This window comes from uncultured Phascolarctobacterium sp. (genome assembly GCF_937920985.1).
In the GTDB taxonomy this organism is placed as follows: Bacteria; Bacillota; Negativicutes; order Acidaminococcales; family Acidaminococcaceae; genus Phascolarctobacterium_A.
This window is the reverse complement of sequence record NZ_CALDXR010000020.1, coordinates 1-57,671: the sequence shown is the minus strand read 5'-3', so window position 1 is coordinate 57,671 and position 57,671 is coordinate 1. Positions and strand designations below refer to the sequence as shown.

Genomic DNA, 57,671 nt, shown 5'->3' with positions numbered 1-57,671 from the left:
AAACATATTCAAAAATGCAGTGCGCAGGCTTTGCCGGTTTGTTTTCAGCCCACATCATGCTGCGCGGTTCGGAGTTATCGCTGTCGATAATAATCATTTCGCCGGGCTTAACATCGCGTACCAGCTCTGCACCAACCAAGTCAAAGGCACAGGATTCGGAAGCAACGCACCAGCCGTTTTCCATCTTACCGAGCACCAGCGGACGGAAGCCGTAGGGGTCGCGTACAGCGATGATTTTATTATCAGTCAACAGCAGAATAGCAAAAGCGCCCTTAATCTGGTTAACAGCCTCTGCTACACGCTCTTCAATAGTCGGACGTGCACTGTAGGCAATCAAGGTCAATACAACCTCACTGTCAACAGTAGTATTAAATACTGCGCCTTCCTTAGCCAGGTTAGCACGCAGCTGACCGGCATTAGTCAGGTTACCGTTGTGGCTCAGTGCCAGGTTACCGCCGTCAAAATAAACCTTCAGCGGCTGAATATTATACGGCATGCTGGCACCGGTGGTGGAATAACGTACGTGGCCGATAGCAGCATAACCCTGCAAATCAGCAACGCCATCCTTGAAGACATCGGCAACCAGGCCCATGCCTTTTTTAATTTTCATACGCTCGCCGTCAGTAACAACAATACCGGTACTTTCCTGGCCACGATGCTGCAGCGCATACAGGCCCCAATAGGTGTTGAGTGCTACATCCTCATTATGGCTGAAGATACCAAAGACGCCGCACTCCTCATGCAGCTTGTCCTCGCTAAAATTTTGCTCCTCGAAAATCTGCTCCACAATTTTTCTCCTTAATTTTAGTTTTTAGTTATCAGTTATTAGTGGTCAGTTATTAGTGATTAGTGGTCAGTATCTATTCGCTATCCACTACTCACTATTCACTATTACAGGTGTAAATCCTTGAACTCCTGCGCAGGAACGCCACGCATAGAAGCCAGTTTTTCACCCTTAGCTCTTACTTCTTCACGCATTGTTGCACGATGCTCTGCCAGTTTTTCTACCAGCTCCGGATATTTTACGGAAAGAATCTGAATTGCGAACAAAGCAGCATTCTTGGAACCATTGATAGCCATCGTTGCAACAGGTACACCGGAAGGCATCTGTACAAAGCTCAGCAGTGCGTCCATACCGGCCAACGGTGTTGCGTTAATAGGAATACCGATGACAGGAACGGTAGTAAAGGCAGCGATGAAACCACCCAGATGAGCAGCTGCGCCGGCTGCGGCAATAATTACCTCTACGCCACGGTCACGGGCACCCTTAGCAAAGTTCTGTACTACGTCCGGAGTACGGTGAGCGGAAGCAACAACTACTTCAGTTTCAACACCAAACTCCTTCAGAGTTTTTTCTGCAGCCTCAAGTATAGGCCAGTCAGAATTACTACCCATGATAATTGCAACTTTCATTGAAATCTACCTCCCAAAAATTACTTGTAGAAACAACAAAACCCAAGCAGAAAGCTGTTCAGTTTCGAAATCCTGTGCAAAATCTAACCCGGGTTCTCAATCACTTAAATAATTCACTTTAATTATACCAATCCAACGCGTAAACGTCAAATAAACTGTGAACTTTTTAACAGTTTTTTAGAAAATCGTTCGGAAAAAGTTTGAGGCAAAGAAAAAAGCACCTGTCAGACATCAGACAGATGCTAAAAACTCATACTCCAAAGTGCTTATTCCATTGTTCAATGATCCTCTTTTTGTTCTGAGATACGAAAATTCGCGTGCCATCTCCCAAATCAAGGCTGCATTATCAGCAGCAAAATCTTTCAAATCTTCTATTTCAGCCTCGCTGTATCCCTCAAAAGAAGCTGTATCTAAGTCAGGCAAGGAAATCTGCAAATAGTCAAAACCGGTATCTACAGGACGTTCAAAATAAACATCAATATGCTCACCATTCTTGTCCTTGCGTATATCATTAAAAGTAACAAGTGTTCCATCAGCGAATTCTACATATGTATATTTCATTTTGCTCACCTCTTTTTATAAACATAATGCATTGGCAACTCAATAACTGAACATCTCTTTTAATTGTATCATTTCCCCACCTGCTGCGCAATAAAAAGCCTATTTATATATTTTAGAAAAAAGCACCCTCCGCCACCGCTTTCACGGCAGCAGAGGGTGCGTAAACCCCAAGCTGTTTTATTTTACGACAACGTCAATTGCCTCGTTTAGCAATACAACCTCAACCTTATCGCCATTTTTAATTTCGCCTGCAACAATCTTCTTGCCCAGGATGTTTTCAACAGTGTGGACAATCAGACGTTTCAACGGACGGGCACCGAAGGCAGGATCAAAGCCGGCCTTTGCCAGGAAAGCAATAGCCTCGTCAGTATAAGTAAGCGTCAGCTCCAGCTGCTTGTTCAGGCGGTCACCCAGCTCACGCAGTACCAGTTTAACAATTTCCTTAATCTGTTCTGCCTGCAGCGGTTTGAAGACAACGATGTCATCAACACGGTTCAGGAATTCCGGACGGAAGAAGTTCATCAGCATCTGCTGAATCTTTTCTCTGTCCATAGCGCCCTGCGCCTTCATAATCTCGTTGCTGCCAAGGTTACTGGTCATAATAATCAGGGTATTCTTAAAGTCAACAATACGGCCTTTACCATCGGTCAGACGGCCGTCGTCCAGAACCTGCAGCAATACGTTAAAGACATCTGCATGTGCCTTTTCGATTTCGTCCAGCAGGATTACGCTGTACGGATGACGGCGTACAGCCTCGGTCAGCTGACCACCTTCATCATAGCCGACGTATCCCGGAGGCGCACCGATCAGACGCGATACAGTGTGCTTCTCCATGTATTCGCTCATATCGATACGCACCATGTTGCGTTCATCATCAAAGAGCACCTCTGCCAAGGTCTTAGCCAGCTCGGTTTTGCCGACACCGGTAGGACCAAGGAAGATAAAGGAGCCAATCGGACGGTTAGGATCCTTAATACCGGCACGCGCACGGATAACAGCTTCGCTGACAGCCTTGACAGCTTCGTCCTGACCAATAACATGCTCGTGCAGGATTTCCTCCAGGTGAACCAGTTTAGCACGTTCACCGGTGCCTAAGCGGGCAACAGGAATGCCGGTCCAGGTGCTGACAACCTTCGCGATATCCTCTTCGTCAACCTCTTCCTTGAGCATAACATTGTCATTGCCGTTTTCATCCTTCTTGGACAAAGCAGCCAATTCCTTCTGCAGCTCAGGCAAACGACCGTATTTCAATTCAGCCATTTTATTCAGGTCATAGTCGCGCTCAGCCTGCTCCATCTGGTTTTTCACAGCATCAATTTCCTTCTTTACCTCACGTACGCGGGCAATAGAAGCCTTTTCTGCATCCCAGCGTTTAACAAGCTCGTCATTGTCCTTACGCAGCTTTGCCAGCTCCTCGTTCAGCTTAGCCAGACGATCCTTGGACTGAGCATCCTCCTCTTTGCCCAAAGCCTGAGCTTCGATTTCCAGCTGCAGGATACGACGTTTGCTTTCATCCAGCTCGGTCGGCAGCGAATCAATTTCGGTACGCAGACGGGCAGCAGCCTCATCTACCAGATCAATAGCCTTATCAGGTAAGAAACGGTCATTGATATAACGGTTAGAAAGCACAGCAGCAGCAACCAGGGCAGCGTCTTTAATGCGCACGCCATGATGTACCTCATAGCGTTCACGCAGGCCACGCAGGATGGAAATTGTATCTTCAACGCTCGGCTCCTTAACCATTACCGGCTGGAAACGACGCTCCAGCGCACTGTCCTTTTCAATATACTTACGGTATTCGTTCAGCGTAGTTGCACCGATGCAGCGCAGCTCGCCACGTGCCAGCATCGGCTTCAGGATGTTGCCTGCATCCATAGCGCCTTCGGCAGCACCGGCACCGACAACGGTATGCAGCTCATCAATAAACATGATAATCTGACCGGCACTTTCGCTGACAGCCTTCAATACCTTTTTCAAACGCTCTTCGAATTCACCACGGTATTTGGCACCGGCAACCAGAGCTGCCAGATCCAGAGCATACAGAGTTTTATTCTTCAAGCTTTCCGGTACATCGCCGGCAATAATACGTCTTGCCAGACCTTCGACGATGGCAGTTTTACCAACGCCAGGTTCACCGATAAGCACCGGGTTATTTTTCTTACGACGCGAAAGGATTTCAATCGTACGACGGATTTCCTCATCACGGCCGATTACCGGATCCAGCTTGCCTTCTTTAGCTTTTGCTGTCAGATCCTGGCCGTATTTTTCCAGCGTCTTTTTAGTTTCATCATTTGCTTCGCTATTTTGATACTGCATAAATGCCGCCTCAACTTTTTTCTTGTCTATACCATATTTACGGAAGAGCGATACTACATCGCTGTCACCGTCACTTGCCATAGCCGCAACCAGCTGGCCGATACCGATTTCTTCCTTACCTTGTCCCAGAATAGCCATTACTCTGGCAAAGCCGGTACCCATCATCAGCTGACGGTCCTGACCTTTTACTCCGGGGATTTTTTGTACTAAAGCCTTAGCATCCTTGCTGAAAGCATTTTCATCAATGTGCAGGCTCTGCAGCAAATATTTAAAGAAGCCGTCGCTGCCGCACAATGCTGCCAGAACATGTGCCGTTGTCAGCTCCTGGTGATAGTTCATAACTGCCTGCTGCTGAGCAGCCTCCAATATAGCCTTTACCTCTTCACTGTAGCGTTCATTCATCACGCTGCACCTCCTTCTATCAGGTTCAATAGCGGTCAATAACCGAATGGAGTTGACTCTTTTCCATTTCCGGACCACTATTCACTTTCTAATTGCTATTATATCAGTAAAAGTCAAAAAGTCAAATGATTTTCTGTGTTAATTCAGTGAAAAATTACCATCATTTTGTTGACATATTGTTAGCTTTGTGGCAATATTAATAGCATGTCGTTCTGTCGGCCAAGTACCCTTAACCCCAAAGACCATCGGCTAACCCCGGCCGTTTTGACCTTTATGCGTACTTCCACCAACAGGTCTATAATTATATTATTTGTCATGTTTTATGAGGAGGAAACAAAATGTCACCCACCAGCTTATTGCGCGGTATTGCCTTTTTGCTGCTTTTGCAATGGGTATCCACGCTCATCATCAACGCCCTCGGCGTACCCTTTCCGCCCGCTCTTTTGGGAATGCTGATTTTAACGGCACTTCTCTGCGGCAACGTTATTCCGGCAAGCTCCATCGAGGGCATCTGCGATATCCTGATTTCCAAAATGGGCATGCTGTTTTTACCGGCAGGCGTCAGCGTTATATTATATGTAGATGTTATCAAAGCTGAGCTGCTGCCCATTACCGTTACCATTATCGTCTGCAGCATTGTTGTTTTGGCTGTCACAGCCTTCTTTATCGAAGCAATGCTTAAAGGAAAGGAGAGTCAATGATGCTTTTTCCTGACGTTTTACTCAATTCACCGCTCTTCGGCATCGGTCTGACGGTTATTCTGTACGCTATCAGCGAAATCATCATCGACCGCTTCAGTCTGAATATTATTCCGCCCTTCGTTATTGCCTGCCCTCTGGTCATCGCCGTCATCGTTCTGGCGCCAGGCGTAGAGTACAAGCAGTACGAAGCAGGTGCGGAATTCATTAACTTTCTTTTAGGACCGGCAACTATCGCTCTGGCCCTGCCTTTGTACAAGAACCGTGAAATCATCATGGCTAAGGCCGGTGCTATTGTCGGCGGCGTTACACTGGCAACGCTTTCGGCTATCATAGTGGTTTACTTCTGCGGCAAGGCAATGGGTACCAGCGAGCAGGTTCTGCTTTCGCTCATCCCCAAATCCATTACCACGCCAATCGCCATTGACGTTTCCAAAACCATCGGCGGCATTCCGGCATTGACTACGGCTGCTGTTATCTTTACCGGCATGCTGGGTTCAACCTTTAATCACAAGCTGCTGCGTCTAATGGGAATCAAAAACCATTTGGCTGCCGGTCTCGCTATCGGCGCCTCCAGCCACGGCCTCGGCACCAGCGTCTGCGCCAATGTCAGCCCCGTACAGCTGGCTATCGGCGGTGTAGCGATTGCCCTTACCGGCATCAGCACCTCTATATTGGCACCGCTTTTATTGCCGATTTTAAAAAGCATCTGGTAAGCAGATAAAGCAAAAGCCCAAATTCTCACATACATTTCATGTGGGAATTCGGGCTTTTTTTGTTTTTAGAGATGCGGAATAATCCCGCGCAGCTCGGAAAAGATTACTGTCGCCTTATCTGCAGGATATACGCTGCACGGCAGCTGCCTAAGATCCTCCGTGCGCCAGCCTTTATTTTCCTCCGCCAGCTTGGTCAGCGCTTCTTCCAAATCATGCGCCAGCACAACAGCAATCGCATCGAGATAAAATTCGCTGTTGACGCAGGGCTCGTCGATCATACTGTGGCTATGATATGTTTTGTTGTGTCGCCAAACGTAAATGTTCATGCAGCATCCCTCCGTTCATGGTGATATTTGTTTAATTCTTGGGAGGGAGCGGTTTTTCCTGCTTAAAGACCCCAAAGTCGAAACAACGTAAAAAAGGACTACCACGCTAAGCATGATAGTCCTCAAATTATCTGTATATAAATTATTTGCCCAGGATTTCGTTGACGTAGTTTACCGCACTGACAGCGTTCGGTGCATAATGCTCGGCACCGATGGTATCAGCGTATTCCTGCGTGAGCACCGCACCGCCGACAACAACCTGACAGTCACATTCATTATGCAACGCAGCAATAGTTTCTTCCATTGCGCCTACTGTCGTTGTCATCAATGCAGATAAACCGACAACCTTGGCATCAGTTTTCTTAGCTGCCTCCACAACTGCTTCCACAGGCACATCCTTGCCCAAGTCAAGCACGCGATAACCGTAGTTTTCCAGCAGTACCTTAACGATGTTTTTGCCGATATCATGGATATCACCGTGGACGGTAGCAATAATCACTGTTTCTCCCTGTGTTTCACCCACGCCGACAGCCTCGCGGATAACCTCAAAGGCAGCCTTCGCCGCATCCGCGCTCATCAGAAGCTGCGGCAGGAAGAGAGTTTTCTTTTCAAAGCCATGACCGACAAAATCAAGCGCAGGAATCATATACTTGTTAATGATATCCAAAGGCTTTTCGCTTTCCAGAGCCTTGGCTGCGGCCTGACGCGCAGGTCCCTGCAGTCCTTTGACAATGGCATCGTAAAGTCCCATTTCGCTTACCGTTGTTGCTGCAGCCTTCGGTGCATCTGCATAATGCTGCACGTATTCCTTGCAGCCCTCGTCATAGCCTGCCAGCGCACGATAACCGTAATAAGCATCCATCATCGGCTTGCTCTGCGGATTGATGATGCCACAGGAAAGGCCTGCTGCCATCGCCATGCTGAAGAAGGTGCTGTTGACAGCATCACGTCCGGGCAAACCGAAGGAGATGTTGGAAACACCCATAACAGTGTTGATGCCGCGTGCCTTCATCGTGCGGATAACCTCACAGGCAATCGCCGCGTTATCGGCACCGGTGGAAATCGTCAGTGCCAGCGGGTCCACAACTATATTGCGGCTTTCAATGCCGTATTCAGCCGCGCGGGCAATAATTTTTTCAGCCACGGCAATACGTCCTGCGGCAGTTGCAGGAATACCGCTGTCATCAAGACACAGTGCAACCAGCACAGCGCCGTATTTTTTAGCCAGCGGCAGCACATGCTGCAGGCTGTCCTCCTTGCCGTTGACGGAATTGAGCATCGGCTTGCCGTTATAAAGGCGTAACGCTCTTTCCATTGCTTCGTAATTAGATGTATCAATCTGCAGCGGCGTATCGGTAATCGCCTGCAGCGCCGGCACAGCCTTTGCGGCCATTGCCGCTTCGTCAATGCCCGGCGTACCAACGTTAACGTCCAAAATCTGCGCGCCTACGCCAATCTGCTCCAGACCGAGGCGGCACACATAATCAAGGTCGCTGTTGACCAATGCTTCCTTCAAACGCTTTTTGCCTGTAGGATTGATGCGTTCGCCGATAATTATAGGACCTTCGCCCAAATGCACGGCCTTGCCGTAGGAGGATACCGCTGTCAGACGGCAATCGCGCTTACCTCCGGGTTGCAGAGTTTTGCATTTGGCAATCATCTGCGCAATATGCTCCGGCGTTGTACCGCAGCAGCCGCCGACGATGCTTGCTCCCTTGCCTGCAAGCTCGTACATCAGCTCCGCATATTCCTCCGGGCCGACATCAAAGCAAGTTTTGCCGTCACGCTGCACCGGCAGTCCGGCATTCGGATTGATAATCAGCGGCAGGCTGGTTGCCGCCAGCATCTGCGGAAATAATTTACCCACCTGCACCGGTCCCAAACCGCAGTTAAAGCCGATGGCATCTACGCCCAGTCCCTCGCACATCAGAGCGGCAGCCTCAACCGTAGCACCGGTCAACAGCTTGCCGTCCTCATCAAAGGTCATGGTCACACAAATCGGCAAATCGCTGTTTTCCTTAGATGCCAGAACCGCAGCCTTGATTTCGTAGGTATCACTCATCGTTTCGATAAGAATCAGATCCGCACCGGCAGCAGCGCCGTAATGTACCATTTCGCCGTAGGCTTCTACTGCCTTTTCAAAAGGCAAATCGCCATAAGGAGCCAACAGCTTGCCTGTCGGTCCCAAATTCAGCGCAACAAATTTATTTTCCCTGCCACCGCAGGCCTTCTTGGCAATCGCCACAGCCGCTTCGATGGTTTCCTTGCAGTCCAGGCCGGAGCCTGCCAGCTTCAACGGATTAGCGCCGAAGGTATTGGATTTTACGATATTGGAGCCTACATCAAGATAACTACGATGCACAGCCTCTACAATATCGGGGTGTGTAAAATTCCAGCTTTCGGGCAGCTCACCCGGCTGCAGACCGCGTGCCTGCAGCTGTGTGCCGGTGGCACCATCAAAGAACAGCATTTGCTTGCCTAACAATTCCTTAAAATTCATAAATCAAATCTTCTCCTCAAACTTTCTTAATATCAGTATCTCTGTAAGGACAGTTTATATTACTGCAGGTCATACATTTATTCTGCACGCAGGCAGCATCTTCCGATAAGCCGATGATTGCCGTCACCGACTTGGACGGAGCCATCATCAGTCCGTCCGTCAGCGTCAGGCCGATGCGTTTGGCGCAGTTCAGCACAGCGAACAGCTGACGCTGCTCCTCCAGCGGCCAATCTCCGTAACCAGGCGAAAAGCGCGGACGTTGCAGCAGACCGCCGGTTTCAGCCTGCGCCTGCACTTCATCGCAATAGCTTTCAATCAGCGCCGCTGCCACAGCCTGAGCCGCCGCACCTTCAGCAACGCTGATAAGCGCAAGGCGGCGGATGGCTGCGTCCACCCTGCTGCCGAGTGTTGCACCCATAAGCAGCACTGTGTCGCAGCCCTTTAAATGACGCGCCAACGCACGCGAATGAAAGCGCACGCCGCAATCCAACGTTACGCCTGCCTCATCTGCCGTTATCGCATGCTTTTGCAGGATATAACGCGCCTGCACCTCATTGCGCAGCTTCAGATAAACCGTATCCACTAAAATTTCTGCTGCCTTATCTCCCGGCTTGGCCCGCAGATAGCGCAGCGCTTCCTTTTGCTTAAATTCCATAACAACAACCTGACTTTTGCGCCATAGCGCAGGACTATTTATCTACAATCTCTCCGAGATTATTCATAATACCGGCAAAAATTTCCGGTTTGTTCATCGTATAGATATGTACATTATCAAAGCCGTTGGCAATCAGATCAATAATCTGACCGGTAGCATAGGCGATACCTGCCTGCTTCAGCGCCTCCGGCTTATCGGCAAATTTTTCTACCATCGCACGGAACTGCGGCGGCAGCTTAGTACCGCTCAGCTGGCAGATACGGATAATCTGCTTGGCATTCGTCACCGGCATAATACCCGGCACTACCGGCACATTGATGCCCGCACGCAGCAGGCGGAACATATAGTTATATAAAATCGTATTATCAAAAAACATCTGCGTCACTAAAAAGTCAACGCCGGCATCTACCTTATACTTGGTGTTTTCTATATCCTGTTCCAAAGAACCGGATTCGGGATGGCCTTCGGGATAAGCAGCACCGCCGACGCAGAAATCGCCTTGCTGCTTCACAAAACGCATCAGCTCACTGGCATGGGCAAAGCTGCCGATTTCCTCACCCTGCATATCTGCCGGGATATCGCCGCGCAGTGCCAGAATATTTTTTACGCCAAAGCCCTGCAGCTGTCCAAGTACCTCTGCCAGCTTTGCTTCATCAGCCTTTACACAAGTCAGATGAGCCAGAGCCGGCATGCCGTTATCCTCTACTTTTTTTGCCAGTGCTGCCGAATAGCCTACCGTGCTGCCGCCTGCGCCATAGGTAACGCTCATATAGGACGGCTTGCTGGCTGCAATTTTGTTGACAATCTCCAGACTGTTTTGCAGCTCTGCGCCCTGCTTAGGCGGAAACAGCTCGCACGACAGATGAATTTTACCGTTTTTTAAGATATCAATTATTTTTTCCGATGTCATAATAATCCCCCAAAATCAAAAGCATTCGTATGACATTTTAACAGTTAGCGACATCTTTGGCAAACAAAAAGCAGAAGAAATTAACTAATAGGCGATAAAACCTACCAAAATGATAAATATGTTACACACTAAAAATCCCGCAACCAAATAAGCTGCGGGAAGGAAATTCGTTGGCGGAGACGGTGGGATTCGAACCCACGTGCCGCGCAAACGGCAAACTGATTTCGAGTCAGCCGCGTTATGACCACTTCGCTACGTCTCCATTATTCTGTTGGCGCGAATATATTCGCATTAGGTTAACATTAATATTATATAAGAAAAATCTCGTCTTGGCAACTGCCTGCCGAAATTATTCCTGCGGCGCGCCGGCTTCACTCTTGCGCTTCGCCTTGTTTTCCTGACGGCGACGGCGGAAAAAGTCGCGCATCACCTGCGCGCATTCCTCCTCACAGATGCCGCTGACAACCTCCGCGCAGTGATTAAGATTAGGATTCGTAATGATATTGAAAATGGATTCCGCACCGCCGGCCTTCACATCTGGGCAGCCATAAACAACGCGGTCGACACGGCCGTTGACAATGGCACCGCTGCACATCGGGCATGGCTCAACGGTAACGTAAAGCGCACAGCCGCTCAGACGCCAGCGCCCCAGGCGCTCGCAGGCCTCGCGGATTACGATGACCTCAGCGTGCGCCGTTGCGTCATGCCACGTTTCACGCATATTGTGCGCAGCGGCGATAACTTCGCCCGTTGTCATGTCCGCCAGCACCGCGCCGATAGGAATTTCACCAAGCTCTGCGGCCTTGCGTGCTTCAGCCAGCGCCAGCTGCATATACTTTTTATCGTCCATCAGGCATCCTCCGCCGCTTCCATCAGCAGCTCCCATTTTTCCATCAGCTCGTCAATGGTCTGCTCATATTCATCATGCTCCGCTGCCATAGCTGCGCTATGCTCAGGATCGGTATGATTTGCCGGGTCGGCCATCTGCTTTTCCAAAAGGCCCATCATAGCCTCCTGCTCACGAATCTGCAGCTCTACCTTGGGCAGCAGCCGCGCAGCCTCATCAGGACTGTAACGGCGCTTTTTATCCTCCTGTTTTTTCGCTTTAGCCGGCACAGCAGCAACCTGCTGTTGCTGCTTTTTGGCCTGTGCCTCCGCATAGGCCGCAGCCTTTTCCGCTTCCTCCTGTGCCTGCGCCAAAGCAGCAGCCTTTTTCTGCTTCTCTTCAAGGTAAAAATCGTAGTTACCCTTGTAATCCTTAACCTCTAAATCCTCAATTTCCCAGATGCGGTCCGCAACCTCATTGACGAAATAACGGTCATGGCTGACTACCAGTACGGTGCCGTCAAAGGACTCCAAAGCAGCCTCTACCGCTTCGCGCGCCATAATATCCAGATGGTTCGTCGGTTCGTCAAGCACCAGACAGTTGGCGCCGTCCAGCACCAGCTTCAGCAACACCAGACGTGCCTTCTGACCACCGCTCAGCTCGCCGATTTTTTTGAACACATCATCACCGTGGAACAGCATACCGCCAAGCATCGATCGTGTATGCTCTTCCGTAAAGCCGTATTCAACAACAAAGTTTTCCAACAGCGTCTGCTCCGGGTTTAATCGCTCATAGCTCTGCGAAAAATAACCGATCTGCACTCTGCTGCCAATCTTTGCCTTGCCCTTCAGCGGTGCAATTTCACCCAAGATAGTACGCAGCAGCGTCGTCTTACCGGTACCATTGGCACCCAAAAGCGCAGCCTTTTCGCCGCGGCGCAGCGTCAGGTTAATACCCTTGGCCAATACCTTCTCGCCGTAGCCGATGGTCAGGTCCTCCATAATCAGCACTCTGTCCGCACATTCGGCAGCCGGCGGCAAACGCAGTTCAAACTCCTCGTGCTGCACCGGCGCATCAATACGCTCCAGACGGTCGAGCTTTGATTGACGGCCACGCGCCATTTTGCTCTTGATGCCAGCCTTGAAGCGACGGATATAAGCCTCCGTACGCGCAATATAATCCTGCTGTGCATTGTAGGCAGCAGTCAGTGTGCTGCTCTGAATTGCCTTCTGCTCCAGATAGCGGCTGTAATTGCCCTTAAAGGATTGCAGCTTGCCGCCTTCCATCTCCAGAATACGCATAGCAACATTATCGAGGAAGGCACGGTCATGGCTGACAACGAGCAGACCGCCCTTAAATTCCTGCAGATACTTTTCCAGCCACTGCGTCATTACAATATCCAGATGGTTTGTCGGTTCGTCCAGAATCATGAAGTCGGGATTACGCACCAGTGCCGCCGCCAGCATCAGGCGTGTCTTTTGACCGCCGCTCAGCGTTGCCGCATCATGCTGCCACCAGTCCTCGGTATAGCCAAGGCCGATAAGCACACGCTTAATGCGGTTTTCGTAATTATAACCGTCAATAAATTCGTAACGTTTAAGTACGCGGCCGTATTCCTCCAGGCAGCTGTCGAGCTTTTCGCCCTGCAGCTTGCCGGAATCAGCCTCCAGCTGTGCCAGCTTTTGGCGCAGGCTGCCGATTTCCGGGCAGGCTGTCTGCATAAACTGCCAGATAGTACCTCTGATATCGGTAAAGCCCTGCTGTACATAGCCCACGCTGATACCGGGTTCAAATTTTACCGCACCGCTGTCAACCCATTCAGGCTGCAGCAGGCAGCGCAGCAGCGTCGTCTTGCCGCTGCCGTTGACGCCGACAAGGCCAACATGCTCGCCCTGCTCCACCATAAAGCTTACATCTTTAAATATTTCATGAATGCCAAATGCTTTGGCGATTTTATCTACTACTAATTGCATAACCATTCTCCTTTTAACAACTATTATAACACCTTACGGCATTATACTCAAAAGGCTCTGTTATATTCTTATATTTTCGTGCATTACATAAAAAGAGGCTACCGCATCTGCGGCAACCTCCATATACTTTTAAGATTTATGAGCCATAGCAACCTGAGTTTTGGTCTGAACCAAGCTCTTGTGATGCTTGCGCCAACGATAGCAAAGCATCGGCACCACCAGCATCGGTACGCCGGCGTACAGCGTCTGGCGTAAATCCGGTGTCAAAGCAATTACTGCCAGACAGAAAACCTGCGACCAGATACCGAAATGCGTAACATACGGGAAGAACGGTGTTTTATACTTCAGAGTATCCTCCTTGCCTTCGGCAATCAGACGACGGCGGAAATTATATTGGCTCCAGCAAATGGAAATCCAAGCCATCGCTCCGGTAAAGCCGGATACTGCCAGCAAATAAGTATACAGTGTAGAATCGGGATTAAAGGTGTAGAAAACGATAACTGCCCAGCAAGCACATACAGAAACGATAATGGAATTCTGCGGCATACCGTTTTTATTGAGCTTGCCCAAAAACGCCGGTGCCATATCCATGCGAGCCAGTGCATGCAACGCACGAGCACCGCCGTACAGGCCGGAGTTAGCACAGGAAACACCCGCAACCAGCACTACAAAGGCAATCGCAGAGGCTAAGCCGTCAAAGCCGTATTCTGCCAAAGCAGCAGCGAACACGCTCTCCTTCAGGCTGGCCTTATCCCACGGCATAATGGACAGCAATAATGTAATAGGAATGATATATAAAGCAATGACACGCCAGGAAACATTGCGAACAGCAATAGGAATGCTTTTAGCAGGATCCTTGCATTCGCCCGCAGCCAGACCGATGATTTCTGTACCCTGGAAGTTAACCAGAATAATAACCATAGTCAGCACAATCGGCCAATATCCCTGGGGAGCAAAGCCGCCTTGGCTCAGCAGCACCTTAGCGCCTAAATAGCCCTGGTCACCGACAAGACCGCAGACTATTAAACCGGCAACGCCGCAGAAGCCCACAAGGGCAGCAATTTTGATAATGGAAAGCCAGAATTCGCTTTCGCCGAAATTATCGACATGAAAAAGGTTAATTACAGTCACCAGCAGGCCAAAAAGAATTGCCCACCACAGTTGACTGACGGCAGGTACAAAATTATTCATAATGATACCCGCAGCAATCATTTCAGACGGCACGTAAGCCATCCAGTTCAGCCAATAGGCCCAGCCAACGCCACAAGCCCAGGTTGAGGATATATTCTCACGTGCGTAGGTAACAAAGGAACCGGAAATAGGCTTAGCTACAGCCAGCTCCGCCAGGCACAGCATAACGCATAAGACGATTGCACCGCCAAAAAGATAAGAAAGGATAATAGCAGGTCCGGCCTGCTCAATCGCATATCCGGCACCTAAAAAATAACAGCTGCCGATGATGCCACCTAAAGAAATCATCTGTAAGTGTCTGTTCTTTAAACTTCTATTCATGGATTGCTCGTTCATTACCTTAATAACACAACCTTTCTTGAGCATATGTGTGGAACCTTCCGTTCCGCCAAAATTCTTGTGATATGATTTTACTACAAAAAACCGTGTTTGTATAGCAAAAAATGCACTAAAATCAGCGATTTTACAAAAAAAATCTATTTTCCTCTTTTTTCCGCTGTTTTGCATCATTTTCAAGCATACTTCTTCGCAATTCTCTACAAAAAATACTCCCCCGCCATCCCAGCAATGACAAGGGAGTAAACAAAGAAGGCTACTTTAAAGATGGTTGAAAAGACTCCAGCAATGCATGCAGATACAGCCAAGCGCACTGACGAGCAGCATGCAGATTATTGAAAGCTTGAGGCCGTTTTTCAGTAAATCATCAGGGTTCAGACCGTAGGTTACACCCACGGCACGTGTGCTCACCGGCAGAATGAAGGCGCAGTTTACAGCAACAATCGAGGTCAGGATATAAGGAATAGGATTCAGCCCCAGTTGCTGCGAAATGCTTTGTACTACCGGAATTGAGATAGAAGCCGCCGCGGTATTGCTGCTGATTTCCGTCAGGAATGTGGCAAACAGCGTCAGGCTGAACATTGTTTCCCAACCGCCGCTCAATGGCAGCAGCGTGATTACCTTAGCAATCTGTGTTGCCGCACCGGTTTTCGTAATCAGCTGGCCTAATGCCAGCCCGCCGGAAAAAAGGAAAATCATACCCCACATGATGCCCTTTTCAGCCTCACGCCATGTAAGAAGCAGCTGGCCTGTTTCGTTGCGCAGCATAAAGGTGAGCATGCCAAAGGTGAAGAAAACATAGGCAGGCTTCATCAGCGGCAGATACTGCACGTAAAGCGGACGGACGAAGGCCAGACCTGTTGCGAGAACAAAAAGCCACAGTCCTAATTTTTCACCACGGCTCATCGGACCGAGCTTATCATAGGCAGCACGGAAATATTCCTTGCCACCGTCAAGACGTTTAACAGGCAGCGGCAGATGCAGCAGATAAGCCAAAATGAGCAGCATGATAATAAACAAAAGCGGTAGAAAGCGGATAACCCAATCAACATACATGAATTCGTGTCCCGTAAGCTTTTCCAGATAGCTGATTGCAACCAGATTGGAGCTGCTGCCTAAGGGAGAGCCAAAGCCGCCGAAGCCTGCGCCCCAGACGATGGCCAACAGAATCGGCGTTGCTACGGGATTATTGGTAATCTGCTGCTGCCCTAAAAAGCGCAACATGCTTACAGCCACCGGCAACAGAATCATAACCACAACGACGTTAGGCAAAAAGATAGACAGCAGCGTCGACGCCACCAGCCAGACGCATATCTGCTCGCGCATCGATGTGCCCAGACCGCAAAGACTTTTTATCGCCAAACGTTTATCAAGATGTGTTTTTTCCCACACCAGGCTGATAAGATCACTGCCGACCAGCAGCACGACGATTTCCGAAAAGTATTTGCTGATAATACCGTCCATCGGCACCATGCCGAAGATGGCGTTCAGCGGAATCGGCAGCAGCGAGGTTACGGCGATGTTTACCGGGCGCAGCACCCACCAAAGGCCCATCCAGAAAATCGTAGCAATGGCGGCCGCTTGCTTAAATTCAATTATAGGCGCCAGCATCAGCAAGACTGCCAAGAAAAGCAATGGTCCCGATAAAACATTCAACGAACGGTGTTTTTTCATAATAACAGCTTCCTCTCCGGTTTCAATAGAAGGTTTCCTTCTATTTTTGCATTTACTTAATTCTACTCCCGTTCTATAATTAAGTAAAAGACTTTATTTTGATTATTATAATCATATTTTTTGATATTTTAAGGAGATACTGCTATGGATTTCGCTTTTTACAGAAACTTTATCACTGTTGCCGAAACAGGTAATCTCAGCGCCGCAGCTAAGCGATTGGGCATCGTACAGCCGGCGCTCAGCGCACAGATGAAGGCTATCGAAAGAAATTATGGCGTGCAGCTTTTCAAAATGCAGCGCGGTAAGCGCCACATTGAGCTGACGGAGGCAGGTGAAACCTTTTTGCAGCAGGCACGTCAGCTGTGCAATACGGAGGATGATATCAGCCTGCGTATGCAGGCCTTCGGCAGGCGTGCCGCCGGCACGCTGCGCTTCAGCGTGTCACACGTACGTACCGACTATTTCCTGCGCAGCTATCTTATTCCCTTTGCCAAAGAAAATCCCGGCATCAGCTATCAGTTTCACGATGCTACGGTAGAACAGCAACAGCAGCAGTTGGAGGCCGGCAGTATTGATTTTGCCTTTGCCAATGCGCCGTTGCCTGCGGCGCACAATTTCGCTACTATCAAGGTGCAGCGGGAGAGTTTTTATGCTTTCTATAATACCGGATTTGCGGTTCCTTGGGCAGGTAAAAGCATGCTTTCGCCGGAGGATTTGGCAGGTGTGCCCTTGTGCTGTAATTATGGCAGCTATGCGCTTTTGCGCAGTGCATTTAAGGATTATGCGGTTAAGCCTCATATCGCCTTTATTGCTACTACGGCGGAGAGTGCGCTTACCTTTGCGACGAGCGGTCTTGGGGTTGCGGTTGTCGCTGCGTTAGAGAGTGATGCTGTGCCGCAGGGGATGGTGCGACGGCAGCTTGTTGATGAGAAGCTGCATTTTGATCAGACGTTATATTGGAGTAAGGAGCATAGGTTGTCACTGGCGGCAGAGCGATTCTTGGAGTTTTTCCGAAATTTTAACTAAGCGCAAAAAAACGCCCGCGTTCTTCAGAACGCGAGCGTTAATTTTTTGCTATTATTCTTTGGGTGCTTCTTCGCCTGCATTTGCAGCAGCTTTCGGTGCATCTGCTTCGGCAGCAGGCGCTTCAGCCTTTGCATCAGCTTCGGCAACGGGAGCAGCAGCTGCTTCCTCATCCACAACAGATTGCTGTACTAATTGCAGCTTTTCCTCTGCGGTCAGGATATGACCATATTTTACCAGCTGGTTGATTTCTTCCTCTTCCAGAGTTTCCTTCTCCATCAGAGCCTTGGCAATCACATGCAGCTTGTCAATATTGTCGGACAGCAGCTTTTCGGTAGCAGCATAGGCATCTTCCATAAAGGAGCGTACCTCTTTATCAATTTCAGCTGCCACTTCTTCACTGTAATCCTTGTCGCGGGCAATGTCACGGCCCAGGAATACCTGGTCCTGACGATGACCAAAGGTTACAGGACCGATGTTTTCGCTCATGCCGTATTCGCAAATCATCTGGCGTGCCAGTTGAGTTGCACGCTGCAAATCATTGCTGGCACCGCTTGAGATTTCCTTCAGCACCAGAGCTTCGGCCACACGGCCACCCAACAGCACCTTCAGCTCATCAAGCATTTCGCTGCGGGTTGCATAATACTTATCTTCCTTCGGCAGGCTCAGGGTATAACCACCGGCACGGCCACGCGGAATGATGGTAACCTTATGTACAGGGTCAGTATGCTCAAGCAGCATACCAACGATAGTATGACCGCCTTCATGGTAAGCAGTCAGGCGTTTTTCCTTATCACTGATGACACGGCTCTTGCGCTCCGGTCCCATGATAACACGCTCGGCAGCCTCTTCCATTTCCGGCATATTGATGGCCTTCTTGTCCTTGCGGGCAGTCAGCAGCGCTGCTTCATTAACCAGGTTGGATAAATCAGCACCGGTAAAGCCGGGGGTACGCTGAGCGATTACGTCCAGATTTACATCCTGTCCTATCGGCTTACCCTTGACATGTACCTTCAGGATTTCGGTACGTCCCTTGATATCAGGACGGTCTACTACAATCTGGCGGTCGAAACGGCCGGGACGCAGCAGCGCCGGGTCCAGAATATCCGGACGGTTGGTTGCAGCAATCATAATGATGCCTTCGTTAGCACTGAAGCCGTCCATCTCAACCAGTAATTGGTTCAGAGTCTGCTCGCGCTCGTCATGGCCACCGCCAAGACCGGCGCCGCGCTGACGGCCTACGGCATCAATCTCATCGATAAATACGATGCAGGGTGCACTTTTCTTTGCCTGGTCGAACAAATCACGTACACGCGAAGCGCCGACACCAACAAACATTTCTACAAAGTCAGAACCGGAAATGCTGAAGAACGGAACTCCCGCTTCACCGGCAACTGCCTTCGCCAGCAAGGTTTTGCCTGTACCCGGAGGGCCATAGAGCAAAACACCTTTAGGAATCTTAGCTCCCAAGTCATTATACTTCTGCGGATGCTTCAGGAATTCAACAACCTCTTCCAGCTCCTGCTTGGCTTCTTCAGCACCGGCAACATCCTTAAAGGTTATCTTCAGTTTTTCCTCATCGTAGCGACGTGCACGGCTCTTGCCAAAGTTCATCACCTTGCCGCCACCGGCACCTCCCTGGTTCATCAGCATAAACCACAGGCCTACAATAATCAGCATCGGCAAAATAGAGCTGAGAATGCTCATCCACCAAGGTGGCTGCGGCGGCAGCTCTGCCTTAATGTCTACTTTCTTTGCTTCCAGCTTTTCTACCAGCTTGCTGTCATTAGGCGCAACGGTAGAAAATTCCTTGCCATCCTTTAATTTACCGCTGATAACGTTATCAACAATAGTTACCTGTTTGATTTCGTCCTGCTGTACATGCTGCATAAAGCTGGTATAGCTTATATCGGCAGGCTTAGAATTCTTTTCACCGTAAAGGTCAAACATCCAGATAATTACCATGATAATCAGCAGATAAAAAAGTACGTTCTTAAAAAATTTATTCAAGCACGTAGCCTCCTTCCACTTAGCTCATAATATTTTATTATATTATAGATAGGAAAAACTAGCAACTGTTTTATGCAATTTATAGGCTTTTATTTGCGTGCATATACGGCAGGCTTCAGGATGCCGATAAACGGCAGATTACGGTAATCACCTGCATAATCCAGACCGTAGCCTACTACAAATTCGTCAGGAATTTTAAAGCCTACGTAATCAGCCTCCAGGCCATTTACACGGCGCTCCGCCTTGTCGCACAGAGCAGCGGTTTTCAGAGTTGCGGGCTTGTAGTGACGCAGCATATCGGTGATAGAAGCAAAGGTAACGCCGCTGTCAATGATATCATCGATTACCAGCACATCTTTACCCTTAATGTCTTCGCTGACATCCAGCTTAACCTTAACGCTGCCGCTAGTGCTGGTTCCGTTGCCATAAGAAGAAGCAACCATGAAGTCTACGCGCAGCGGCATATCAATAGCGCGGGTCAGGTCGGTAGCAAACCAAGCAGCACCCTTCAGCAGAACAATGACAACCAAATCCTTGTCTGCATAATCAGCTGCAATCTGCTTACCCATTTCCTGTACGCGGGCATCAATTTCTTCTTTAGTCAGCAAAACTGTCTTAATATCGTCATGCATTTTTCCATTCTCCTTATACTTTATATAATTTTAACAAAAATAAGCTGTTTATTTCTATAGACTACGTTTATTCCCTGCGGCAGCTGGATAACCTTGCCGCCACTGCGTCGGAGCAACAAGGAATCAATGGCCTGAGTACGCTCATAGGACAGCTCCTCACCGCCCAGCTCGAAATACGCGCGCCTTAACAGCCTCAGCCTTACAGCACTGTGCAGTGCTGTAAGCTGCGTCACCGGCAGGCTGACAGCATCCTCCTGCCTGCGCGCCAGCTGCCTGTAAGCATTGTCAGCTATTTGCTCCAGACATTCCGCGTCCTGCGCCAGCAAGGCGGCAGTACGCGCCAATGACGGCACTACAGCGGGGTTAAAACTACGCTCCAGGTATGGCAAAAGCTCCAGCCGCACGCGGTTACGCGTATACGCTGTATCCGCGTTAGTGCTGTCGTAGCAAACAGCAATGCCTTCCGCACTGCAGTATTCCTCCAGCAGGCTCTTGGGCAACGCGAGCAGCGGCCTGATGATGTCACCCTGCTGCGCCCGCATCCCGGCAAGTCCCTGCAGGCCTGCGCCGCGCAACAGCCTTAAGAGCAGCGTTTCCGCCTGATCACCCTCGTGATGCGCCGTAACAATTGCTGCAGCGCCCTGCTGCGCCGCTACGCGCCTCAGCGCAGCATAACGCAGGCGGCGCGCAGCATCCTCAGTAGAAAGATGCTGCTGCGCTGCATACGCTGCAGCCTGCACATGCTCTGTAAAGCAGGGCAGTCCCCAAGCCTTGCAGGCACGCTGCACTGCCTGCATATCGCGCAGTGCCTCTTCCCCGCGCAGTCCGTGCTCGACATGGCAGACGCTGTAGCGTCCCCAGCCCTGCGCTGCCAAAGCAGCGCAGGCATGTGCCAAAGCCAGGGAATCAGCGCCGCCGCTCACCGCCAGCAGGTAGTGAGCCTCCGGCCGCAACAAATTTTTAATTGTTTTGCGCAGCTTATAGACTGCAGGCGCAATCTGCCTCATAGCATATCTCCTTCAGCAGCGGTTCAAACGTGTCATACCACATTTTTCTATGCTATAAAAGAAAAGGCACTCTCAGGAGTGCCATTTCATTAATTACCAGCTTGCTTATTTATCACGTCTGGCACCACGACCACCGCGTTTAGACTCAGTATTACGTTTTAAGTCCAGCATACGGTCATCGCTGTCTTTCAAGAATTTGGATAATTTATCCTCAAACGAAACGGGAGCCATCGGTCTTGCGCTTTGCGGGCGCATACCACCACGGCGTTCACGATTGTCGCCTTGAGGACGCATACCGTTATTGTTGCTGCGGCGCTCGCGATTATCATTCTGCGGACGCTGCGGTCTTGCCTGCGGAGCCGGCGGCGGTGTGAGCTGTTTGATAGACAAGCCGATTTTGCCGCGGTCATCTACAGATAATACCTTAACCTTAACCTTGTCGTGCTCCTTTAAAAAGTCATGCACGTCTTTTACATAAACATTAGAAACCTCAGAAATGTGAATCAGGCCAACCTTGCCCTCAGGCAGTTGGACAAATGCGCCAAAATTGGTGATACCTGTAACTTCACCCTCTACAATTGCACCTACTTCAAGTGACATCGAGAAAAAAATCCCCCTTAAAAATTCTTAATACTCTTGTATTATACTCTTTAATTTTTCATGGTGTCAATAAAAAAAGCAGAACAAAAGCAATCATTTCTTGTTCTGCCTTATTTTTTCTCATCAACTATAAACAGCGGCACCTCGTTTTTACCCACCATGTTGTAATCCTCACGGGCGAGCTTTTCAATGTAACGCGGGTCATCCAGCCGTTTACGCTCTGCCTCCAGCTCTGCCTTTTGTTTTTTCAAAGTAGCAATACGTTGCTGTGTGGCAGCCTGCTCATTTTTAATCTGGCAAATAGAATACTCCTGCTTGACAATACCGTACGCGCAGGCAAGAATCAGCAGCGTCATAAATAATGGGAATGCAATAGATTTATGTCTCACTCGACGTCTAACCATTTCTTCGCCCCCTTAACATTGAAGCTGCATCAGTATTCTGCTGCATATTTTAGAGAAAAGCCCGGCAAGGCTGCCGGGCCCACAGCACTAATACAGCTTATTTTGCGTTAACAGCATCCTTGAAAGCCTTACCAGCTTTGAAAGCAGGTACGGTTGCAGCAGGAATAACAATCTTTTCTTTGGTTGCCGGATTCTTACCTTCACGTTCTTTACGAGCACGTGCTTCAAAAGTACCAAAGCCAACTACCTGTACTTTGTCACCCTTAGCAACTACCTCTTTAACGGTTTCCAGGGTAGCGGTGATAACTTTTTCAACGTCTTTTTTGGTTAAGCCGGCTTTTTCAGCAACAGCAGCGATTAACTCAGTCTTGTTCATCAAAAATTCCTCCTTAATTATGACTTTAGTTGTTATTGCAAATGCTTGCGGAGCACGTAACTTCGTAACGTAACTCATATTTAACTAGCAATAGTATTCTACACTCTAAAGCGTTTTCCTGCAAGCCTTTTCCGAAAATATTTATAAAACAAGCGAAAAATAGCGTTATTTTAGTAACTTTATTGCAAAATCACCTTATAAAATCTGCTTGCGTTCTAACTCCTTAGCCTCATCCCAAAATTTATCCAGCTCAGCTAAAGTGAAGTCCTGCCAGCCTTTGCCACTGTCCTCCACCTGCTTTTCTACGTAATTGAAACGGGCAGCAAAGCGATTATTTGTGCCATCTAAAGCTACTTCAGGCTCAATACCGTAATGACGTGCGTAATTTACCACAGCAAAAAGCACATCGCCTAGCTCGCTCTCAGCAGCAGACTTGTCGCCTGACTGTAAGGCTTCCTGCAGCTCGCCCAGCTCTTCCTGTACCTTAGCCCATACAGATACACTATCCGGCCAGTCAAAGCCAACCTTCGCAGCCTTGCTTTGCAGCTTATAGGCACGCAGCAGCGCCGGCAGTCCTTGCGTTACGCCGTCCAAAACATGCTTGCGCTCCTGTTTTTCCTGCTTTTTGATAGCCTCCCAGTTTACCAGCACGTCATCGCTGTTGTCGACATGGGTATCACCGAAAACATGCGGATGACGGCGGATCAGCTTATCTACAACCTCGTCGATAACATCCTGCAGATCAAAGCGGCCTGCTTCCTGTGCCATGCGTGCATGGAAAACAACCTGCATGAGCACGTCGCCCAGCTCCTCACGCATGCCTGCAACATCGTCAGCGTCCACGGCCTCCAGGTATTCATAAACCTCTTCAATCATGTTGCTACGGATAGATTTATGTGTCTGCTCTCTGTCCCAGGGGCAGCCACCAGGCTCGCGCAGGGTGCGCATAACATCGGCCAACGGCTGGATGTCAAAATCATCAAAGCCTGCTTCCGGCAAAAAGTCTTCCGCATAGCCTTCTTCTTCGCCTTCGTCAGCAAAATCGTCTTCATCTTCGCCAAAAGTGATAATGCCGGGAACGTCTTCCGCAGCGTCAACCTTTTCAAATACAGTATCCTCTGCTCCCTCAGCCAGCGGCGGAACATAAGCGCTCGTGAGATGGTCGATATTAGGCTGTCTGTCCAGCTCGTACAGCTTAATCGGACGGCATTCCTCATCAGGCAGGCCCAGATTGCGCAGGAAATAAATTTCATATTCATCAGGCAGTACATCCATCAGCGCAATTTTCAAATCGCTGGCTACCATCTGGCTGTAAACCTGGGTAATCATCAGCGGATGCTGACCGGCACCGGCAATTTCCGCAAAATCCTGCGCATCAATAATCTGCAAACCGGCAATCGGGTCAATACCCAGCTCAACATAAGCCAAGTCCAAAAAGCTCATAGACGGCTTAATAACCAGCTTTACACCCTGCTCCTTGGCAGCAGTACGCATTAAAACAACGGTCTTTTCTGCAACCAGCGGGCTGCCCGGTACAGCGTAAACAACATCGCCGTTCTGTGCTGCTGCCAGCACACGTTCTACGACGCTGTTATAAACCTCCTCAAAGGAAGCAGCCTTTTCGTATAAATCGTCACATGAGGCAAATTTTACGTTTTGCTTTTCCAACTCGGCAACAGTAGGATGCACTGCTGTACGCAGGATAACCTGAGCGCAGTTTTGCAGAAATCCCATTGTCTCCAACGAAAGATGTCCCACAGCACCGGGGCCTAAGCCGACAATTGTAATTGTTCCCATGATAGTACGCCTTCTTTCTTTAATTATTTAAAAAATCGTTTTACTACCGGCAGCTGACGCAGCTCCTGTCTGTTCAGCACGCCTAAAAGTGGCAGCAATATGATATAGCATATTCCGGCAGCCAGCATGGCACTGATTGTTGCTAAAGCAGGAGATGCACCGCTAAGCAGCGCATGTACCTCTACGGCAGCAACACCCATCACTGCAGATGCAGTGATGATTTTGCCAATACTCAACCAGGAAAAGCTTATGCGGAAGTGATACAGCGCAATAATATTCAAAAGCGCTGTCACGCCAAAGTTTATATTTGTTGCCCACGCTGCACCGGCGATGCCATATTCCGCATTCGTCAGTTGGCAGACAGCTATCAGCTTCGCTACTATGCCAATGAGCATATTCACCATCGGCAGATTAGTATGTCCCACTCCCTGCAGTACACCTGTTGTCACCTGCTGCAGACCTAAAAGACAAATTGCAGGCGCAGAATGCATAATTGCAACACCGGCCTTTGCCGTACCATACAATAGTTGGCTGATAGGCTGCGCCAGTACCCACATACCTACGGAAGCAGGCACTGTTATCAGGCAGCACAGCTTCATCGCGGTTGCCGCCTTTTGCTCGATAATCTGCCATTTATTCAAAGCAAAGGCTTCGGAAACAGCAGGAACCAGGCTTGTCGCCAGCGACATCGTCGGTATCGTCGCCATCAGCAGCAATGGTTGCGCCATGCCTGCCAGATAACCAAACTGCGCCGTCGCCTGCTCCACGCTAAGCCCACTGTCAATCAAGCGACCTGGTACCAATAGCACGTCAATACTACTGGTGACCGGCACAAGGATATTAGCGCAGGATACAGGTAGCGCCAATAGCAGCAGGCGCTTAATCAGCGCGCTGCTGCGCACAAGCTCGCTAGCAGGTTTCTGCAGCTTGCCTGCATCTGCCTGCCATTGCTTGCGGTAGTAGCGGTAAAAGCAGCCCATTACTACCAGTCCTGTAAGGCTGCCCGGCACTGCGCCGAAGGCGGCGCCGGCAGCAGCGTATTCCAGACCGTAGGGCAGCAGCACATACGCCAGAACCACCATCGTCACTACGCGAATAAGCTGCTCCACAATCTGTGATACTGCAGGTGGCGTCATCAGCTGATGCCCCTGAAAATAACCACGGAAGCTGGCTAAAATCGTCGCAAAGAATATTGCCGGTGTCAGCGCGATGAGCGAATAGTAGGCACGCGCATCTGTAATCACGCCCGCCTCCACCAGCCAGCCTGCAGCCAGCACCAGGCAAAGCGCCAGTACTGCGCCAACGCAGGCCATCAGGCGCAGCGAAACGCGAAAAACCTGACGCACATTAGCATAATCCTTCTGCGCCAGAAAGCCGGCGACAATAATAGAAATTGCCACCGGAATACCAGCCGCAGAAATCGCCAGCAGCAAAAGATATACCGGATAGGCCATCTGGTAAAGACCGATACCTTCGCCGCCCAACAGACGTGAAAGCAGGATACGGTTCACCGAGCCGATAACCTTCACCATCAAACCTGCCAGCGTCAAAATCATCGCTCCACGCAAAAATTTATCACTGCTCATTTCCTGCTTTCACCTCCTCACATTAATTCTCAATTATTAATTTTCCAATACAAGCTTAGGTAAGGTCTGCTCCAGCCAGGCCAGAGGCTCCTTCTTGGACGCCCCTATCCTGTATGTCAGCTGCTGCTCCTGGCCGTTTTTCAAAGCCATCGTCTTCGGATGCTCCATCAGCAGCTTCAGAATAGCCTCTGGATTTACCTGCGCCTTTTCGCTAAACGTCAGACGAATAACACCCTGACGTACATTTACGCCACGGATTTTCAGCACGCGGCACAAGCCCTTAAGCGCTGCCAAACGCCAAAGCATTTCCACCTCCGGCGGCGGATTGCCGAAGCGATCAATAACTTCATCAAGCAAATCATCGCGCTGCGAATATTCCAGCTCGCTGAAACGACGATAAAGCTCCATTTTATAGCGCGGATCAGAAATATAGCTGTCAGGAATATAGGCCTCTGCCTGAATTTCCAGTACCGGCTCCGGCTCCGGCTCAGCTGTCCTGCCATTTTTCAAGCGCTCGATTGTTTTTTCCAGCATCTCGCAATAAGCTGCGAAGCCAATACCGGTAATGTGACCATGCTGCTGCGGACCAAGCAGATTACCGGCGCCACGGATTTCCAGGTCACGCATAGCAATCTTGAAGCCAGCGCCAAGCTCCGTAAAATCACGGATTGCCTGCAAACGCTTTTCAGCAATTTCACTCAGCGCCTTATTCGGCTGATAAACAAAATAAGCATAAGCAAGACGCGAGCTACGTCCTACGCGGCCACGCATCTGATACAGCTGCGAAAGGCCAAAGTTATCAGCACCGTCAATAATTATCGTATTGGCCAAGGGTACATCCAGGCCATTTTCCACAATAGTAGTGCACAAAAGCACATCACAGCTGCCTTCGTAGAAGGAAAGCATAGCATCTTCCAATGCGTCCTCGCTCATCTGTCCGTGAGCAATTTTGATGCTGATGCCAGGCACCAGACGGCGCAGCTTGGCAGACAACGATTCCAAAGCACTTACACGGTTGCTGATATAGTAACTCCTGCCACCGCGGCGCAGCTCGCGCTCCAGCGCTTCCTTAATCATGCCGTCATTATATTCGCTGACATAAGTTTCCACAGGCAAGCGGTCCTCCGGCGGCGATTCGATAACGCTCATATCACGGCCGTTGACCAATGCCATGTGCAGAGTACGCGGAATAGGTGTCGCCGAAAGCGACAAGACATCTATATCGAGATGCCATTTCTTGATTTTTTCCTTTTGGGCAACGCCAAAGCGCTGCTCCTCATCAATAATCAGCAGGCCGAGGCTGGTAAAATTCACATCAGGCTGCAGCAGGCGGTGCGTACCGATAAGAATATCAACCTTACCATCGGCAACCTCCTGCAGAACAGTGCGTTGCTCCTTCGGCGTACAAAAACGGTTCAGCAGACGAACCTCTACACCGAAATTGCGCACGCGCTCCTTGAACGTAAGATAATGCTGCTGTGCCAGCACAGTTGTCGGCGCCAGCACCGCCACCTGCTTGCCATCAAGCACAGCCTTAAAGGCAGCACGCAGTGCCACCTCAGTCTTACCATAACCGACATCACCGCACAGCAAACGCTCCATAGGCTGCGGCTTTTCCATATCAGCCTTGATTTCCGCAATAGCCTTCAGCTGGTCAGGCGTTTCCTCATAGGGAAACGCTGCTTCAAAGTCCTTTTGCAGCTGGCAATCAGGCGAAAAAGCGTGGCCTGGCATAATCTGCCGCTGAGCGTACAAACGCAGCAGCTCCTCAGCCAGCTCTGTAATCGCCTTCGCCGCCTTAGCTGTAGTACGCTTCCAATCTGTACCGCCCATTTTAGAAAGACGCGGTACACTGCCTTCACTGCCGACATATTTATGCAGCATGCCAACCTGCTCCACTGGAACATACAGCTTATCATCACCGGCATAGGCCAAAAGCAGATAATCACGGTGGATACCGTCAAGAACAACGTTTTCTACGCCTATATAACGACCGATGCCATGTACCTTATGAACAACATAATCGCCTGCCTTAATATCTGAAAAATACTGCAGCTGCTGCCCCTGGTTTTTGGTATGCAGACGTTTGCGCTTTTGCATGCCGAAAATATCATTTTCTGTCAGCAGCAGCCATTCTTCATCCCAAAAACGGAAGCCATGGTCCAAATCACCATAAGTAACGTTGACTACTCCCGGCTCAAAGCTCTTTTGGGCAAAATGCCCCTTCAACCCGTAGTTGTGCAGATTATCAGCAAAGCCGCGGGCCTTAACGCTGCTGGAAAGCATAATAAGTGGCGTAAGTCCCTCAGCCAGCCAGCTCTGCAAATCCTCTACCAGCAAATTAGTATTTTTATTATAGGGAGCTACTGCACGCACAGGTATATTCAACGCCGGCAGCTGCTGCAAATAGCTGTGTCCCAACGCCGATACCAGCATAACTCCATTAACAGCCAGTTGTTCTATGACCTCCTGCTTGCCAAAAAGCTCGGCAGAATGCAGCTTATTTTCCTTATCCAGCTTTTCCAGCATGCTGAAAACATGCACCGGCTCGTCAACAACTACCAGCGTATCAGCAGCACAGTATTCAAAAATATCAGCATCATAGCTGAAGCTTTCATCCACCTTCAGCGGTGCAACCTTAACGCTGCTGAGAGTCTGCAGGCTACGCTGAGTGTCAACATCAAAGCTGCGCATAGCGTCAAGCTCATTGTCAAACCATTCGATGCGTATAGGTGCGCTGGCGTTAATGGGATATACGTCCAGAATATCGCCACGCAAGCAGAACTGTCCCAAGGCATCAACCTGCTCCGTACGCTCATAACCCAAATCCAGCAACGCAGCAGCTACATTACGCTGTTCGTGCTCCTCACCCACAGCAAGCTGCAGCGCCTTACCGGACATACCGCTCGGGCGCAGCTGCTTTTGCTGCAGCGCCTCTGCTGTGATAAAGACAATACCGCGTTCCTCGCCGCTCAAAAAGCGTAGTGCGGCCGCACGACCTGCCTGCAGCTCCAGGCTCTGCGTATCAGCCTGCACACGCGGTAAGCTTACAGGATAAAGCTCCTGCATCGGCAGCTCAGGATACAAATAGTTCAGCTCGCGCCTGTAGGCACGGATTTCTTCGCGTGATGCAGTAATAAAGGCCATACTTCCCTTGCTGCCTGCAAGCTTGTCGATGGCAGCAAAAAAGACCGGCTTGCTGCTTCCAGCCAACCCGGTTAAAATACAGGCCTGTTTTTTCTTTTGATATTCGGCAGCCTGCTGTACTTCCTTAACAGCAGCAACCTTATTGACTAATAAATTTTCCATAGGCAATCTAATTGATAAATAGGGCTGTTACAAACGTAACAGCCCTATAACCGGTTTTAAAATTAAAGCTTAACAGCAAGCACCTTGCGGTCCAGGCTGTGAATAGCATCAACAAAACGTACAGTGCCGGTTTTGTAACGGGCAGAAATAGTATGGGTACGTACACCATCGCCGAAGTAACGCAGACCATTCAGCATGTTGCAGTTGGTAATAGCGGTAGCAGTAAACATGCAGTCATCGCCTTTTACCAGGTCATCCAGAGTCAGCACCTTATTAACATCGGTGATACCCATTTGCAGGCAACGTTGAGCTTGAGCTTCATCTTCAGGAACCAGGCGAGCTTGCATGTCGCCGCCCAGGCATTTAACAGCAGCAGCACCCAGAACGCCTTCCGGAGCGCCACCCTTACCAACGTACATATGCACGCCGCTGCCTTCGATACAGCATTCAACAATCGGGTTAACGTCGCCGTCAGTAATCAGGGAGATACGTGCGCCAGCCTTGCGGATTTCGTCCATCAGGCCATAATGACGCTCGCGGTCCAGCAGAACTACGTTCAGGTCGCTTACTTTACGGTCCATAGCCTTAGCAACGCGTGCCAGGTTTTCGCTAATCGGTGCATTGATATCGATGCAGCCTTTAGCACGAGGGCCAACAGCGATTTTATCCATATACATGTCAGGAGCATGCAGCAGGCAGCCACGCGGAGCAATAGCAATAACTGCGATAGCACCGTTTTGTCCTTTAGCAACCAGGTTGGTACCTTCGATTGGGTCAACAGCAATATCAACCTCAGGGCCGCCGGCACCTACTTCTTCGCCGATGTACAGCATCGGTGCTTCATCCATTTCGCCTTCGCCGATAACAACGGTACCTTTAATGTTTACGGTATCAAAGGCTGCGCGCATAGCGTCAACAGCCAGACCGTCAGCACCGTTCTTATCCCCTCTGCCTACAAGATGACCGCAGGCAATAGCTGCCGCCTCGGTTACACGTACAAATTCCAAAGAAAGCTCTCTGTTCATTCTTCACAACACTCCTTAATATAATTTCATATGGTAATAGCACTGCTTGTGCAGCGCAAGAGAATTAACTCTATGTCCAACCTTTATTATGACACGTTTATGCTGATTAATCAATCTAAATTTTATTTACAGCAACAGCATCAGGCAAACCTGCCACGGTAAAATGAAGACGATATACAGTAAAAACAGGCTGAATACTACGGTTACGCCCGCGCGAAAGGCATCTACAAGGTACACTGCCTCCAATGACCGCACCAGAAGATACAGCATCCACAGACAGCCGACGAGGAACAAGAAGCCTAACAGCGGTAAGCCGTTCAGTCCCATCCTGCCTGCCAGCAATGCACCCGGCGTGAGCAGCAGAAACGGCAGCGTTGTATATCCCAAAAGACAGATAAGCCCGACGGGGTCGCCTGCCAGCGCACCGAAGGTTTCCATAATGCCATGCAGCAAAAAGCCATAAAGCGCTAAAGCAGTTCCCGCAATCAGCACTGTCGCTATAATAATAGCAAAACGCACCTCCAGCGGCTCCTCCAGCAGCCAGCAGTTCGTCGCTACGCCAAAAAAGCTGAAGCTGAGGGTAAAGTAAAAAGCACTGCGCCAAAGAGAAGGCTGCTTAGCAATCGCAGCCATGCCTGCACCAGGCTCAAAAAGTACCTCAAATGTTTTGCGCCTCATAGCTCATCACCTCGTCATACCGCCAGCCGGAGCACTGCTTTGCTGCAGACTGCCCGTCAGCTGGTTCACAAGCTCCGCTTTAATCAGTTCCGCAATATGAGCGCTGAGCAAAAATTCCCAAGGCTGTTGTTTTTCCTTAACCTTAACTGGCGGCAAGCCGTCAGCCCCCGGCTTAATCTTGCCCAATTCACCTGCAGCAGCAAGTGCATCGTAATAATCGCCGATTTCATCTACCAGACCCAGGTTTTTAGCCTGCAGACCGGTATAAACACGGCCGTCAGCCAAGGATTTTACCTTGCTTTCTTCCATCTTGCGTCCTACGGCAACAGTTGTCACGAACTGCTCGTAGATTTCGTTGACAATGTTCTGCAAAATAGCCTGCTCCTCCGGTGTCATCGGTCTGTCGCTGCTCATGATATCCTTATACGGACCACTTTTAATCTTATTGCTGGTGATGCCGATTTTTTTGAACAGCTCCTCCGTATTCATATACGGCATATATACACCAATACTGCCGGTAAGTGTAGTAGCATTAGCATAAACCTTATCGCTGGCGCAGGCTGCAATCCAATAGGCAGCGCTGGCACCTGTATTGCCCATAGTTGCCACAATCGGCTTTTTGGTTTTCTCCTTAAAGCGCTTCAGTTCACGTCCAACCTCTTCAGCAGCCGTAGCACTGCCGCCGCCGCTATCAATACGCAGCACCAACGCCTTTACGCTGTCGTCAGCAGCTGCCTCGCGAATCTGCTTCATAATGCTGCCGCTCGTTACACCGTTAGTCTGACTGAAGATATTGTCCTTGCTGTCAGCACCGCTGATAATGGTACCGGAAATATTAATTACGGCCACGCGGTCAGGCACAGTAACGGATTTCTCATTGTTGTTATTGCCCTTGAGCAATGAAACAACAAAGCTCAGCACAGCCAAAAGCAGCACTGCGCTGATAAAAATTTTCTTAAGCATTTAGTCACTCTCCTCCCTAATAAACTTATCGTCTGACACAAGCAAGAACTCCCCTCAGGCGAATGACTTACGGCAATTGCGCCTAAGGTGCCAAAGGGGAGTATTCTTATTTTGTCACAGCTGAGGCCAAAGCAGCATAGCGACTTCACCTAGAGAAAAGCTGAAGCACCTGACATTTTAAGCTCAACCTTTATTGATGGTGCTTTACAGCTGCACCTACAAAATCTCTGAACAACGGATGTGGATTTGTCGGACGTGATTTGAATTCCGGATGGAACTGCGCACCGAGGAACCAGGGATGCTCGCTCTCAGGCAATTCCACAATCTCTACCAGGCGGCCATTAGGCAGTGTGCCGCCAAGAACTAAGCCCTTGTCCACAATTTTCTCACGGAAAGCATTATTAAACTCATAACGATGACGATGACGTTCGTAAATCAGCTCTGCATTGTAAGCCTTGCTGGTCAGCGTATCGGGATAAACCTTACACGGATACAGTCCCAGACGCATCGTACCGCCCAAATCCTCAACATCAATCTGTTCAGGCATCAGATCGATAACAGGATGTGTGCTGTTCGGATTGAACTCCGAGCTGTTGGCATCAGCCATACCGCAGACGTGACGGGCAAATTCAATTACTGCGCACTGCATGCCCAGGCAGATACCGAAGAACGGTATCTTGTGCTCACGTGCATATTGAATAGCCTTAATCTTGCCTTCAATACCGCGGTTACCGAAGCCACCCGGCACCAGAATGCCGTCAACACCGGCCATCACCTTAGCCATATCAGTGTCATCTGCTTCAATTTCTTCTGCATTTACCCAATGGATATCAAGCTCGGCTTCATTGGCAACTGCTGCATGACGCAAGGATTCCGTAATAGAAATATAAGCATCCTGCAAAGCAACATATTTGCCGACTACGGCGATAGTTACCTTCTTTTTATATTTTTTCAGAATGCGGGCCACCATATCATGCCAGCCCTGCATATCCTTCGGCTTGTCCTCCATTGCCAGCTTGCGCAGAACAATGGTATCAAGTCCCTGCTCCTCCATGAGCATCGGTACTTCGTAAATACTTCTTGCAGTAAGGTTTTGGATAACTGCGTCCGGATCTACGTCGCAGAACATAGCCATTTTCTCACGCATTTCCTTGGAAATAGGCTTTTCACTGCGGCAAACCAGGATATCCGGTGAAATACCGATACTGCGCAGCTCTTTAACGCTATGCTGAGTCGGTTTGGTTTTCAGCTCACCGGCTGCGGAAATATAAGGCACCAGCGTAACGTGAATATAAAGCACATCGTTCTTGCCGACATCCTTTTTTACCTGACGGATGGCTTCCAAAAACGGCAGGCTTTCAATATCGCCTACAGTGCCGCCAATTTCCGTAATAACGAAGTCGGCATTATCCTGTTGGCCTACGCGGAAAACACGCTCTTTGATTTCATTTGTGATATGAGGAATAACCTGTACGGTACCGCCAAGATAATCGCCACGGCGTTCTTTATTTATTACACTCTGGTAAATCTTGCCTGTGGTCGTATTGGAGTTTTTGGACAGGTTGATATCAATAAAGCGTTCGTAATGTCCCAAGTCAAGGTCAGTTTCCGCACCGTCGTCGGTTACAAAAACCTCGCCATGCTGATACGGGCTCATTGTACCCGGGTCAATATTGATATACGGGTCGAACTTTTGGATAGTAACCCTATAGCCGCGACTTTTCAGCAAACGTCCCAGGGACGCAGCAGTAATGCCCTTACCCAACGAAGAAACAACGCCGCCTGTCACAAAAATGTACTTAGTATTAGTAGTCATGATTTTTAACCCCCTCAGATTACATAAAATGCTACAACATAATAAAAATATTAAATTGTATCTAAACTCACTGCAGGCGGCAAAGCCTCACGGACTCTGCCACCTGCAAAAGAATTTCTTAAATTACATTCTTTCCGGAGCAGAAACGCCCAGAATACCCAAAGCATGACGGATGGTGTGACCAACTGCCTTCACCAAAGCAATGCGGGCTTGTTGTAACTCTGTATCTACGCCCAGAATACGGCATTGGTTATAGAAGGAGTGGAACAAAGTTGCCAGCTCGTAGGTATAGGTTGCCACATGATGTACAGCGCGTTCGCGGGCTGCACGGGCAAGCAGTTCCGGATATTCGCCCAGCTTTTTAACAAGCGCCAGCTCTTCAGGAGCCTGCAAAGTATCCAGCTTCAGCTCATCAAGAGCTACAGCCTCAATACCTGCTTCAGCAAGCTGACGGGCAATGCTGCAGATACGCGCATGCGCATATTGGATATAATAAACCGGGTTCTCATTGGATTTTTCGGTAGCCAGAGTCATATCAAAATCCAACTGGCTGTCTAAGGAGCGCATGCAGAAGAAGTAACGCGCTGCATCAACGCCAACCTCATCCATCAGCTCGCGCAGAGTGATGGTTTCACCGGTACGCTTGGACAGCTTAACGATGTCGCCATTGCGGTACAGGCGTACCATTTGCAGCAGCAGCACCTCCAGCTTATCAGCATCAAAGCCCATAGCACTTACAGCAGCCTTCACGCGGGCAATATAACCATGGTGGTCAGCGCCCCACAGGTTGATGATGCGGTCGAAGCCGCGCTCGAATTTGTTGCGGTGATATGCAATATCGGCAGCAAAGTAGGTGGAAACGCCGTTGTCACGGATAACAACGCGGTCCTTATCATCGCCGTAAGCGGTGGATTTAAACCATTTTGCGCCATCCTTTTCATAAACGCAGCCTTTTTCCTCAAGGAATTTGCAGGCCTCGCGGATTTTGTCGGCATCATGCAATGATTGCTCGCTGAACCATACATCGAAGGTTACGCCAAAGGCTTCCAGATCCTCTTTCAGGCCTGCCAGCTTTTCTTTATAAGCAATTTCCAGGAATTTTGCCAGACGCTCTTTTTCCTCTAAAGCAACGAATTCCTTGCCATAGATACGGATAATGCGCTGAGCGGTTTCAATGATGTCATAGCCATGGTAGCCGTTTTCCGGGAAAGGAATGCCAGTCGGCATTTCATCCAACTGTTTAACGGTCAGGTCGGCAGGAACGCCGCCCATTTCCTCCAGCTTCAACAGCTGCAGATAACGTGCATTGACAGAAGCTGCCAGATTGTTCATCTGATTGCCGGCATCATTGATATAATATTCGCTTTCAACATCATAGCCTGCAGCACGCAGCAGGTTAACCATAGCACTGCCGACTGCGGCACCGCGGGCATGGCCTACATGCAGCGGGCCGGTGGGGTTAGCGCTTACATATTCAACCTGAACGCGGCCTAAGCCGTTAGCAGGCAGATTGCCGTAGTTTTCACCGGCAGCCAGAATGCCTGCCAGCAAATCAGCGGTCCAGTTTTGTTTCAGATAGAAATTGATGAAGCCGGGGCCGGCAATTTCCATTTTATCTACGGAAGCACAGTCCAGATTATCGACAACAGCCTGTGCAATCTGACGCGGTGCACAGTGCAGGCTGCGGGCAGACTGCATAGCAAAGTTGGTTGCAAAATCGCCGAATTCCTTTTGCGGCGGAACCTCCAGCATAACCTCGGGCAGTGCACCCGGTTTCAAAGTGCCATTATCGATAGCTTTTTGCGCTGCATCTTTAATGGCAGCGGCTAATAAATCCTTTATATCCAAAGCAAAATCTCTCCTTCTCTTTATTTATTGCTTATTTTGTTTCGTAAATAGGGTCATTAGTCAGTTCAACGCCCAGCTTTTTGAATACCTTGAAATCTCCCTCTGTCAGCATAACGGTGGAATGTGCCTGACAGCCCTTCAGCTCCGGCAGCTTTTCCAGTGCCAGCTTGGCCAGACTGTCCGTTGCGGCGCACATGGAAAGCGCTATCAGCACCTCATCCATATGCAGGCGCGGATTGCTGCTGCCAAGGTAGCGCGTCTTCAGATTCTGAATCGGATTGATATAGGTCGGCGAAATCAGGTGCATTTCATCGGCAATGCCGCCCAATTCCTTAATTGCATTCAACAGTACGGCACTGGCAGGTCCCAGCAAATCCGTAGTTTTGCCGGTAACAATTCTGCCATCGGCAAGCTCCAGCGCAATAACAGCGCACTTGCGTTCTTCCGCAACCTGCTTGGCTACGGTAACAACACGGCGGTCATTTACGCTGACCTTAGCCTGCTTCATCAGCAGCTCCAGCGTATAAACCTCCTGCTTGCTGGCCTCATCCAATGCCAGACGGTTCAGGGACTGATAATAGCGGCGGATAATTTCCTGACGGGAAGCCTCACAGCAGACCTCATCATCACAGATGCAGTTGCCTGCCATGTTAACGCCCATATCAGTAGGCGATTTGTACGGGCAATAGCCATAAATACCTTCAAAGATTGCTGCAAGTACGGGATAAATTTCGACGTCACGGTTATAATTTACCGTGGTTACGCCATAAGCCTCCAAATGGAAGGGATCAATCATATTAACATCCTGCAGGTCTGCCGTAGCAGCCTCGTATGCCATATTGACAGGATGCTTCAGAGGCAGATTCCAGATGGGGAAGGTTTCGAATTTAGCATAACCGGCCTTAATGCCGCGTTTGTTTTCATGATACAGCTGCGACAGGCAGGTTGCCATCTTGCCGCTGCCAGGTCCGGGAGCAGTAACAACTACCAGCGGACGTGTAGTTTCTACATAATCGTTCTGGCCATAGCCAGCATCGCTGACAATATGCTCCACATTATGCGGATAGCCCTCAATCGGATAATGGTAATAAACCTTGATATCCAAAGCCTCCAGCTTATTCTTGAAGCTTTCGATGGATTTTTGGCCCTTATATTGCGTAATAACAACACTGCTGACATAAAGTCCCTTGGAACGGTAAACCTTTACCAGACGCAGTACGTCCAGATCATATGTCAGTCCCAGATCATGACGCACCTTGTTGTTTTCAATATCATCAGCATTAATGGAAATAATCATTTCTGCCTGATCTGCAAGCTGCAGAAGCATCTGCAGCTTACTGTCCGGAGCAAAGCCAGGCAGTACGCGGGAAGCATGGTAATCATCAAACAGCTTGCCGCCGAATTCCAGATAAAGCTTATCACCGAATTTACTGATGCGCTCTCTGATATGCTCAGATTGCATGGTTAAATATTTTTGATTATCAAAGCCAATTTTCATATTAAATTTCCTCAACCTCAATTAAAATCTTCATCTCACCATAAGGTTTCTCATCGTGATACAGTGTATATTCCATTTCCAGCTCCCACAAACCATTGCGGAAATGGGTATATACATAGCTTGTTTCCGTCGTCAGAGGAATTTTCATATAAGGTGTCTGATAAAGGCTTTTGTCTACGTAACCACGGCGAAACTCCTGTCTGTGATCAACACTGCCGCTGCGCATGACAATGACGTGCTCATCATCCCATTTAAGCGTCGTCTTCGTGTTATCAAGACCAGATTGTTCATCTTCTTGGTAGATTACGTAGTATTTGCCGCCCTTTTCCGTCATCATACCCGTATACTTTTGTTCAGAAGCCTGAGCCTCACTACCCTCATCCTTCGTTGTACTCAAAATACGAATTTTTACCGGCTGCATAGTACGTGCCTCCATAAACAAGATAGAGCCTGCACCATTTCGCCACACCATTATGATCGAAAGGTCGCAAGCCCTGCAAGATTTTTGTCAATCTAATGCCATTCAACTTCTCTGCACTAAAAAAGACCTCTTTTATTCTTCAATATTATATAACAGCTATAAAGTACAGTCAAGAAATAGCATAAGGAAGTGCGCCGGTTCCAATCGCATCAGCTTCAAAAATTCAACCAAAAACGACAGAGTATACTGCCTTAGTATAGCTCTGTCGTCAGTTTTTTATCTGAAATTTTATTTTTTAGCTTCTTCCTTAGCTGCTTCTTTTTTCTGCGGGAGCATTACACTGAAATCATTCAGCAAGGGTTTCTCGCCGTTCAGCTTGAAAAGATATACGAAGCGGGCAGCAGGCATTTTATCGGTTGCGACATGATACAGCAGAACGTCAGCGCCATTGTGCTTTTCAACAACCAGCAGTTGGTTGGTGGTCAGCTTGCCGAAGTCTTTAGCAAGCTGTGCATGCAGATTATTGTATGCCTTTTCGTCCCAGTTCTTTTGCATATCCTCGGTCATCATAGAAGTAACTGCCTTGTAGTTGCCACCGTTGATAAATTTGTCAACAATAGCTTCCTCTGCGTCCAGCACCTTGCCGTTGGATGCGCTGCAAACTGCGCTGAAAGCCAGCATCATAACCATTGTAACCAGCATTAATATTTTTTTCATGGAAAACTCTCCTCCCATATGCTTAATATGTGTTTAATTATAGTCTTTCGCGCCTGCAAGTGCAAGCACCGCCATAAAAACTTTACAATCTTATTTGCATTGTTTCACAAAGCCAAAGCAATTACAGATTTTTATTCTTCCACTCCGTCAGCTGACTGCTGAAGGCTTCCCACTGCTGCGGCAACGCTTCCAGCGCCGCATCAGCCTTGGCCTGCTCCCAACCGCTGAACAAGGCCGCCTCATAACGCAGCTCCTTAATCTTGGGATTCGCCGCCACCAGACGTTCCACCATCAACGTGTTGATATAATCATCATGCAGCAGTCCCAGCATATCTTGCAGATACTTCAGACTGCGCAAGAGGCGTGCTTCCGGAGCCAGCTCCGGCACGCTCTGCAGCGCATAGCGGAAGCGCTTGAGCTTGATGCGGATGCGATGCAGCTGCTCCATATTATGCAGGTCAGGATATTTTTCCGGCAGCTCCAGCAGCTTATCATACCAATTACCGAAACGACGCGATAAAAACTCGGCCAATGCAGGCTCCTTTTCAGGCGCAGGCGCACTATACAGCCATAAAAGTAACTGAGCCAGCTCCAGCGTCAGGCGGTTCAGCCTCAGTCCGCGCAGTGCTTTAGCTGCCGCCGTACCGCGCAACTGCGTCAATAGCGCCGTAAGCTGCGGCAACACTACCTCCGCCTGCTCCCGGCTGCGCTGCAGGCGTGAACAGATTTGCAGCGCTACATCATACTCACGCACATCACCCAAAAGATTAGTGCGCGCCTTCAGCACTCCCTGCCAGTGCAAAGCCTCCTGCTCAGGCAGCAGCGGCTTGCATAACGTCAGCAGCGAGCGCAAGCGCCTGAGCTTGACGCGCAGCTGACGCATCAGGCTGCGTTCCGGGCCGCGGCTCAAAACCTCCTGCCACAGCTTGCTTACATAATAAACCTGCCACGGAAGATGGCAATACAAAAGACTCATAGCACTGTCCGCATCGTAGGCTGCCAGCTGCTTTTGGTCAAAGCAGCCTCGCAGCTGGTCAAGACGCTGTGAAAAGTCCGGCTCTTCCAACACAAATTTTGTTTTGGAGGCCAGCAGCTTCTGCAGCAGACTGTCAACAGCTTTTGCCGCTTCCGCATTATGACATTCAAATTCAATAATAATATCCGCTATCGCCAACAGCTTATCGCTCACAAGCAGTGTACCCCAGGCACAATACAAGCGTACGCCGTCCATATCTTCCGGCGTAAAACGCGTCAGGCGATATTTGTACATATCATTATCATTAAAATATTTTTCTTTGATTTTTACCTTGACGGTACTGCCAGGCAGCAGCCTTTTCACAAGATTAAGCAGCTGCGCCTGGTTTTTTACTTCCAGCCCATGCAGACACAGCTTTTGTTTCATGTCATCTACCTCCCGGACCTTAACGCTTATTTATGCGCTTATTTGTTCTTCGGTACAATTTCCAGCCAATAATTATCAGGATCGGTAATAAAGTAAATTCCCATAGCAGGATTTTCGTAGCAAATGCAGCCCATTTCCTTATGCTTAGCGTGCGCTGCTTCGTAATCATCTACCAAAAATGCCAGATGGAATTCATTTTCGCCCAGATTATAAGCCTCATTGCGGTCACGCAGCCAGGTAAGCTCCAGCAGATGCGGAGTTTTGCCATCCGTCAGATATACCAGAATAAAGCTACCGTCCGTAGCCTCCTTGCGGTGGTCTTCCTTCAGCCCCAAAGCCTCCTCGTAAAACTTCAGGCTTTTTTCCAAATCCAACACGTTAAAGTTGTTATGTGCGAAAGTAAATTCCATATTGTACACCTCTCATTAAATTATATATTTTAAAAAAACACTACCTGCTTCAAAAGCAGTGCAGCTAAAGCAATACCTGCTGCCAGTTTTCCCATAATCGCTAAAAAGCGCATCTTTGCTGCCGTCCAAGCCAAATGCATAGCATCAGCCGAAATACCTGTACGCGCCAGCTCATAGGCAAACGCAGCCGCAAAGGCACCTGCCATACCGCCGAGCAACGAGCCTAATATCGGAAAAATCAATGTACCAAGCAGAGTGCCGGCAAAGCTTCCCAAGGCAATGAAAATAACCGCGAACCAAGACACTTTACTGCGTTTGATGCCGAAAAGGCCGACGCAGAACTCCCAAAATTCACCCAAAGCATAAATGAGCACCATAGCAGACAGCAGTCTGCCGTTAAAATAAAGTACCTCATCAAAAAAAGCAAACATCAACGATGTCAGTAAAAGCAAAGTATTTCCCGGAAGGTCGAATATTGTCAGTATCGGTCCCGATATAGCTATGAAGATTGCAAATGTACGCTCAACCAGCAGTTCCATAACACGCCTCCGTCTATTTATATTGTATTAATTATACCACATCCATAAACATACAAGTTTACTAAAGTGTCACGAGAATTAGAAATAAATGTAAAATCGTTGTGCGGTATCGCAGAAAATGCTAAAATTAGTTATGCTGAAACATTCTTAACCAAGGAGGTTCCCTCGTGAACGATATATTGCTTACTCTTAAACCCTGGTACCCTTCCATAAGTGCCTTTCTTTTCTTTACCGTTGTCCGCTACATTTATAAAAACTTTTTCATCCGCCTTTTACGCCGTCTGAATAACAAGGTATCCTTCAGCTACGGCGAAGATTTTCTTAACGCCTTTGAAACACCTATCAACATTGCGCTCTTTATTATCGCGTTCTATGCGGCAATCAACCTGTCGCCATTGGCGTCAATGCATGATGTAAGCTTTACCGACCGCATCCTGCGCACGATCATTGTCACTAACTTTTTCTGGGGCCTGTATAACCTGATTGATACAACGCACGGCCTTTTCTTCGATTTGCTGGAAAGATTCGGTATCCAGACCGATGAAGCCATCGCCAACATTCTTGCGACCATTTTCCGTATGATTATTATCATGCTGGGCTTCGTAACCGTGGCCCGCGAATGGAATTATGATATCAGCGCCTTCATCGCCTCCCTCAGTATCGGCTCTTTGGCCGTTGCATTTGCAGCCAAGGATGCGTTGGCCAACGTTTTCGGCAGTATGATTATCCTACTCGACAAGCCCTTTAAAATCGGCGACTGGATTAAAGCCAACGGCATCGAAGGCATCGTAGAAAGCGTTTCCTTCCGCAGCACCTGTATCCGCACCTTTCCGCAGGAGCTTGTTTATATTCCGAACTCCCTCCTCAGCAACACGCCGATTACCAACTATACGCTGCGCGAACGTCGCCGCATCGACTTTACGCTTGGCCTGACCTACGGTACAACGGCTGCTCAAATCGAGGAATTTATCTTCAAGCTAAAAAATTATCTGGAGGATCTCACGCTTATTGACGAAAAGGATGTGCGTGTTCATTTCGTCACCTACAACAGCAGCAGCCTTGATATACGTGTTGTCTGCTACGCCAAAACGGGCAAGCACCTCGAATACCTCAACATTATGCAGGAAATCAACCTGCATACATTGGAGCTTCTTGAAGAAGTCGGCGTAAGCTGCGCCTTCCCCAGCACCAGTCTTTATTTTGAAACTCCGCTGCAGGAAAATGTTACCGAGCAGTCTGTCAAAGCACAATCCAAAGCTGATAAGCCAAAAGATAACAGTAACTCTGCCGGCTGCTAATTCACTATTATTTTGCAAAAAAATTTTGCAAACTGAGTTATAATAAAATAAAGAATAATTTTCCATTTTATCTCAGTTTACATTGACAGGAGGCTGCCTATGACTAACAACATTAAGCAAGCGATTATTATCGGCGGCGGTCCCGCCGGAGTAAGTGCCGCTCTTTATCTGGCGCGCGCCGGTCAAAAGGTATGCATCATTGAAAACGGCCCCGGCGCACTGGCCAAGGCACATAAAATCGACAACTATTACGGCATTGCCGCTTCCGGAGCCAAGCTCTATGCAGCAGGACTGGAGCAGGCACGCTCGCTGGGCGTAGAAATTTTGCAGGATGAGGTTCTCGGCGTTGAATACACTGACCGCTTCACGCTCAGTTTGAAAAACACAGACGAGCAGCTGCAGACAGAAGCACTTATTCTGGCTACCGGCAGCAAGAATATTACGCTCAACCTTCCCGGTCTTATCGAGCTGGAGGGCAAGGGCATAAGCTACTGCGCCGTCTGCGACGGCTTCTTCTTCCGTAAGAAAAATGTTGCAGTCTTGGGCAACGGTGCCTATGCTTTGCACGAGGCGGCTTATCTTAAGCAGCTGGCAGGCAGCGTCACTATCCTGACCAACGGACAAAGCGGTGACGCAGCCAAGGCTGCAGGCTTTGAGGTAAACACCTCTGTGCTGCAAGCAATTGAAGGCAACGGCAAGCTCAGCAGCATCCGCTTTACCGACGGCAGTACGTTGGCCGTTGACGGCTTGTTCATTGCCTTAGGCACAGCAGACAGCACCGATATGGCGCGCAAGCTCGGCGCAGAGCTGAACGGACGCTTCATCCGTATCGACGGCGACGGAGCGACTAACATCCCCGGACTTTTCGCTGCCGGCGACTGCACTGGAGGCTTGATGCAGGTGGCTAAGGCAGTACACGAGGGCGCACGCGCAGGCCTGACAGCGTTAAAGTTTTTGCGCCAACATAAGACAGACGAAAACAGCAATAAATAACCAAAATTTTTACAAAAACACTGAAGGAGTGATAATTATGGCATTAGAAATTACTACAGCAAACTTTGAGCAGGAGGTTACCAATTCTACCCAAACAGTTCTCGTTGATTTTTGGGCATCCTGGTGCGGCCCCTGCCGTATGCAAGCTCCGATTCTGGAAGCCTTTGCTCAGGAGCACAGCGATATCAAGATTACCAAATGCAACGTTGATGATAATCCGGAGCTGGCAGAAAAATTTGCTATCATGAGCATCCCCAGCCTGTTGGTTTTCAAAAGCGGCAAGCTGGTAAAATCCGCAGTCGGCCTGCACGATAAGGAAGCGTTGGCAGCACTGGTAAAATAAGACGCTGCTTAATTTCTTGACGAAAAAATCCCGGTTATGGTTTTTGAAGAAGCCATGCCGGGATTTTGTTTGTTTTGAAGCATAAAAAGAACTCCCTACGAAGCACTGCATGAACAGAGCACATAGAGAGTTCTTTATTTTTCTTTTTACCGTGCCGCTTACGCAGCACGGCTTATTTTTTATTAAGCAAGAATTTTATTCCTTGCCTGCCAGCTTTTTGTAGCCGTCCAGACGAGTCATAGCGTCTTTCTCGGTCTTCTCGAACAATGCTTCCGCAGTATCCGGGAACATCTTCTGCAGGGAGCTGAAACGAACTTCGCCCATGAGGAAGTCACGGAAGTTTGCGGTAGGCTCTTTGCTGTCCAGAATGAACGGATTCTTGCCTTGCTCCTTCAGTTCCGGATTGAAGCGGTAGGTTGCCCAGTAACCGCAGTCAACAGCACGTTTTTCTTCGAGCTGGCTGCAGCCCATGCCAACCTTCAGGCCGTGGTTGATGCAAGGTGCGTAAGCAATAATCAGGGACGGACCATCATAAGCCTCTGCTTCGGCAATAGCCTTCAGAGTCTGGTTCTTGTCGGCGCCCATAGCAACCTGTGCAACATATACATAGCCATAGCTCATAGCCATCATGCCAAGGTCTTTCTTCTTGGTCTTTTTGCCGCTGGCAGCAAATTTAGCGATTGCCGCAGTCGGAGTAGATTTGGAGGATTGACCGCCGGTGTTGGAATATACCTCGGTATCGAATACCATGACATTGACATTCTCGCCGGATGCCAGTACATGGTCCAGACCGCCGTAGCCGATATCATAAGCCCAGCCGTCACCGCCGAAGATCCAGTGGCTGCGTTTAACGAAGAATTGCTTCTCGTCATACAGAGCAGCGCATTTATCGCAGTTGTCTTTGTATTTTTCCAGTACAGCAGTCAGCGCTTCGGCACGCTCACGGGTGCCTTCGCTGTCGTTGACATGCTCCAGCCAATCGGTCAGCGCAGCCTTGAGATCCTCAGGCAGCTCGCCTTCCAGCATAGCTTTTACCATGTCTTCTACACGCTCACGGGATTGTTTAACGCCCAGGAACATACCTAAGCCATATTCAGCGTTATCCTCGAACAGGGAGTTTGCCCAGCTCGGACCATGACCTTTGCAGTTTTTGGTGTACGGCATGGACGGAGCGGATGCACCCCAGATAGAGGTACAGCCGGTTGCATTGGCAATCATCATACGGTCGCCAACCAGCTGGGTTACGAGCTTAGCATACGGAGTTTCGCCGCAGCCTGCGCACGCACCGCTGAACTCAAGCAGCGGCTGCTCGAACTGAATACCCTTCATGGTCTTCTTGTTGAGCGGATTTGCCTTCGGAGCAACCTCCTTCTGGCTGTATTCCCATGCAGCAGCTTTATCAAGCTGAGTATCGAGCGGCTTCATAACGAGAGCTTTGGCTTTCGGAGCCGGGCATACCTGAGCGCAGTTGCCGCAGCCGGTGCAATCCAGCGGAGAGATGCTCATGCTGAACATCAGGCCTTTAGCGCCGATAGCAGGCTTGCTCGGCAGAGTTGCCGGAGCCTTGGCAGCTTCTTCCTCAGTCATGAGAACCGGACGGATAGCAGCATGCGGGCAAACGAAAGCGCACTGGTTACATTGGATACAGGTGTCCATCTGCCATTCCGGTACGTCGATAGCGATGCCGCGTTTTTCATAAGCGGCAGTACCGCTCGGGAAGGTGCCGTCAGCATAATCAGCAAAAGCGCTTACCGGCAGCTTGTCGCCCTCCAGCTTGTTCATCGGAACGAGCAGCTTGTCAACAAATTCGTTGCCGGTTGCAGCTTCGGCAGCAGTATCGCCGGCCTCAGCCCAGCTTGCGGGAACATCAACAGCAACAATAGCATCAATGCCCTTGTCGATAGCAGCATTGTTCATGTCGACAATATTCTGGCCCTTCTTGCCGTAGGAATGCTCAACAGCATCCTTCAGGTATTTCACAGCGTCAGCCAGAGGAATAATATCAGCCAGCTTGAAGAAAGCAGACTGCATAATCATGTTGATGCGGCCGCCCAGACCGATTTCCTGAGCAATCTTAACAGCATCAATGATGTAGAATTTAATATCGTTCTTAGCGATGTAGCGTTTGAGCTGACCGGGCAGCTGTGCGTCGAGGTCCTCAGCGCTCCAGTTGCAGTTCAGCAGGAAGGTGCCGCCTTTTTTCAGGCCTGCGGTTACATCATATTTATGAACATAGGACTGATTGTGTACTGCAACAAAATCGGCAGCATCAATCAGGTACGGTGCCATAATCGGGGTATGACCGAAGCGCAGATGGGAAACAGTTACGCCGCCGGATTTTTTACTGTCATAGGAGAAGTAGCCTTGAGCGTACATGTCGGTGTGGTCACCGATGATTTTGATAGCGCTCTTGTTGGCGCCTACGGTACCATCACTGCCCAGGCCCCAGAATTTGCAGCCCTTGGTGCCTGCGGGAGTTACGTCAATGCCTGCGACGCACGGCAGAGAGGTATTGGTTACATCATCAGTGATGCTGATGGTGAAATTGTTTTTAGGTTCTGCACTTGCCAGATTATCGAATACAGCTACGATATCGCCGGGCAGCAGGTCTTTGGAGCCCAAGCCGTAACGGCCGCCGATAATCATAGGCTTGCGGTCGCTTGCATAGAAGGCAGCACGTACATCAAGATACAGCGGTTCGCCGAAAGCGCCCGGTTCTTTGGTGCGGTCAAGTACAGCGATACGTTTTACGCTTTGCGGAATTGCACCCATGAAGTGCTCGATGCTGAACGGACGATACAGGTGAACTACGAGTACGCCAACCTTTTTGCCTTCTGCGTTGAGCTTTTCAACAACAGTGCGGACAGTTTCGGAAGCAGAGCCCATGATGATGATGATATTTTCTGCATCCTCAGCGCCGTAGTAGTTGAACAGATGATATTCACGGCCGGTCAGCTTGCTGATTTCGCCCATGTAATTCTCTACGATTTCCGGCAGAGCATTGTAATAGGTGTTAACAGCCTCACGAGTCTGGAAGTAAATATCCGGGTTTTGTGCGGTGCCGCGGATAACAGGATTATCCGGGTTCAGACCGCGTTTACGGAATGCGTCTACCGCATCCTTATCCAGCAACTTTTCAAGATTAGCATAATCCATAACCTCAATCTTCTGGATTTCGTGGGAGGTACGGAAGCCGTCGAAGAAGTTCAGGAACGGTACGCGACCTTTGATAGCACTCAAATGTGCTACGCCTGCCAGATCCATAACCTCCTGTACGCTACCTTCAGCCAACAGAGCAAAGCCGGTCTGACGGGTAGCCATAACGTCCTGATGGTCACCGAAGATAGACAGAGAGCTTGTTGCCAGTGCACGTGCGGAAACGTGGAAAACTGCGGGCAGCAGCTCGCCGGCCATTTTATACATATTAGGAATCATCAAAAGCAAGCCTTGAGATGCGGTGTAGGTAGTAGTCAGTGCACCTGCCTGCAGAGAGCCGTGAACTGCGCCGGAGGCACCTGCCTCGGACTGCATTTCCATCAGCTTAACGGTTTGCCCGAAAATGTTCTTTTTGCCTTGGGCAGCCCATTCATCGACAACCTCAGCCATCGGTGAGGACGGAGTAATAGGATAAATTGCAGCAACATCGGTAAATGCGTAGGAAATATACGCAGCAGCTGTGTTGCCGTCCATTGTTTTCATTTTTACCATTGGATTCCCTTCTTTCTTGAAATCACAAAATTACTTGACCTTAATTTTTACAGGAAAAACTTTCCGGTTCATATAATTAGTATACACTACTCAGCCTTGTTTGTAAAATATCTGCATAAATGTATACAGCATTTTTGCGTAAATAAAATGTGAAAAAAGATGCCGCCGGTTAAGCAGCATCTTGAAAATATTTATGCTTCCAGATAAATCGCACTGTCAAGTTTTTCGGTCACATAGCCGATAATCCGCGTACCCGGAGCAACAGTCCGCAGCTCTGCCAGACAAGCTTCCGCCTCCGCCGCAGGAACAGCACACAGCAGGCCTCCGCTCGTCTGCGGGTCGTAAAAAATATCCTGCAGCGCACGCGCGACCTCTCCCGCAACACGCACACCTGCTTCGGCAAAATCACGGTTGCGGTATCCGCCGGCAGGTATAAAACCCATATCCGCCATCTCGTATGCTTCCTTGTGGTAGGGCACGTCCTGCGCTTTAAGGTGCAAGGTAACGCCGCTGCCCTGCGCCATCTCCAGACTGTGTCCCAAAAGCGCAAAGCCTGTTACGTCGGTGCAGGCATGCACGCTGTATTTTACAAGCACATCATGCGCATATTTATTGAGCGTACTCATCTGCACATACAGCTTGTCTAGCAGCGCCTGCTCTACCAGGCCTGCCTTTGCTGCCGTTGTGAGAATGCCCACGCCCAATGGCTTCGTCAGCAGCAGTACGTCACCGGGCTGCGCGCCGCTGTTTTTCCACACGCGCTCAGGCTGCACAAAGCCTGTCACCGCCAAGCCGTAAATCGGCTCCGCGCCGTGAATGGTGTGGCCGCCGGTGATAATTGCACCTGCTTCATAGGCCTTGGCATAACCGCCGCGCAAAATCTCCTGCACGGTTGCCTTGTCCATTTTCTCGGGAATGCACATGATATTCAGCGCCAGCTTCGGTTCGCCGCCCATAGCGTAAACATCGCTCAGAGCGTTTGTTGCCGCAATCTGTCCGTACATAAAGGGATCATCGACAATCGGCGGAAAGAAATCTGTTGTCTGCACAATCGCCAGCTCGTCACTCACCCGATAAACACTGGCATCATCGCTTTTATCGTAGCCTACCAAAAGATTAGAATCATAATGCGTCTGAAAGCCTGCCAACAGATTGCACAGCGTACCGGCACCGACCTTGGCCCCGCAGCCCGCACAGCTCGCCAGCTTCGTCAGCTTTACTTCGTTTTCCATAGCTCAAACCTCCGCTTATTCGGCAGCAGTATACAAAACCTCGTAGCCATTCTCCCGCTCACGCACTATCTGCTCCAGCTCCGGTGTCTGCAAAGACGCTGCATCTTCCAGCGCCTCTGTTTTAAAAAATACGCAGGTACCGCAGCTGCTGCTCAGGCTGCGCGGCACAGGACGCACCTGCGCCTGCCAGCCGCGCTCCGTGCACAGATGCTGAAAGCGCACCGCACCGAAGTGCGAAAAGAACGTTGCAATATACTGCATCATTTGCTCAGGGACAGAGTAAATTCGCCGTCCTGCTCCGTTACCGCAACCTTATAGCCCTGATGCTGTGCGTAGCGTGTTACATTTTCCTTGGAGGTATTATTATCCACGATTACCTCATAAGCAGCCTCGCCGCTCATCATCGCCTGACGCGTCAGGATAACAGGTTCGGGACAGGAAAGTCCTCTTGCATCAATAGTTTTCATAGCGTTTCCTCACTTTTTATATGTATTCAGATAAGCAATCACAGTAACAACAATAATACCGATAACAACAGCAATCTGACCATTGGCAGTAGGACCGTTGCCGCTGGAGGCCAGGCCGAAGTTATGCGCAAAGGCCGCGCCCACGATAAATCCCAGCAAAGTTACTGCGCTGTCGGAGTTACCTTCGCCGGACAGCACCAGCTGACGCATCGGGCAACCGCCCAAGAGTACGCAGGCAAAACCCGCCAGAAAAAGTCCCAACACGTTCCACAGTGCATCGGTGTGCGCAATAGGCTGCGCCGCAAAGCCAACCTTGAAGAAGGCACCGCCGGTTACGGAGGTCAGCACAACATTGCAGGCAGCAGCTGCCGCAACAACAGCCACAAAGCCCCACAGCATTTTAGTTTCTCTAAAGAGAATAAAATCGCGGATACCGGCAATCATGCAGAAGCGTGTGCGCTGCGTAAGATAACCGACTGCCACTGCAGCAATCAGGCTCACAGCAACAGCCGCATGTTTGGCACCGGGGCCGCCACCCGCCTTGGTAAAGTGGATGAAGGCCGGTGCGGCAACGAGCAGCACCAACAGTACAACGGCAATCACCGACATAATGCTGCCTTCCGCCGCCGTCATCTTATAGGTACGCTTCAGGCTGTAGCCACGATTCAGGAAGAAGATGCCGGCATAAATGCCTGCCGCAAAACCAACCAGACCGACAACAGCGTTCAAGTCACCGCCGGCAATACGCAGCAGCATTCTGAACGGACAGCCCAAAAACATCAGACAGCCGATCATCGCAAAAAAGCCCAATACAAAACGCGTCAGCGGAGAGCTGCCGCCCTTCGGCGAAAATTCTCCGTGCATATAAGCTGCAGCCAAGGCGCCCAGCACCAGACCGCTGATTTCCGGACGGATGTACTGCACAGCCTTGGCGGCATGTAACCCCAAACCGCCGGCAGTATCACGCAAAAAACAGGCAATACACAGGCCCATGTTGGCCGGATTGCCGAAAAACACCAGCATTGCTGCCACCAGACCGATAATCGTGCCTGTTGCAACAATCGTTACTTGTTCATTTTTCATAAAAAGCCTCCCCAAAATATTCTTTCGACAAAAGTATATCATAGCCCACATGCTTATACCAATATCATTTATAGATAAAGCTGATTGATTTATTAGCTTTTCAGATAATTATATGATAGAATAGGCGTAACATGAGGAGGTACGAAAAGTGCAGCAAATTTATCTCGACAACGCCAGCACTACCTTTCCCAAGCCACAGGCAGTTGCTGACGCAGTTTATCAATATATTACACATGCAGGCACCAACATCAGCCGCGGTACCTGCGCGACCACTACCGAGGACCTTGTTTTTGCCACCCGCGAGCAGCTTTGCCGCTTTTTCGGCGGTGAGGACAGCAAAAATGTTGTCTTTACGAAGAACATTACCGAAAGCCTGAATACCATCATCAAGGGACTGCTGCACAGCGGCGACCATGTGCTTGTTACCGCTATGGAGCACAACGCCGTCATGCGTCCGCTCCAGCAAATCGGCACAGAACTTACGACTGACAACGCTCCCACCGATGCCATCACCTTCAGCCGCATCCCCTGCGACGCGGAGGGAGCACTGTGCTTAGACGCTTTGCCGCAGCTGGTGCGTCCCAACACCAAGGCCATCATCATGACGCACGCCAGCAATGTCTGCGGCACACTGCAGCCCTTGGCAGCAATCGGCAGCTTCTGCAAAAAACACAAGCTGAAATTCATCGTCGACAGTGCGCAAAGCGCCGGCGTTGTTCCCATCAATATGCAGGAAATGCACATCGACGCTCTCGCCTTTACGGTGCACAAGGGACTTTTGGCACCGCAGGGCATCGGCGGTTTTGTGCTGCGTGAAAGCATGATTGACGAAATAACACCGCTCATTGTCGGCGGCACCGGCAGCCTCAGCCACACGGAGCACACACCCCGCTTCATGCCGGATAAATTTGAGGCAGGCACGCTCAACCTACCGGGCATCGCCGGCCTGCATGCTTCCCTCAGCTGGCTGCAGCAGCAGGACATTGATAAAATTCGCACGCACGAGCTGACGCTTACGCAGCAGTTTTTAGACGGACTGCAACAATTAGAAGCGCAAAACTTATTGCGCATCGTCGGCAAAAGGAACTGCAGCGAGCGCGTAGGTGTTGTTTCTCTCAGTACAGATATAACAGATATCGCAGAACTGGCCTTCATCTTAGCGGACAGATACGCCATCGCTACGCGCGTAGGCCTGCACTGCGCCCCCAACGCCCACAAAACGCTCGGAACCTATCCCACAGGCACACTGCGCTTTTCCTTCGGCTGGCACAACACAGCAGAGGAAGTCAATATCGCGCTGCAGGCTTTAGAAGAGGTGCTCGCCCATGGACTTTAAACAGCTGCAAAGCTTTGTCACCGTAGTACAGGAGGAAAGCTTCACGCAGGCTGCAGGCAGGCTTTTCGTATCGCAGTCCACCGTCAGCACGCACATTCACCAGCTGGAAAGCGAGCTTAACACCAAGCTGATTCTGCGTACCACCAAAAGCCTGCAGATAACACCCAAGGGACGCGAGCTTTACGAATACGCACTGAATATTCTGGAGCTGAAGGAGCGCATGATTCAGGCCTGCTCCATCGAAAGCCGGCGCATCATCCACCTCGGCGCCTCCACCATCCCCTCAGCTTATATCCTGCCGCAGCTTTTGGCGGACTTCGGCAAATTGCATCAGGATATTTACTTCATCATTCACCAGAGTGACAGTCAAGGCATCATCAACGGCCTGAAGGACGGACTGTTCAACCTTGGCTTTATCGGCATGAGCTGCGAGGACAACGACTTCTGCTGCCTGCCCTTCTGCAAGGACCGCATGGTAGTCATTACGCCGGTCAACGAGCATTTTCTGCACTATAAGCAGCAAAAGGAAAATGTGCTGCCGGAGCTTTTACGAGAGCCGCTGATTCTGCGCGAAAAGGGCAGCGGCAGCAAAAAAATGGCCGACAACTTTCTGGCGCACAGCGGTATTTCCGAGGACGAGCTGCAGATTATTGCCCGCGTCAACGATCAGGAAACCATCAAAAACCTTGTTGCCGGCGGTATGGGAATTTCCATTATCTCGGAAAAGGCGGCGCACAACTTTCTGCAGGAAAAACGTTTGCTGGCCTTCGAGCTGCCGCAGGCTTTTTCCGAACGCAGCCTCTATCTCATCTACCGCAAAAATTATCTGCTGCCAAGCTACGTCAAGGAGTTTCTCGGATTCATCAGCCAAAGCAAATTATAAGCATAACAAAACGAGTACGCACAGGACAAACCCCGGCGTACTCGTTAATTTTTTGCATATTTACTTAACAATTGTCACTGGCACATCAGCGTTTTCCACGATGACGCTGCTGACACTATTGCGGAACAAGCCTTCCAAAACTCCCATGCCTCTGCTGCCCAGCACGATACCGTCACAATCCTGCTCACCTACCGCGCGCAGGATGCTTTCGGCAATATCGTTGTCGTTTTCCAGCAAATAGGTGCAGTCAATGTTCTTGCCGCTGAGAATCGCATGTGCGGCATCAAGCACTTCATCACCCATCTGAACATACAGGCAATCACTTCCAAATTCCACAATATGCTGTTTCATTCTGCCGGAAACCACCGTCATAATTACCAGCGAGCCGCGCGTATAGCTTACAAGCTCACAGGCATATTCCAATGCTCTCCAGGAATGCTCCGTACCGTCAATAGGTACAATAATGCGTTTCAGCATTTTATTTTACAATCAGCACTGGTACATTTGCATATTGAGCAACCTTAGAGCTTACGCTGCCAAGGAAGAATTCAGCAATACCGGAAAGGCCACGGCTGCCGATTACGATTGCATCTGCGCCGGTCTTTTTAGCCATAGCAATGATGCGTTCGGACGGATGGCCAACCTCCAGGCTGAATTTGGTTTCGCCTTCGTAGGTGCTCAGACGCTCCTGCGCCATTTCGAGAACCTTATCACCGATTTTCTCCAGCTCACTGTTGCCCTGACTTACAGTTGCGTGATCCAGAGGCACTGCCAGCAAAGCAGCATTATTATATGGTTGGATTACATTGATTACATGCAGTTCGCCGCCAAACTTTTTGCCAAGCTCTACAGCAGTATCCAGTGCTCTCCAGGAGCCTTCACTGCCATCTACAGGAACAAGAATCTTTTTAAACATAACAACGCACCTCCATAATAATGCACATGTTGTAATTTATTTATTATATTTTTTACAAGAAGAGGCTTTTTTTCTTCTTACGTTATATATTCTGCTTTAGCGCAAAAAATCCTGCTGAAATTACTCGCGGCCGCGATTTTTTCTTTTTTCGTGGATGCGGGCAGATTTCTTGCTGAACTTTTTCGGTTCATCAGCCAGCTTTGCCAGCTCGGAGGGAGATTGCTCCTTAGCCTCGGCAAAGTTTTCGCCCTTCACAAAGCGGAAATAAATCGCAATGCCGGCAATCAGCACCAGAGGAATACTGCCGATAATATAACGGTAGCTCTGCGGTGCAGCCATCGTGATAAAGTCATAGATAACGATACATGCAGGCACCAGGATAATCTGTCCCATGCGGGCGAGGAAGCCGTCCTTACCCATAAAGCGCACTACCATGCCATAAGCCAAAAAGGCTACCGCAAAGGAAACGAAAGACATAAATACCAGAAACGCAAAAAACTCAAAATTCATCTAAAAAAGCACCTTCCTTAATTCTTCTGTCCGCAGGCACGGGCACCAATGACGCGCGCCGCCCAGACACCGCTGGCACTCGCCTGCGATAATCCGCGTGTAATACCGGCACCGTCGCCTACCGCAAACATATTCGCAACCTTGGTTTCCAGATTGCTGTCCAGCTCGAGGCGTGCGCTGTAGAATTTTACCTCTACGCCGTAAAGCAGCGTATCCGCATTCGCCATACCGGGAGCAATCTTATCCAAAGCATAAATCATTTCAATAATATCATCTAGATGGCGTTTAGGCAAGACCAAACTTAAATCTCCCGGCGTTGCACTGAGCGTCGGTTTGGTAAAGCTCTTGAGCATGCGCTTCTCATTCGTGCGTCTGCCCTTCACCAGATCGCCGAAGCGCTGCACCAGCACGCCGCCTCCCAGCATGTTGGAGAAGGAAGCGATACGCTTGCCGTACTGCAACGGCTCATGGAAGGGTTCGGTGAACTTGCTGCTTACCAAAAGCGCAAAATTGGTGTTCTTGCTGTGCATCTTGGGGTCGCGGTAGCTGTGGCCGTTAACCGTAATAATGCCGTCCGTGTTTTCCGCCACTACATAGCCATAGGGATTCATGCAGAAAGTGCGCACAACGTCATTGTAAAGCGAGGTACGGTACAAAATTTTTGCCTCATACACCTCGTCGGTGATATGCTTGAACACCTCTGCCGGCACCTCCACGCGCACGCCGATATCCACCTGATTGTTGATAAAATCAAGGCCCATCTTAGCGCACTGCTCAGTGTACCATTCCGCACCGGCGCGGCCGGGAGCGGCAATAAGATACTTGCACAGCACCGCCTCGCCCTTGTTGAGCTCCAGCACAAAGGTTCCGTCCTCCTGACGGCAGATTTCTTCAACCGCGGTATTGCAACGGATTTCAATCTTATTCTCCAAAAACTTATGGATGTTTTCCATAATCACGAGGTTGTTTTCCGTACCCAGATGGCGTACCTTGGCGTTCAGCAGATGTAAGTCGTATTTCAGCGCCTGCACGCCTATTTTGCTGTTCTTGGTAGAAAAATATTCACCGGGAGCACCATGACGGCAATTCAGCTCATCAACATAATCAATCAGCTCGATAACCTTGTCCTCCGGCAGATATTCGTTCAGCCAGCCGCCGAATTCCGTCGTAAAATTATATTTGCCATCCGAAAAAGCACCGGCACCGCCAAAGCCGCGCATAATGCTGCAGGGGTTACAGTTAATGCAGTGGTCGACCTTCTTGGCTGCCAGCGGGCAGAAGCGCTTTTCAATCGCATTGCCGGCCTCCAGCATAATAACCTTCAGCTGCGGATACTTCAGCACAAACTCATAGGCGGCAAAAATTGCGGCAGGACCGCCACCGATAATAGCTACATCATACATAAATTCTCCTCCTTATTATATCCCATAAAAAAACCGCAGCCTCATCTTTTTACTGCGGTTTATCAGCTTATTGCTGTTGTTCCTGCTGCTTGCGCAGGTAGCTTGGCTGCGGCGAGCCGTTTTTGATATCCTTGTAGCCTTCTGCCGACTTACGCATAAAATCGGTTACCAGATAATCAGCCTCACCCATCACCACCAAAGCATGGGTTGCATTCTTTTCCAAAAACGGCAGAATCTTTTCGAGGTTCTCGCGTTTATCTACCAGCTCCACAATCACCGGGAAATTGGCATTGCCGCTGATAAATGTGCTTACCGCACGGCCAACGCCGCGCACCTTGCTGGCATAGCCTTCAATACCCTTGATAACAGTACCGCCGGCAAGGCCTAAGGAGCGTGCTTCACGCAGAATTGCTTTATAAAGCGGAATATCCTCAAAGAGAACATCCTCGCCTGTATAAATCTTTAAATACGAGGTTTTGTTAAATTCTAAAGCCATGGTTATACACCTCCAGCTATCATTTCAATTTTGCTTATATTATTATAATTCGGCGCTAAGTAAACAATTCCTGCAATATACAGGCAAAAAATTCTTATCCTTGCATTTAGGACTTGTCAGCAGAACGATAATACTTTATGATATAAGCGTATGATTTGATTATTGAAAGAGGGTTTTAAGCATGACAAATTTACATACCGGACTTACCGGCACCGCTAACGTAACCGTAACCGAGGCTAATATTGCCGCTACTATGAAAAGCGGCTCTTTGGCTGTTTTTGCCACTCCCGCTATGTGCGCACTGATGGAGGAGGCTGCCTGCGCTGCAGTCAATGCTCATCTGGAGGAGGGCAGCGGCACTGTAGGCATCAGCCTGAATATTACGCATGACCGCGCTACCGCTATGGGCGACAGTGTTACCGCTACCGCTAAACTGACTGCGGTTGACGGACGCAAGCTGACCTTTGAGGTGAGTGCTGCTGACAGCAAGGGCGTTATCGGTAAGGGTACGCATGAGCGTTTTATTATTGATAATGAAAAGTTTATGGCGAAGGTGAATAGATAAGGTCAACAAGGCAAAAAAATAGAATACTGAAAGTTAAAAAGCTGTTTCCACTCAAACATGGGAACAGCTTTTTCTTCATCAGACCCTGTCTTTTAGCCGATTCTTAGATTTTTCTAAAATTGGAATATGTATTTTATTCGTAACATGCGTTGAATGCAGGTCTCATTTCTTCAATTTGTCTGCGGGTCAGAGCATATCCGGCGGCGGTTCTTTCCCAGTTATCTCTGACGATTTGCAAAATATCTTCCGCCACCGCCTCAGCATCCGATTTTGAAATGCCAAATTTCACAGCGGTCTGCACTGCAAGATCAATACTGATGCTGTTATCATCCTCATCCACATTGAGAGACAACTCATCACCGTAAGGAACCGGGTTTACATCATACAAAGGTGAAAGGATCCAGCCCTTGTCTGTCAATATAAATGCATGGTTCCTCAGATGATCATCAGTATTAGTAACCGCCATATTAAACACGATACGTTTCCAAAGTTCGATTAGATCCTTCTTAGGCTGCGCACCATAGGACTTGATAAAGGCTGCTATGTCCAGATAGCTACTTCCATCAGCAGCGGATGCGCCATCTTTTTTAACAAGCAACGTCATCGCCGAGGCGAAATGTACTCGCTTACTTCCCAAACGATCAAAACGCTTTATCAGGAAAGTGCTTCCAAGTGGTGAAAACTTCTCAAGCTTAGCCTCCGGGACATTCAGACCGCAGAGCGCTGCAAGATCATGTGCCACAATTTCCCAAGCTCCGGTATCATTTTCATCGTTCTTTGACGGGAACTTTGCAATCCAAAGCTGATTTTTTGTATCTACTACGGTTGCCTTCGGTCTGGCACCACCCAGAGAAGAACCTGGCTTGATCAGCTGATTCAGCCATTTTTCAGTTAAACCGGTCTCATCATTTTCAAAATTTCTGGAGGCTTCCTCCAATGTGCGAAGCGTAGCCCAAGGTGGAGCGGCTGTTTCCTTATCATCGGAAAGAAATGGACCTTCCGGATTTACCTTAAAGCGAATGCCGCCCATTCGGGTTTCATCGTACACACCAAGCAGGTAATCGCTATCATAAAGCTTTGAAGGCTTACGGCCCTCCTTTTCCGCAAGAATTCTTTCACGCTTATTCATAAGCACGCGTCCCCAGCGGTCCGGAGAAGCATCTGCAAACAAACCAAAAATGTTCTTACCGGTCGGATACTGTCTACCGGAATACGGCATAAGCTCTGGATCCAGAGTTAGAGTAAGACCCGTTTTTTTCAGCCAGCCTTTATCGTATTCAAACGAATAGGATTCTCCGCCTTTGATAACATTTACATATAAACTTCCCATAAGGACAGGCTGATCTGTACTAAAATCATCATAAACGAATATTGTTTTCTGATTTATTGCCATTATTCAGACCTCCTTGGTGCACGTTTCTTTGTAATCAGATTTAGATCCTGCAGTTGTCTGCCCATCTCATCATCCCTAGCGACAAGAAGCAGGTCTTTATCAAGATTGTTTAAGGCATGCAGGACGGCTGCATATATACCCATAGCTACCGACGGATCTCCCTTTTCAACCTTCCAAAGAGAGGCGCGACTGATTCCGGCACGTTCAGCAACCAGTTCAGCAGATAAACTCCGTCTGAGTCTTGCAAGCTTAATTTGTTCACCCATAGTCTGCAGGATTTCTTCTGTTCCCGGTAATATATTATACGCAGCTTTCTTCATTTCTAATCACCGCCCTCATTATGTTTATTATTATAAACATAAATGGTAATTTTGTCAATTTTAGAAAACATTATGTATTATGCGATGCTGTTCAAGGATACTGTTCCGGCAGCCAATCGAGTAGGAGACTGCTCATTATTTGAGCAGTCGACCTCTCACACCACCGT

At 49.3% G+C, this 57,671-nt stretch carries 53 protein-coding genes and 1 tRNA gene (1 of these 54 running past the window's edge); 9 read left to right on the top strand and 45 right to left on the bottom strand.

What is annotated here, in order from left to right; genetic code table 11:
• The 4 genes from purF to clpB all read right to left on the bottom strand — a co-directional run.
• Positions 1 to 787, bottom strand: the 5' portion of a protein-coding gene (purF, locus tag Q0612_RS03770) for an amidophosphoribosyltransferase (protein ID WP_210683808.1). 659 nt of this gene lie to the left of the window's left edge; 787 of the gene's 1,446 nt are visible here — the first part of the coding sequence; the start codon lies at positions 785 to 787; the stop codon falls past the left edge of the window.
• 104 nt (positions 788 to 891) lie between these two features.
• Complete coding sequence (gene purE / locus Q0612_RS03765) at positions 892 to 1,413, bottom strand: 5-(carboxyamino)imidazole ribonucleotide mutase (RefSeq protein WP_293830044.1); 522 nt, start codon at positions 1,411 to 1,413, stop codon at positions 892 to 894.
• Positions 1,414 to 1,644: 231 nt separating this feature from the next.
• On the bottom strand, positions 1,645 to 1,974 hold the full coding sequence (locus tag Q0612_RS03760; RefSeq protein ID WP_298880946.1) for a hypothetical protein: 330 nt from the start codon (positions 1,972 to 1,974) through the stop codon (positions 1,645 to 1,647).
• Positions 1,975 to 2,151: 177 nt separating this feature from the next.
• Complete coding sequence (gene clpB, locus Q0612_RS03755) at positions 2,152 to 4,692, bottom strand: ATP-dependent chaperone ClpB (protein WP_298880944.1); 2,541 nt, start codon at positions 4,690 to 4,692, stop codon at positions 2,152 to 2,154.
• A 338-nt stretch (positions 4,693 to 5,030) separates the two neighbouring features.
• Between clpB and Q0612_RS03750 the strand changes: the two genes are divergently transcribed.
• Entirely contained in the window at positions 5,031 to 5,393 is a 363-nt protein-coding gene (locus Q0612_RS03750) for a CidA/LrgA family protein (protein ID WP_021720291.1), read from the top strand.
• Positions 5,390 to 6,106, top strand: coding sequence for an LrgB family protein (locus Q0612_RS03745; RefSeq protein ID WP_298880940.1), 717 nt, complete (start codon positions 5,390 to 5,392; stop codon positions 6,104 to 6,106). Before Q0612_RS03750 ends, Q0612_RS03745 begins: the two co-directional genes overlap by 4 nt.
• A gap of 65 nt (positions 6,107 to 6,171) precedes the next feature.
• Here Q0612_RS03745 and Q0612_RS03740 read toward each other — a convergent pair whose 3' ends face one another.
• From Q0612_RS03740 to Q0612_RS03700, 9 genes are all read right to left on the bottom strand, one after another.
• On the bottom strand, positions 6,172 to 6,432 hold the full coding sequence (locus Q0612_RS03740) for a hypothetical protein (RefSeq protein WP_298880937.1): 261 nt from the start codon (positions 6,430 to 6,432) through the stop codon (positions 6,172 to 6,174).
• Between the two features lie 142 nt (positions 6,433 to 6,574).
• The gene (locus Q0612_RS03735; RefSeq protein ID WP_298880934.1) at positions 6,575 to 8,932 is read right to left on the bottom strand and encodes a homocysteine S-methyltransferase family protein; all 2,358 of its coding nucleotides are present in this window, start codon (positions 8,930 to 8,932) and stop codon (positions 6,575 to 6,577) included.
• Between the two features lie 16 nt (positions 8,933 to 8,948).
• The gene (locus tag Q0612_RS03730; protein ID WP_293811758.1) at positions 8,949 to 9,587 is read right to left on the bottom strand and encodes a vitamin B12 dependent-methionine synthase activation domain-containing protein; all 639 of its coding nucleotides are present in this window, start codon (positions 9,585 to 9,587) and stop codon (positions 8,949 to 8,951) included.
• Between the two features lie 34 nt (positions 9,588 to 9,621).
• Positions 9,622 to 10,497, bottom strand: coding sequence for a methylenetetrahydrofolate reductase (locus tag Q0612_RS03725; RefSeq protein WP_298880926.1), 876 nt, complete (start codon positions 10,495 to 10,497; stop codon positions 9,622 to 9,624).
• Between the two features lie 171 nt (positions 10,498 to 10,668).
• Positions 10,669 to 10,759 (bottom strand) — tRNA-Ser (locus Q0612_RS03720).
• 87 nt (positions 10,760 to 10,846) lie between these two features.
• Positions 10,847 to 11,347 (bottom strand): tRNA adenosine(34) deaminase TadA, encoded by a 501-nt coding sequence (tadA, locus tag Q0612_RS03715; RefSeq protein ID WP_298880924.1) that lies wholly within the window; start codon positions 11,345 to 11,347, stop codon positions 10,847 to 10,849.
• Positions 11,347 to 13,296 carry a ribosomal protection-like ABC-F family protein gene (abc-f, locus tag Q0612_RS03710; RefSeq protein ID WP_298880922.1) on the bottom strand — a complete coding sequence of 650 codons (1,950 nt, stop codon included), beginning with the start codon at positions 13,294 to 13,296 and terminating at the stop codon, positions 11,347 to 11,349. The genes tadA and abc-f overlap by 1 nt, the downstream gene beginning before the upstream one ends.
• A 129-nt stretch (positions 13,297 to 13,425) precedes the next feature.
• Positions 13,426 to 14,823, bottom strand: coding sequence for an amino acid permease (locus Q0612_RS03705; protein WP_366914960.1), 1,398 nt, complete (start codon positions 14,821 to 14,823; stop codon positions 13,426 to 13,428).
• Between the two features lie 261 nt (positions 14,824 to 15,084).
• Positions 15,085 to 16,497, bottom strand: coding sequence for an SLC13 family permease (locus tag Q0612_RS03700; protein WP_298880917.1), 1,413 nt, complete (start codon positions 16,495 to 16,497; stop codon positions 15,085 to 15,087).
• 144 nt (positions 16,498 to 16,641) lie between these two features.
• Here Q0612_RS03700 and Q0612_RS03695 point away from each other — a divergent pair, with 144 nt between their 5' ends.
• On the top strand, positions 16,642 to 17,523 hold the full coding sequence (locus Q0612_RS03695; protein WP_298880914.1) for a LysR family transcriptional regulator: 882 nt from the start codon (positions 16,642 to 16,644) through the stop codon (positions 17,521 to 17,523).
• A gap of 51 nt (positions 17,524 to 17,574) precedes the next feature.
• On the opposite strand, the gene ftsH is transcribed toward Q0612_RS03695, so the two are convergent.
• The 20 genes from ftsH to Q0612_RS03595 all read right to left on the bottom strand — a co-directional run bounded on the left by ftsH (position 17,575) and on the right by Q0612_RS03595 (position 40,558).
• Entirely contained in the window at positions 17,575 to 19,530 is a 1,956-nt protein-coding gene (gene ftsH / locus Q0612_RS03690) for an ATP-dependent zinc metalloprotease FtsH (protein ID WP_298880911.1), read from the bottom strand.
• A gap of 89 nt (positions 19,531 to 19,619) precedes the next feature.
• Positions 19,620 to 20,162, bottom strand: a complete 543-nt coding sequence (hpt, locus tag Q0612_RS03685) for a hypoxanthine phosphoribosyltransferase (protein ID WP_293724002.1) — start codon at positions 20,160 to 20,162, stop codon at positions 19,620 to 19,622.
• Positions 20,163 to 20,182: 20 nt separating this feature from the next.
• Positions 20,183 to 21,169 (bottom strand): tRNA lysidine(34) synthetase TilS, encoded by a 987-nt coding sequence (gene tilS, locus Q0612_RS03680; RefSeq protein WP_298880907.1) that lies wholly within the window; start codon positions 21,167 to 21,169, stop codon positions 20,183 to 20,185.
• Between the two features lie 105 nt (positions 21,170 to 21,274).
• Positions 21,275 to 21,769: a S1 domain-containing RNA-binding protein gene (locus tag Q0612_RS03675; protein ID WP_293830068.1), complete on the bottom strand. Its 495-nt coding sequence runs from the start codon at positions 21,767 to 21,769 to the stop codon at positions 21,275 to 21,277.
• Between the two features lie 110 nt (positions 21,770 to 21,879).
• Positions 21,880 to 22,173: a cell division protein FtsL gene (gene ftsL, locus Q0612_RS03670; protein ID WP_293830070.1), complete on the bottom strand. Its 294-nt coding sequence runs from the start codon at positions 22,171 to 22,173 to the stop codon at positions 21,880 to 21,882.
• A 97-nt stretch (positions 22,174 to 22,270) separates the two neighbouring features.
• Positions 22,271 to 22,549, bottom strand: coding sequence for an HU family DNA-binding protein (locus Q0612_RS03665; RefSeq protein ID WP_293724013.1), 279 nt, complete (start codon positions 22,547 to 22,549; stop codon positions 22,271 to 22,273).
• 195 nt (positions 22,550 to 22,744) lie between these two features.
• Positions 22,745 to 24,346 (bottom strand): nucleoside triphosphate pyrophosphohydrolase, encoded by a 1,602-nt coding sequence (gene mazG / locus Q0612_RS03660; RefSeq protein ID WP_298880897.1) that lies wholly within the window; start codon positions 24,344 to 24,346, stop codon positions 22,745 to 22,747.
• A gap of 23 nt (positions 24,347 to 24,369) precedes the next feature.
• A complete protein-coding gene (locus tag Q0612_RS03655) occupies positions 24,370 to 25,932 on the bottom strand; it encodes a polysaccharide biosynthesis protein (RefSeq protein WP_298880894.1) in 1,563 nt (520 codons plus the stop codon).
• 36 nt (positions 25,933 to 25,968) lie between these two features.
• Positions 25,969 to 29,241: a transcription-repair coupling factor gene (mfd, locus tag Q0612_RS03650; protein WP_298880892.1), complete on the bottom strand. Its 3,273-nt coding sequence runs from the start codon at positions 29,239 to 29,241 to the stop codon at positions 25,969 to 25,971.
• Positions 29,242 to 29,303: 62 nt separating this feature from the next.
• Positions 29,304 to 30,266 (bottom strand): class II fructose-bisphosphatase, encoded by a 963-nt coding sequence (glpX, locus tag Q0612_RS03645; protein WP_293724021.1) that lies wholly within the window; start codon positions 30,264 to 30,266, stop codon positions 29,304 to 29,306.
• Positions 30,267 to 30,392: 126 nt separating this feature from the next.
• Positions 30,393 to 30,944: a YIP1 family protein gene (locus Q0612_RS03640; RefSeq protein ID WP_293724024.1), complete on the bottom strand. Its 552-nt coding sequence runs from the start codon at positions 30,942 to 30,944 to the stop codon at positions 30,393 to 30,395.
• A gap of 6 nt (positions 30,945 to 30,950) precedes the next feature.
• On the bottom strand, positions 30,951 to 31,907 hold the full coding sequence (gene sppA, locus Q0612_RS03635) for a signal peptide peptidase SppA (RefSeq protein ID WP_298880885.1): 957 nt from the start codon (positions 31,905 to 31,907) through the stop codon (positions 30,951 to 30,953).
• A 190-nt stretch (positions 31,908 to 32,097) separates the two neighbouring features.
• Positions 32,098 to 33,723, bottom strand: coding sequence for a CTP synthase (locus tag Q0612_RS03630; protein WP_293724030.1), 1,626 nt, complete (start codon positions 33,721 to 33,723; stop codon positions 32,098 to 32,100).
• A 123-nt stretch (positions 33,724 to 33,846) separates the two neighbouring features.
• Positions 33,847 to 35,571: an arginine--tRNA ligase gene (argS, locus tag Q0612_RS03625; RefSeq protein ID WP_298880880.1), complete on the bottom strand. Its 1,725-nt coding sequence runs from the start codon at positions 35,569 to 35,571 to the stop codon at positions 33,847 to 33,849.
• 31 nt (positions 35,572 to 35,602) lie between these two features.
• Complete coding sequence (locus Q0612_RS03620; protein ID WP_021720315.1) at positions 35,603 to 37,069, bottom strand: DUF1846 domain-containing protein; 1,467 nt, start codon at positions 37,067 to 37,069, stop codon at positions 35,603 to 35,605.
• A gap of 1 nt (position 37,070) precedes the next feature.
• Entirely contained in the window at positions 37,071 to 37,490 is a 420-nt protein-coding gene (locus Q0612_RS03615; RefSeq protein WP_298880876.1) for a DUF1934 domain-containing protein, read from the bottom strand.
• A gap of 288 nt (positions 37,491 to 37,778) precedes the next feature.
• Entirely contained in the window at positions 37,779 to 38,207 is a 429-nt protein-coding gene (locus Q0612_RS03610; RefSeq protein ID WP_298880873.1) for a hypothetical protein, read from the bottom strand.
• Positions 38,208 to 38,328: 121 nt separating this feature from the next.
• Positions 38,329 to 39,609, bottom strand: a complete 1,281-nt coding sequence (locus Q0612_RS03605; RefSeq protein WP_298880870.1) for a CHAD domain-containing protein — start codon at positions 39,607 to 39,609, stop codon at positions 38,329 to 38,331.
• A 38-nt stretch (positions 39,610 to 39,647) separates the two neighbouring features.
• A complete protein-coding gene (locus Q0612_RS03600; RefSeq protein ID WP_298880867.1) occupies positions 39,648 to 40,019 on the bottom strand; it encodes a VOC family protein in 372 nt (123 codons plus the stop codon).
• Between the two features lie 29 nt (positions 40,020 to 40,048).
• Positions 40,049 to 40,558 (bottom strand): DUF456 family protein, encoded by a 510-nt coding sequence (locus tag Q0612_RS03595; RefSeq protein ID WP_021720320.1) that lies wholly within the window; start codon positions 40,556 to 40,558, stop codon positions 40,049 to 40,051.
• Between the two features lie 167 nt (positions 40,559 to 40,725).
• On the opposite strand from Q0612_RS03595, the gene Q0612_RS03590 reads away from it, so the two are divergent.
• The 3 genes from Q0612_RS03590 (at position 40,726) to trxA (ending at position 43,192) form a co-directional block, all read left to right on the top strand.
• Positions 40,726 to 41,856: a mechanosensitive ion channel family protein gene (locus tag Q0612_RS03590; protein WP_298880857.1), complete on the top strand. Its 1,131-nt coding sequence runs from the start codon at positions 40,726 to 40,728 to the stop codon at positions 41,854 to 41,856.
• Positions 41,857 to 41,955: 99 nt separating this feature from the next.
• A complete protein-coding gene (locus tag Q0612_RS03585; RefSeq protein WP_298880855.1) occupies positions 41,956 to 42,849 on the top strand; it encodes an NAD(P)/FAD-dependent oxidoreductase in 894 nt (297 codons plus the stop codon).
• A gap of 37 nt (positions 42,850 to 42,886) precedes the next feature.
• Positions 42,887 to 43,192 carry a thioredoxin gene (gene trxA / locus Q0612_RS03580; RefSeq protein ID WP_009146017.1) on the top strand — a complete coding sequence of 102 codons (306 nt, stop codon included), beginning with the start codon at positions 42,887 to 42,889 and terminating at the stop codon, positions 43,190 to 43,192.
• A 195-nt stretch (positions 43,193 to 43,387) separates the two neighbouring features.
• Here the strand turns inward: trxA and nifJ are convergent, their stop codons facing one another.
• From nifJ to yedE, 5 genes are all read right to left on the bottom strand, one after another.
• Positions 43,388 to 46,900: a pyruvate:ferredoxin (flavodoxin) oxidoreductase gene (gene nifJ / locus Q0612_RS03575; protein WP_298880852.1), complete on the bottom strand. Its 3,513-nt coding sequence runs from the start codon at positions 46,898 to 46,900 to the stop codon at positions 43,388 to 43,390.
• A gap of 191 nt (positions 46,901 to 47,091) precedes the next feature.
• Positions 47,092 to 48,132, bottom strand: a complete 1,041-nt coding sequence (selD, locus tag Q0612_RS03570; RefSeq protein WP_298880849.1) for a selenide, water dikinase SelD — start codon at positions 48,130 to 48,132, stop codon at positions 47,092 to 47,094.
• Between the two features lie 15 nt (positions 48,133 to 48,147).
• The gene (locus Q0612_RS03565) at positions 48,148 to 48,396 is read right to left on the bottom strand and encodes a DUF3343 domain-containing protein (protein ID WP_293392637.1); all 249 of its coding nucleotides are present in this window, start codon (positions 48,394 to 48,396) and stop codon (positions 48,148 to 48,150) included.
• On the bottom strand, positions 48,393 to 48,599 hold the full coding sequence (locus tag Q0612_RS03560; RefSeq protein ID WP_009146013.1) for a sulfurtransferase TusA family protein: 207 nt from the start codon (positions 48,597 to 48,599) through the stop codon (positions 48,393 to 48,395). The genes Q0612_RS03565 and Q0612_RS03560 overlap by 4 nt, the downstream gene beginning before the upstream one ends.
• A 9-nt stretch (positions 48,600 to 48,608) precedes the next feature.
• A complete protein-coding gene (gene yedE / locus Q0612_RS03555; RefSeq protein WP_298880844.1) occupies positions 48,609 to 49,682 on the bottom strand; it encodes a YedE family putative selenium transporter in 1,074 nt (357 codons plus the stop codon).
• A 148-nt stretch (positions 49,683 to 49,830) separates the two neighbouring features.
• Between yedE and Q0612_RS03550 the strand changes: the two genes are divergently transcribed.
• Both Q0612_RS03550 and Q0612_RS03545 read left to right on the top strand, forming a co-directional pair.
• A complete protein-coding gene (locus tag Q0612_RS03550; protein WP_298880842.1) occupies positions 49,831 to 51,018 on the top strand; it encodes an aminotransferase class V-fold PLP-dependent enzyme in 1,188 nt (395 codons plus the stop codon).
• Positions 51,008 to 51,901: a selenium metabolism-associated LysR family transcriptional regulator gene (locus Q0612_RS03545; protein ID WP_298880838.1), complete on the top strand. Its 894-nt coding sequence runs from the start codon at positions 51,008 to 51,010 to the stop codon at positions 51,899 to 51,901. Before Q0612_RS03550 ends, Q0612_RS03545 begins: the two co-directional genes overlap by 11 nt.
• Before the next feature lie 60 nt (positions 51,902 to 51,961).
• Here the strand turns inward: Q0612_RS03545 and Q0612_RS03540 are convergent, their stop codons facing one another.
• The 5 genes from Q0612_RS03540 to Q0612_RS03520 form a co-directional block, all read right to left on the bottom strand.
• Positions 51,962 to 52,378 (bottom strand): universal stress protein, encoded by a 417-nt coding sequence (locus Q0612_RS03540; protein ID WP_298880836.1) that lies wholly within the window; start codon positions 52,376 to 52,378, stop codon positions 51,962 to 51,964.
• Between the two features lies 1 nt (position 52,379).
• Complete coding sequence (locus Q0612_RS03535; protein WP_009146008.1) at positions 52,380 to 52,817, bottom strand: universal stress protein; 438 nt, start codon at positions 52,815 to 52,817, stop codon at positions 52,380 to 52,382.
• A gap of 120 nt (positions 52,818 to 52,937) precedes the next feature.
• Complete coding sequence (locus Q0612_RS03530) at positions 52,938 to 53,327, bottom strand: hypothetical protein (RefSeq protein ID WP_210683747.1); 390 nt, start codon at positions 53,325 to 53,327, stop codon at positions 52,938 to 52,940.
• 17 nt (positions 53,328 to 53,344) lie between these two features.
• Positions 53,345 to 54,730, bottom strand: a complete 1,386-nt coding sequence (locus Q0612_RS03525; protein ID WP_298880826.1) for an NAD(P)/FAD-dependent oxidoreductase — start codon at positions 54,728 to 54,730, stop codon at positions 53,345 to 53,347.
• A 67-nt stretch (positions 54,731 to 54,797) separates the two neighbouring features.
• Positions 54,798 to 55,226, bottom strand: a complete 429-nt coding sequence (locus Q0612_RS03520; protein ID WP_298880823.1) for a DUF190 domain-containing protein — start codon at positions 55,224 to 55,226, stop codon at positions 54,798 to 54,800.
• A 181-nt stretch (positions 55,227 to 55,407) separates the two neighbouring features.
• Between Q0612_RS03520 and Q0612_RS03515 the strand changes: the two genes are divergently transcribed.
• The gene (locus Q0612_RS03515) at positions 55,408 to 55,791 is read left to right on the top strand and encodes a thioesterase family protein (protein WP_293807078.1); all 384 of its coding nucleotides are present in this window, start codon (positions 55,408 to 55,410) and stop codon (positions 55,789 to 55,791) included.
• A 133-nt stretch (positions 55,792 to 55,924) separates the two neighbouring features.
• Here the strand turns inward: Q0612_RS03515 and Q0612_RS03510 are convergent, their stop codons facing one another.
• Both Q0612_RS03510 and Q0612_RS03505 read right to left on the bottom strand, forming a co-directional pair.
• Positions 55,925 to 57,184, bottom strand: a complete 1,260-nt coding sequence (locus Q0612_RS03510) for a type II toxin-antitoxin system HipA family toxin (RefSeq protein ID WP_298880818.1) — start codon at positions 57,182 to 57,184, stop codon at positions 55,925 to 55,927.
• Complete coding sequence (locus tag Q0612_RS03505) at positions 57,184 to 57,504, bottom strand: helix-turn-helix domain-containing protein (protein ID WP_021720337.1); 321 nt, start codon at positions 57,502 to 57,504, stop codon at positions 57,184 to 57,186. The genes Q0612_RS03510 and Q0612_RS03505 overlap by 1 nt, the downstream gene beginning before the upstream one ends.
• Between the last annotated feature and the right edge of the window lie 167 nt (positions 57,505 to 57,671).

What these genes read in the sequence shown, in the direction of transcription:
- purE (WP_293830044.1), bottom strand. Translation starts at nt 1,413, where the DNA reads ATGAAAGTTGCAATTATCATGGGTAGTAATTCTGACTGGCCTATACTT.
- Q0612_RS03760 (WP_298880946.1), bottom strand. Translation starts at nt 1,974, where the DNA reads ATGAAATATACATATGTAGAATTCGCTGATGGAACACTTGTTACTTTT.
- clpB (WP_298880944.1), bottom strand. Translation starts at nt 4,692, where the DNA reads ATGAATGAACGCTACAGTGAAGAGGTAAAGGCTATATTGGAGGCTGCT.
- Q0612_RS03750 (WP_021720291.1), top strand. Translation starts at nt 5,031, where the DNA reads ATGTCACCCACCAGCTTATTGCGCGGTATTGCCTTTTTGCTGCTTTTG.
- Q0612_RS03745 (WP_298880940.1), top strand. Translation starts at nt 5,390, where the DNA reads ATGATGCTTTTTCCTGACGTTTTACTCAATTCACCGCTCTTCGGCATC.
- Q0612_RS03740 (WP_298880937.1), bottom strand. Translation starts at nt 6,432, where the DNA reads ATGAACATTTACGTTTGGCGACACAACAAAACATATCATAGCCACAGT.
- Q0612_RS03735 (WP_298880934.1), bottom strand. Translation starts at nt 8,932, where the DNA reads ATGAATTTTAAGGAATTGTTAGGCAAGCAAATGCTGTTCTTTGATGGT.
- Q0612_RS03730 (WP_293811758.1), bottom strand. Translation starts at nt 9,587, where the DNA reads ATGGAATTTAAGCAAAAGGAAGCGCTGCGCTATCTGCGGGCCAAGCCG.
- Q0612_RS03725 (WP_298880926.1), bottom strand. Translation starts at nt 10,497, where the DNA reads ATGACATCGGAAAAAATAATTGATATCTTAAAAAACGGTAAAATTCAT.
- tadA (WP_298880924.1), bottom strand. Translation starts at nt 11,347, where the DNA reads ATGGACGATAAAAAGTATATGCAGCTGGCGCTGGCTGAAGCACGCAAG.
- abc-f (WP_298880922.1), bottom strand. Translation starts at nt 13,296, where the DNA reads ATGCAATTAGTAGTAGATAAAATCGCCAAAGCATTTGGCATTCATGAA.
- Q0612_RS03705 (WP_366914960.1), bottom strand. Translation starts at nt 14,823, where the DNA reads ATGAACGAGCAATCCATGAATAGAAGTTTAAAGAACAGACACTTACAG.
- Q0612_RS03700 (WP_298880917.1), bottom strand. Translation starts at nt 16,497, where the DNA reads ATGAAAAAACACCGTTCGTTGAATGTTTTATCGGGACCATTGCTTTTC.
- Q0612_RS03695 (WP_298880914.1), top strand. Translation starts at nt 16,642, where the DNA reads ATGGATTTCGCTTTTTACAGAAACTTTATCACTGTTGCCGAAACAGGT.
- hpt (WP_293724002.1), bottom strand. Translation starts at nt 20,162, where the DNA reads ATGCATGACGATATTAAGACAGTTTTGCTGACTAAAGAAGAAATTGAT.
- tilS (WP_298880907.1), bottom strand. Translation starts at nt 21,169, where the DNA reads ATGAGGCAGATTGCGCCTGCAGTCTATAAGCTGCGCAAAACAATTAAA.
- Q0612_RS03675 (WP_293830068.1), bottom strand. Translation starts at nt 21,769, where the DNA reads ATGTCACTTGAAGTAGGTGCAATTGTAGAGGGTGAAGTTACAGGTATC.
- ftsL (WP_293830070.1), bottom strand. Translation starts at nt 22,173, where the DNA reads ATGGTTAGACGTCGAGTGAGACATAAATCTATTGCATTCCCATTATTT.
- Q0612_RS03665 (WP_293724013.1), bottom strand. Translation starts at nt 22,549, where the DNA reads ATGAACAAGACTGAGTTAATCGCTGCTGTTGCTGAAAAAGCCGGCTTA.
- mazG (WP_298880897.1), bottom strand. Translation starts at nt 24,346, where the DNA reads ATGGGAACAATTACAATTGTCGGCTTAGGCCCCGGTGCTGTGGGACAT.
- Q0612_RS03655 (WP_298880894.1), bottom strand. Translation starts at nt 25,932, where the DNA reads ATGAGCAGTGATAAATTTTTGCGTGGAGCGATGATTTTGACGCTGGCA.
- mfd (WP_298880892.1), bottom strand. Translation starts at nt 29,241, where the DNA reads ATGGAAAATTTATTAGTCAATAAGGTTGCTGCTGTTAAGGAAGTACAG.
- glpX (WP_293724021.1), bottom strand. Translation starts at nt 30,266, where the DNA reads ATGAACAGAGAGCTTTCTTTGGAATTTGTACGTGTAACCGAGGCGGCA.
- Q0612_RS03640 (WP_293724024.1), bottom strand. Translation starts at nt 30,944, where the DNA reads ATGAGGCGCAAAACATTTGAGGTACTTTTTGAGCCTGGTGCAGGCATG.
- sppA (WP_298880885.1), bottom strand. Translation starts at nt 31,907, where the DNA reads ATGCTTAAGAAAATTTTTATCAGCGCAGTGCTGCTTTTGGCTGTGCTG.
- Q0612_RS03630 (WP_293724030.1), bottom strand. Translation starts at nt 33,723, where the DNA reads ATGACTACTAATACTAAGTACATTTTTGTGACAGGCGGCGTTGTTTCT.
- Q0612_RS03620 (WP_021720315.1), bottom strand. Translation starts at nt 37,069, where the DNA reads ATGAAAATTGGCTTTGATAATCAAAAATATTTAACCATGCAATCTGAG.
- Q0612_RS03615 (WP_298880876.1), bottom strand. Translation starts at nt 37,490, where the DNA reads ATGCAGCCGGTAAAAATTCGTATTTTGAGTACAACGAAGGATGAGGGT.
- Q0612_RS03610 (WP_298880873.1), bottom strand. Translation starts at nt 38,207, where the DNA reads ATGAAAAAAATATTAATGCTGGTTACAATGGTTATGATGCTGGCTTTC.
- Q0612_RS03605 (WP_298880870.1), bottom strand. Translation starts at nt 39,609, where the DNA reads ATGAAACAAAAGCTGTGTCTGCATGGGCTGGAAGTAAAAAACCAGGCG.
- Q0612_RS03600 (WP_298880867.1), bottom strand. Translation starts at nt 40,019, where the DNA reads ATGGAATTTACTTTCGCACATAACAACTTTAACGTGTTGGATTTGGAA.
- Q0612_RS03595 (WP_021720320.1), bottom strand. Translation starts at nt 40,558, where the DNA reads ATGGAACTGCTGGTTGAGCGTACATTTGCAATCTTCATAGCTATATCG.
- Q0612_RS03585 (WP_298880855.1), top strand. Translation starts at nt 41,956, where the DNA reads ATGACTAACAACATTAAGCAAGCGATTATTATCGGCGGCGGTCCCGCC.
- trxA (WP_009146017.1), top strand. Translation starts at nt 42,887, where the DNA reads ATGGCATTAGAAATTACTACAGCAAACTTTGAGCAGGAGGTTACCAAT.
- nifJ (WP_298880852.1), bottom strand. Translation starts at nt 46,900, where the DNA reads ATGGTAAAAATGAAAACAATGGACGGCAACACAGCTGCTGCGTATATT.
- selD (WP_298880849.1), bottom strand. Translation starts at nt 48,132, where the DNA reads ATGGAAAACGAAGTAAAGCTGACGAAGCTGGCGAGCTGTGCGGGCTGC.
- Q0612_RS03565 (WP_293392637.1), bottom strand. Translation starts at nt 48,396, where the DNA reads ATGATGCAGTATATTGCAACGTTCTTTTCGCACTTCGGTGCGGTGCGC.
- Q0612_RS03560 (WP_009146013.1), bottom strand. Translation starts at nt 48,599, where the DNA reads ATGAAAACTATTGATGCAAGAGGACTTTCCTGTCCCGAACCTGTTATC.
- yedE (WP_298880844.1), bottom strand. Translation starts at nt 49,682, where the DNA reads ATGAAAAATGAACAAGTAACGATTGTTGCAACAGGCACGATTATCGGT.
- Q0612_RS03545 (WP_298880838.1), top strand. Translation starts at nt 51,008, where the DNA reads ATGGACTTTAAACAGCTGCAAAGCTTTGTCACCGTAGTACAGGAGGAA.
- Q0612_RS03540 (WP_298880836.1), bottom strand. Translation starts at nt 52,378, where the DNA reads ATGCTGAAACGCATTATTGTACCTATTGACGGTACGGAGCATTCCTGG.
- Q0612_RS03535 (WP_009146008.1), bottom strand. Translation starts at nt 52,817, where the DNA reads ATGTTTAAAAAGATTCTTGTTCCTGTAGATGGCAGTGAAGGCTCCTGG.
- Q0612_RS03530 (WP_210683747.1), bottom strand. Translation starts at nt 53,327, where the DNA reads ATGAATTTTGAGTTTTTTGCGTTTCTGGTATTTATGTCTTTCGTTTCC.
- Q0612_RS03525 (WP_298880826.1), bottom strand. Translation starts at nt 54,730, where the DNA reads ATGTATGATGTAGCTATTATCGGTGGCGGTCCTGCCGCAATTTTTGCC.
- Q0612_RS03520 (WP_298880823.1), bottom strand. Translation starts at nt 55,226, where the DNA reads ATGGCTTTAGAATTTAACAAAACCTCGTATTTAAAGATTTATACAGGC.
- Q0612_RS03515 (WP_293807078.1), top strand. Translation starts at nt 55,408, where the DNA reads ATGACAAATTTACATACCGGACTTACCGGCACCGCTAACGTAACCGTA.
- Q0612_RS03510 (WP_298880818.1), bottom strand. Translation starts at nt 57,184, where the DNA reads ATGGCAATAAATCAGAAAACAATATTCGTTTATGATGATTTTAGTACA.
- Q0612_RS03505 (WP_021720337.1), bottom strand. Translation starts at nt 57,504, where the DNA reads ATGAAGAAAGCTGCGTATAATATATTACCGGGAACAGAAGAAATCCTG.